Annotated in this window: 43 protein-coding genes and 2 pseudogenes; 30 read left to right on the top strand and 15 right to left on the bottom strand. The window is 71.0% G+C overall.

Annotated features, from left to right (window positions below):
• Positions 1 to 683, bottom strand: a 683-nt coding sequence (locus ABZT49_RS28070; protein WP_355290994.1) for an RluA family pseudouridine synthase, incomplete at its 3' end; no start/stop codon positions are given.
• A 98-nt stretch (positions 684 to 781) separates the two neighbouring features.
• On the opposite strand from ABZT49_RS28070, the gene ftsY reads away from it, so the two are divergent.
• Positions 782 to 2,179 carry a signal recognition particle-docking protein FtsY gene (gene ftsY / locus ABZT49_RS28065; protein ID WP_355290988.1) on the top strand — a complete coding sequence of 466 codons (1,398 nt, stop codon included), beginning with the start codon at positions 782 to 784 and terminating at the stop codon, positions 2,177 to 2,179.
• Positions 2,180 to 2,197: 18 nt separating this feature from the next.
• On the opposite strand, the gene ABZT49_RS28060 is transcribed toward ftsY, so the two are convergent.
• Entirely contained in the window at positions 2,198 to 3,079 is an 882-nt protein-coding gene (locus ABZT49_RS28060; protein WP_355290987.1) for a LysR family transcriptional regulator, read from the bottom strand.
• A 91-nt stretch (positions 3,080 to 3,170) separates the two neighbouring features.
• Here ABZT49_RS28060 and ABZT49_RS28055 point away from each other — a divergent pair, with 91 nt between their 5' ends.
• Positions 3,171 to 4,175 (top strand): NAD(P)H-binding protein, encoded by a 1,005-nt coding sequence (locus tag ABZT49_RS28055; protein ID WP_355290985.1) that lies wholly within the window; start codon positions 3,171 to 3,173, stop codon positions 4,173 to 4,175.
• Here the strand turns inward: ABZT49_RS28055 and ABZT49_RS28050 are convergent.
• The 3 genes from ABZT49_RS28050 to ABZT49_RS28040 all read right to left on the bottom strand — a co-directional run bounded on the left by ABZT49_RS28050 (position 4,159) and on the right by ABZT49_RS28040 (position 7,700).
• Positions 4,159 to 4,458, bottom strand: coding sequence for a hypothetical protein (locus ABZT49_RS28050; protein WP_355290983.1), 300 nt, complete (start codon positions 4,456 to 4,458; stop codon positions 4,159 to 4,161). The two genes, ABZT49_RS28055 and ABZT49_RS28050, sit on opposite strands and share 17 nt — an antisense overlap.
• Positions 4,459 to 4,668: 210 nt before the next feature.
• The gene (locus tag ABZT49_RS28045) at positions 4,669 to 5,718 is read right to left on the bottom strand and encodes a M12 family metallopeptidase (protein WP_355290981.1); all 1,050 of its coding nucleotides are present in this window, start codon (positions 5,716 to 5,718) and stop codon (positions 4,669 to 4,671) included.
• A gap of 38 nt (positions 5,719 to 5,756) precedes the next feature.
• Positions 5,757 to 7,700, bottom strand: coding sequence for a hypothetical protein (locus tag ABZT49_RS28040; RefSeq protein WP_355290979.1), 1,944 nt, complete (start codon positions 7,698 to 7,700; stop codon positions 5,757 to 5,759).
• Between the two features lie 522 nt (positions 7,701 to 8,222).
• Here ABZT49_RS28040 and ABZT49_RS28035 point away from each other — a divergent pair.
• From ABZT49_RS28035 to ABZT49_RS27995, 9 genes and pseudogenes are all read left to right on the top strand, one after another.
• A complete protein-coding gene (locus ABZT49_RS28035) occupies positions 8,223 to 9,815 on the top strand; it encodes an ATP-binding protein (protein WP_355290977.1) in 1,593 nt (530 codons plus the stop codon).
• 22 nt (positions 9,816 to 9,837) lie between these two features.
• Positions 9,838 to 10,542: a response regulator transcription factor gene (locus ABZT49_RS28030; RefSeq protein WP_355290976.1), complete on the top strand. Its 705-nt coding sequence runs from the start codon at positions 9,838 to 9,840 to the stop codon at positions 10,540 to 10,542.
• A gap of 220 nt (positions 10,543 to 10,762) precedes the next feature.
• Positions 10,763 to 10,852 (top strand): pyrroloquinoline quinone precursor peptide PqqA, encoded by a 90-nt coding sequence (gene pqqA, locus ABZT49_RS28025; RefSeq protein ID WP_048426854.1) that lies wholly within the window; start codon positions 10,763 to 10,765, stop codon positions 10,850 to 10,852.
• 119 nt (positions 10,853 to 10,971) lie between these two features.
• Positions 10,972 to 11,061: a pyrroloquinoline quinone precursor peptide PqqA gene (gene pqqA / locus ABZT49_RS28020; RefSeq protein ID WP_048451225.1), complete on the top strand. Its 90-nt coding sequence runs from the start codon at positions 10,972 to 10,974 to the stop codon at positions 11,059 to 11,061.
• 19 nt (positions 11,062 to 11,080) lie between these two features.
• Positions 11,081 to 11,980 (top strand): pyrroloquinoline quinone biosynthesis protein PqqB, encoded by a 900-nt coding sequence (gene pqqB, locus ABZT49_RS28015; RefSeq protein WP_355290973.1) that lies wholly within the window; start codon positions 11,081 to 11,083, stop codon positions 11,978 to 11,980.
• 131 nt (positions 11,981 to 12,111) lie between these two features.
• A pseudogene (gene pqqC / locus ABZT49_RS28010) lies at positions 12,112 to 13,193 on the top strand (pyrroloquinoline-quinone synthase PqqC).
• Positions 13,194 to 13,212: 19 nt separating this feature from the next.
• Positions 13,213 to 14,364, top strand: coding sequence for a pyrroloquinoline quinone biosynthesis protein PqqE (pqqE, locus tag ABZT49_RS28005; RefSeq protein WP_355290971.1), 1,152 nt, complete (start codon positions 13,213 to 13,215; stop codon positions 14,362 to 14,364).
• Positions 14,361 to 15,047, top strand: a complete 687-nt coding sequence (locus ABZT49_RS28000; protein ID WP_355290970.1) for a hypothetical protein — start codon at positions 14,361 to 14,363, stop codon at positions 15,045 to 15,047. The genes pqqE and ABZT49_RS28000 overlap by 4 nt, the downstream gene beginning before the upstream one ends.
• On the top strand, positions 15,037 to 15,390 hold the full coding sequence (locus ABZT49_RS27995; protein WP_407943586.1) for a hypothetical protein: 354 nt from the start codon (positions 15,037 to 15,039) through the stop codon (positions 15,388 to 15,390). The genes ABZT49_RS28000 and ABZT49_RS27995 overlap by 11 nt, the downstream gene beginning before the upstream one ends.
• A gap of 179 nt (positions 15,391 to 15,569) precedes the next feature.
• On the opposite strand, the gene ABZT49_RS27990 is transcribed toward ABZT49_RS27995, so the two are convergent.
• Entirely contained in the window at positions 15,570 to 16,481 is a 912-nt protein-coding gene (locus ABZT49_RS27990) for a LysR family transcriptional regulator (protein WP_355290967.1), read from the bottom strand.
• Positions 16,482 to 16,580: 99 nt separating this feature from the next.
• Between ABZT49_RS27990 and ABZT49_RS27985 the strand changes: the two genes are divergently transcribed.
• The 3 genes from ABZT49_RS27985 (at position 16,581) to ABZT49_RS27975 (ending at position 18,913) form a co-directional block, all read left to right on the top strand.
• Positions 16,581 to 17,240, top strand: a complete 660-nt coding sequence (locus ABZT49_RS27985; protein WP_355290965.1) for a L,D-transpeptidase — start codon at positions 16,581 to 16,583, stop codon at positions 17,238 to 17,240.
• 103 nt (positions 17,241 to 17,343) lie between these two features.
• A complete protein-coding gene (locus ABZT49_RS27980; protein WP_355290963.1) occupies positions 17,344 to 18,270 on the top strand; it encodes a cyclase family protein in 927 nt (308 codons plus the stop codon).
• A 16-nt stretch (positions 18,271 to 18,286) separates the two neighbouring features.
• A complete protein-coding gene (locus tag ABZT49_RS27975; protein WP_355290962.1) occupies positions 18,287 to 18,913 on the top strand; it encodes a Uma2 family endonuclease in 627 nt (208 codons plus the stop codon).
• Between the two features lie 253 nt (positions 18,914 to 19,166).
• Here ABZT49_RS27975 and arfB read toward each other — a convergent pair whose 3' ends face one another.
• Positions 19,167 to 19,592, bottom strand: a complete 426-nt coding sequence (arfB, locus tag ABZT49_RS27970) for an alternative ribosome rescue aminoacyl-tRNA hydrolase ArfB (protein ID WP_355290960.1) — start codon at positions 19,590 to 19,592, stop codon at positions 19,167 to 19,169.
• A 107-nt stretch (positions 19,593 to 19,699) separates the two neighbouring features.
• Between arfB and ABZT49_RS27965 the strand changes: the two genes are divergently transcribed.
• Positions 19,700 to 22,225 (top strand): ligase-associated DNA damage response DEXH box helicase, encoded by a 2,526-nt coding sequence (locus tag ABZT49_RS27965; protein WP_407943585.1) that lies wholly within the window; start codon positions 19,700 to 19,702, stop codon positions 22,223 to 22,225.
• 41 nt (positions 22,226 to 22,266) lie between these two features.
• A complete protein-coding gene (gene pdeM / locus ABZT49_RS27960) occupies positions 22,267 to 22,980 on the top strand; it encodes a ligase-associated DNA damage response endonuclease PdeM (RefSeq protein ID WP_355290959.1) in 714 nt (237 codons plus the stop codon).
• Between the two features lie 237 nt (positions 22,981 to 23,217).
• On the opposite strand, the gene ABZT49_RS27955 is transcribed toward pdeM, so the two are convergent.
• The 4 genes from ABZT49_RS27955 to ABZT49_RS27940 all read right to left on the bottom strand — a co-directional run bounded on the left by ABZT49_RS27955 (position 23,218) and on the right by ABZT49_RS27940 (position 28,961).
• Positions 23,218 to 23,655, bottom strand: coding sequence for a DUF3429 domain-containing protein (locus ABZT49_RS27955; protein ID WP_355290957.1), 438 nt, complete (start codon positions 23,653 to 23,655; stop codon positions 23,218 to 23,220).
• Positions 23,656 to 24,417, bottom strand: a complete 762-nt coding sequence (locus ABZT49_RS27950; RefSeq protein ID WP_355290955.1) for a TIGR02186 family protein — start codon at positions 24,415 to 24,417, stop codon at positions 23,656 to 23,658. It abuts the gene before it with no gap.
• Positions 24,417 to 25,340, bottom strand: coding sequence for a sulfite exporter TauE/SafE family protein (locus tag ABZT49_RS27945; RefSeq protein WP_355290953.1), 924 nt, complete (start codon positions 25,338 to 25,340; stop codon positions 24,417 to 24,419). Before ABZT49_RS27945 ends, ABZT49_RS27950 begins: the two co-directional genes overlap by 1 nt.
• A 147-nt stretch (positions 25,341 to 25,487) precedes the next feature.
• Positions 25,488 to 28,961, bottom strand: a complete 3,474-nt coding sequence (locus tag ABZT49_RS27940) for a hypothetical protein (RefSeq protein ID WP_355290951.1) — start codon at positions 28,959 to 28,961, stop codon at positions 25,488 to 25,490.
• Positions 28,962 to 29,454: 493 nt separating this feature from the next.
• On the opposite strand from ABZT49_RS27940, the gene ABZT49_RS27935 reads away from it, so the two are divergent.
• From ABZT49_RS27935 to ABZT49_RS27900, 8 genes are all read left to right on the top strand, one after another.
• On the top strand, positions 29,455 to 29,916 hold the full coding sequence (locus ABZT49_RS27935; protein WP_355290949.1) for a MerR family transcriptional regulator: 462 nt from the start codon (positions 29,455 to 29,457) through the stop codon (positions 29,914 to 29,916).
• Between the two features lie 291 nt (positions 29,917 to 30,207).
• Positions 30,208 to 32,001 carry an acyl-CoA dehydrogenase C-terminal domain-containing protein gene (locus ABZT49_RS27930; protein ID WP_355290947.1) on the top strand — a complete coding sequence of 598 codons (1,794 nt, stop codon included), beginning with the start codon at positions 30,208 to 30,210 and terminating at the stop codon, positions 31,999 to 32,001.
• Positions 32,002 to 32,031: 30 nt separating this feature from the next.
• Positions 32,032 to 32,286, top strand: coding sequence for a hypothetical protein (locus ABZT49_RS27925; protein WP_355290945.1), 255 nt, complete (start codon positions 32,032 to 32,034; stop codon positions 32,284 to 32,286).
• A 67-nt stretch (positions 32,287 to 32,353) separates the two neighbouring features.
• On the top strand, positions 32,354 to 33,562 hold the full coding sequence (locus ABZT49_RS27920; RefSeq protein WP_355290943.1) for an acetyl-CoA C-acetyltransferase: 1,209 nt from the start codon (positions 32,354 to 32,356) through the stop codon (positions 33,560 to 33,562).
• 2 nt (positions 33,563 to 33,564) lie between these two features.
• Positions 33,565 to 34,101, top strand: a complete 537-nt coding sequence (locus ABZT49_RS27915) for a hypothetical protein (protein WP_355290941.1) — start codon at positions 33,565 to 33,567, stop codon at positions 34,099 to 34,101.
• 22 nt (positions 34,102 to 34,123) lie between these two features.
• Entirely contained in the window at positions 34,124 to 36,325 is a 2,202-nt protein-coding gene (locus ABZT49_RS27910; protein WP_355290939.1) for a 3-hydroxyacyl-CoA dehydrogenase NAD-binding domain-containing protein, read from the top strand.
• Positions 36,326 to 36,701: 376 nt separating this feature from the next.
• A complete protein-coding gene (locus ABZT49_RS27905; protein ID WP_355290937.1) occupies positions 36,702 to 37,631 on the top strand; it encodes a diacylglycerol kinase family protein in 930 nt (309 codons plus the stop codon).
• Positions 37,628 to 38,473, top strand: a complete 846-nt coding sequence (locus tag ABZT49_RS27900) for a metallophosphoesterase (RefSeq protein WP_355290935.1) — start codon at positions 37,628 to 37,630, stop codon at positions 38,471 to 38,473. Before ABZT49_RS27905 ends, ABZT49_RS27900 begins: the two co-directional genes overlap by 4 nt.
• Before the next feature lie 510 nt (positions 38,474 to 38,983).
• Here the strand turns inward: ABZT49_RS27900 and ABZT49_RS27895 are convergent.
• Positions 38,984 to 39,925 (bottom strand): alginate O-acetyltransferase AlgX-related protein, encoded by a 942-nt coding sequence (locus ABZT49_RS27895; protein ID WP_355290933.1) that lies wholly within the window; start codon positions 39,923 to 39,925, stop codon positions 38,984 to 38,986.
• A gap of 86 nt (positions 39,926 to 40,011) precedes the next feature.
• Here ABZT49_RS27895 and ABZT49_RS27890 point away from each other — a divergent pair, with 86 nt between their 5' ends.
• From ABZT49_RS27890 to ABZT49_RS27870, 5 genes are all read left to right on the top strand, one after another.
• On the top strand, positions 40,012 to 40,524 hold the full coding sequence (locus ABZT49_RS27890) for a 2'-5' RNA ligase family protein (RefSeq protein ID WP_355290931.1): 513 nt from the start codon (positions 40,012 to 40,014) through the stop codon (positions 40,522 to 40,524).
• The gene (locus tag ABZT49_RS27885) at positions 40,524 to 41,261 is read left to right on the top strand and encodes a phosphatase PAP2 family protein (protein ID WP_355290929.1); all 738 of its coding nucleotides are present in this window, start codon (positions 40,524 to 40,526) and stop codon (positions 41,259 to 41,261) included. Before ABZT49_RS27890 ends, ABZT49_RS27885 begins: the two co-directional genes overlap by 1 nt.
• A gap of 73 nt (positions 41,262 to 41,334) precedes the next feature.
• Positions 41,335 to 42,108: an enoyl-CoA hydratase gene (locus ABZT49_RS27880; protein WP_355290927.1), complete on the top strand. Its 774-nt coding sequence runs from the start codon at positions 41,335 to 41,337 to the stop codon at positions 42,106 to 42,108.
• A gap of 1 nt (position 42,109) precedes the next feature.
• A complete protein-coding gene (locus ABZT49_RS27875) occupies positions 42,110 to 43,066 on the top strand; it encodes a threo-3-hydroxy-L-aspartate ammonia-lyase (RefSeq protein ID WP_355290925.1) in 957 nt (318 codons plus the stop codon).
• Positions 43,063 to 43,596: a prolyl-tRNA synthetase associated domain-containing protein gene (locus tag ABZT49_RS27870; RefSeq protein ID WP_355290923.1), complete on the top strand. Its 534-nt coding sequence runs from the start codon at positions 43,063 to 43,065 to the stop codon at positions 43,594 to 43,596. The genes ABZT49_RS27875 and ABZT49_RS27870 overlap by 4 nt, the downstream gene beginning before the upstream one ends.
• Before the next feature lie 91 nt (positions 43,597 to 43,687).
• Here ABZT49_RS27870 and ABZT49_RS27865 read toward each other — a convergent pair whose 3' ends face one another.
• The 3 genes from ABZT49_RS27865 to dnaK form a co-directional block, all read right to left on the bottom strand.
• Positions 43,688 to 44,335 carry a class I SAM-dependent methyltransferase gene (locus tag ABZT49_RS27865; protein WP_407943584.1) on the bottom strand — a complete coding sequence of 216 codons (648 nt, stop codon included), beginning with the start codon at positions 44,333 to 44,335 and terminating at the stop codon, positions 43,688 to 43,690.
• Between the two features lie 210 nt (positions 44,336 to 44,545).
• Positions 44,546 to 45,721: a molecular chaperone DnaJ gene (gene dnaJ, locus ABZT49_RS27860; RefSeq protein WP_093564308.1), complete on the bottom strand. Its 1,176-nt coding sequence runs from the start codon at positions 45,719 to 45,721 to the stop codon at positions 44,546 to 44,548.
• Positions 45,722 to 45,972: 251 nt separating this feature from the next.
• Positions 45,973 to 47,886, bottom strand: a complete 1,914-nt coding sequence (dnaK, locus tag ABZT49_RS27855; protein WP_355290921.1) for a molecular chaperone DnaK — start codon at positions 47,884 to 47,886, stop codon at positions 45,973 to 45,975.
• A gap of 388 nt (positions 47,887 to 48,274) precedes the next feature.
• Here dnaK and ABZT49_RS27850 point away from each other — a divergent pair.
• A pseudogene (locus ABZT49_RS27850) lies at positions 48,275 to 48,463 on the top strand (hypothetical protein); the annotation flags it as partial.

The following is a 48,463-nucleotide window of genomic DNA, read 5'->3' as shown; positions in this document are numbered from 1 at the left end:
CCCATCCCGCACCCCCGCAACCCCTCCCGCATATGCCCCGGCGCCGGCGCCTCGACCGTGATCGCCGGCTTCTTCGGGTAGAGCGGCAGGGCGAGCGCCCGCGCGTGGAGTTGCAGCCCCGGCCCGCCCTGGCGCGGAGCGCTGCCGTAGATCGGATCACCGAGGATCGGCCAGCCCATCGCGGCGCAATGCACCCGCAGCTGATGGGTGCGCCCGGTCACCGGGGTCAGCGCCAGCCAGGTCCGGCCGGCGGCCGGATCGCGCCCCATCACTCGCCAGCGGGTGAGCGACGGATCGCCGGCGGGATCGGTCTTCATCCACCAGCTGCGCGGATCGTCGGAGCGGCGCATCAGCGGCAGATCGATCTCGCCGGTCTCCTCCGACGGGCCGCCCTCGACCAACGCCCAGTAGGTCTTCTCCGCCCGACCCTGCGCGAACAAGGCGTTCAGCCGGGCCAGCGCCTTGGCGTGCCGGCCGAGGGCGAGGCAGCCGGAGGTGTCGCGATCGAGGCGATGGGCGGCCTCCGGGCGGCGCGGCAGGCCGAAACGCAGGGCGTCGAGGTGCTGGGTCAGGGTCTCGCCGCCCTTCGGCCCGGGATGGACCGGCAATCCCGCCGGCTTGTCGATGACGAGCACCAGGGCATCGCGGTAGAGGAGCCGCGAGAGTATGTCGTCGACGATCATGGGCCTTTCAATCATGGGCCTGTCGCAGTGGCGGCGGATGCGGGCGAAGTCCGGGGCAGGCCGCCCTAGATCGTCCGGTGGGTCGGGAGCAAGTGCGGATGAGTGACACCAAGAAGCCGGGCTGGTTGGGCCGATGGCTCGGCCGCAAGGCCGAGACGCCGGCGGAGACTCCCGCCGACACGCCCGCCGCGGCTCCCGAGACCAATGCCGCGCCCGATACCGCCGGGACGATGCCGACGGAGCCGACCGGGACCCTGTCGGAGGGCGTGCCCGACTTCGCCACCGGTGCCGACGAGGTGCTGCCGGCGCCGCCGACCGTGACCGAAGCCTCGCCCGACACCGAGCCGGCGCACGACCTGCCCGACGAGCTGGCCGGCGCCGACCTGGAGCCGGTCGAGGGCATGCAACCGGAAGGCCAGGTGCCCGCGGCCCCCGAGCCAGAAGTGGAGGAAACGACGGTCGCGGAGCCCGCGATCGACGAGACCGGGATCCAGGAGCCCGAGGTTCAAGACGCCGAGCCCGCCGCGCTCGTGATCTACCAGCCCCCGGCGGAGACAGAGGCGCCGGCGGAGAAGCGCAGCTGGTGGGGCCGGCTGACCGGAGGCCTCAAGCGCACCTCCTCGGCCCTGTCCGACCGGGTGACCGGGCTGTTCACCAAGCGCAAGCTCGATGCCGACACCCTGGAGGAGCTGGAGGACGCGCTGATCCAGGCCGATTTCGGCCTCGAGACCGCGACGCGGATCGCGGAAGCCGTCGGCAAGGGCCGCTACGAGAAGGGCATCGCCCCCGACGAGGTCCGGGCGATCCTGGCCACCGAGGTCGAGCGCGCCCTCGACCCGGTGGCGCAGCCGCTCGTCATCGACACGACGAAGAAGCCGTTCGTGATCCTGATGATCGGCGTCAACGGCGCCGGCAAGACCACGACGATCGGCAAGCTCACGCAAAAGTTCAGGGCGCAGGGGCACAGCGTGATGCTGGCTGCCGGCGACACCTTCCGGGCCGCGGCGATCGAGCAGCTGCGGGTCTGGGGCGAGCGCACCGGCGCGCCGGTGGTGGCCCGCCCGCAGGGCTCGGACGCCGCAGGCCTCGCCTACGACGCCCTCCAGGCCGCCCGCGACGCCGGCACCGACATCCTGCTGATCGACACCGCCGGCCGGCTCCAGAACAAGGCCGGGCTGATGGCCGAGCTGGAGAAAGTGATCCGGGTGATCCGCAAGCTCGACGCCGAGACGCCTCACGCCGTGCTCCTCGTCCTCGACGCCACGGTGGGCCAGAACGCGCTCAGCCAGGTCGAGACCTTCCAGAAGATGGCGGGGGTCACCGGCCTCGTCATGACCAAGCTCGACGGCACGGCACGGGGCGGTATCCTGGTGGCGCTCGCCGCCAAGTTCGGCCTGCCGGTGCATTACATCGGCGTCGGCGAGGGCGTCGACGACCTGGAGCCCTTCGCGGCGCGGGACTTCGCCCGGGCGATCGCGGGACTGGACAAGGGGTGAGCCGAAAGGCGCCCCCACTTACGCGCAATACGCCGCCATCCCCTCCGCCAGCGCGTCGAAGGCCACCCGGCAGCGGCGCAAGGCGCGCAGGTCCTCGTGCATCGCCACGAAGGTCGGCAGCGCCCAGACCAGCTCCGGCAGCACCCGGACCAGGTCCGGGTCGCCGGCGGCGAGCGCCGTGTGGCAGGCGCCGAGGCCGAAGCCGGCCCGGAGCGCCGCGAGCTGCGCCAGCGTGCTGTCGCTGCGCCAGGCGAAGGGCGTCTCGCCGAGGGCGGGCGCCGCACGCATCATCGCGCGCAGGAACGGCGTCTCGGCATCGAAGCCGATCACGCTGTGGCGGGCGAGATCCGCCGGATGCTCGGGCACGCCGCGCCGGTCGAGGTAGCGGCGATGCCCGTAGAGACCCAACTCCACCGTGCCGACCCGGCGCGCCACCAGAGCCGCTTGCGTCGGCGGTGCCATGCGGATCGCGATGTCGGCATCGCGCCGCAACAGGTCCTGCATCCGGTCGGAGAGCACCACGTCGAGGGCGAGGCCGGGATGGCGCGCGTGCAGGGCGGCGAGGATCGGCGGCAGCACCTCGGCGCCGACCACCTCCGAGGCGGTGATCCGCACCCGGCCCGACAGCCCTTCCGCCTCCGCCGTCACCGCCCGGCGCAAGGCCTCCGCCGTCGCCTTCAGGGACGCGGCGTAGGGCGCCAGGGTCAGGGCCGCCCCGGTCGGTGACAGGCCCGTAGGCGAGCGGGTGAACAGGGCGACGCCGAGGGACTGCTCCAGGGCCGCGATCTGCCGGCCGAGGGTCGGCTGGGTCAGGCCGAGCGCCCGCGCCGCGCCGGAGAGCGAGCCCTCCTCCAGCACGGCGAGTGCGGCGCGGTAATGGTCCCAGCTCGGCTCGGTCATGCGAAACCGTATAGCCGATCGCCGGACTTCGGCAATTTTCGTATCCTCGACGCCCTGGCACATCACCCTCGTGGCGAACGAGGAGCGCGCGATGACGACGAGGACGGCCCTGGTGCTGGGCGCGACGGGCGGGGTGGGCGGCGCGGTGGCGCGGCGCCTGGCAACGGATGGCTGGACCGTGCGGGCGCTGCACCGCGATCCCGCCCGGGTGCGGCGGGAGACGGATGGCTTCGCCTGGCGGCAGGGCGACGCGATGGTGCCCGGGGATGTGGCTGCTGCGGCAGCGGGGGTGTCGCTGATCGTCCACGCGGTCAACCCGCCGGGCTACCGCGACTGGGACCGGCTGGTCCTGCCGATGCTCGATGCTTCGATCGCGGCGGCCAAAGCCGTCGACGCCCGCCTGCTCCTGCCCGGCAACGTCTACGTCTACGGCCGCGACGCCGGCCAGAACCCGGGCGAGGACGCCCCCCAGACGCCCCGCACGCCCAAAGGCCGCATCCGCATCGCCATGGAGCAGCGCCTGCGCGACTCAGGGATACGCAGCCTGATCGTGCGGGCCGGCGACTTCTTCGGACCGCGCACCACCGCCAATTCCTGGTTCTCCTCAGCCCTGGTGCGGCCGGGCCGGCCGGTGCGCACGGTCCTCGATCCCGGCACGCCGGGGATCGGCCACCAATGGGCCTACCTGCCCGACGTCGCCGAGACCATGGTGCGGCTGGCCGCCCGAGAGACCGAGCTTCCCCGCTTCGCGGCCTTCAACCTGGACGGCCACTGGGACCCGGACGGCCGGCAGATGATCGCCGCGATCGCCCGCGTGGTCGGCCGCCGGGTGCGGGTGCGCCGCTTCCCCTGGGGCCTCCTGCCGCTGGCCGCTCCGGTCTGGCCACTGGCACGCGAGATCCGCGAGATGCGCTACCTGTGGCGGGAGCCGTTGCGGATGAGCAATGCCGGGCTGGTGGCGTTCCTGGGGGCCGAGCCGCACACGCCGCTGGACGAGGCGGTGCGCGAGACGCTGACCAGCCTGGGATGCCTCCCGCGTCGCCCGATCGACGATCGTTCGCCCGTCGTGCCTGCAATCGTCAGGGAGCGACGCTGACGGAGACGGTGGTGATCCGGGAAGGCCCTCCCGGCGACGAACCGCGAACCACCTCGATCGTCGCCCGCCCCGGTGCCCGAGCCCGGAAAACGACCGCGTCGGGACCGCCCATGGCGGCGAGCACGCTGCCATCCGGATGAAGCGCGGCGGCGCCGAGCGCGCCCAGGCATTCGACCGCGTCCCCGGCCGCCACCGCGCCGCCGGTCGCACGGACCAGCAGCACATCGCCCATGCGCAGGGAGATCGCAGCAGGGAGAGCCGTCTGCGACGGCACGTCGATCAATCGCGGCATCGGTGCGACCAGCCAGGCCGGCCCCCTGGCGGATCGACCGTCATCCGGTGGACCGTCAGCGGATGAGGGCGGACACCGACTCGTCGCAGAACGCGGATAAAAGTCAAAGCCGCAGCCGGATCGCGTGGCGCGATCCTGCTTGGGGTCCTGGTCTCACATCGTTCCGTCACGGAGCCGGTGGCCGCTTCGGCGAATGTTGTCCTAGAATTGCGATGGGTCCGGCTCGACGGCCTCGTCGCGACCCCAGTGGCCGAGATCGTACGCGGCGATCCCGGTGATCCCGGTGCGCATGCCCCTGGGCGCGTCCGGCGGCGAGTCGGAATCGTCCGGCATGGCGCCGGCCGACGAGCCGGTCTTCGGGTAGATGCGTGCGCAGAAGGCGCAGTCGGTCCTGTTGATGTCGCGGCCGCCGCGGATCGGTATGCCGTTCGTCGTGATCGAACCCGGCAGCTGGTAGCACATGATCGAATCTTCATCCGATGGTGTGCCCATGATGGTGCTGTCGCCGAGGGGGGTCAGGACCTGCGCGTCGACCATTGCGCGGTTCCACCGCTGCGTCTGCCAGAAATAGTCGTAGGCCTTCTGGCGGTCGATGCGGGCGATCAGCTGCTTGCGCATGTGCTCGTGGGGGAAGCCCAGGGTATGGCCCGCCTCGTGCCGGACGACCCGCCGGTATTCCGAATCCGGCGTGTTCACCGTGAATCCTTGGAGATTCATGGTCGGCCGGTCTGTCGGAATGTGCAGGATGTCGGTGCCGAGATAGGACCAGTAGCCGGCCCCCTCGCGCGAGATGCGCACCTGTCCGACGCCTTGCGTCTCGACGAAGGAGATGCCGCCGCAGCGGTTCCAGGCGTTCAGGTTCGAGACGATCTTCTGGCGCAGCTCGCCCGATGCGCCGTCCATGAAACCGACGGTGAGCTGGCGCGGCTTCGGCCCCCAGTATTTCGACGTGAGCACGGCGATGTTCTGCGGATCCAGCACGCCGGGATCGAGCCCCAGGCTGGACATGGCCGCCATGTTGAGCCCATTGGCGGGATTGATCTGGATCGCCGTGCGGGCCGCTCGCAGCAGCGCGTGCTCGGGCAATTGCCGGAGGCTGCAGCCGATACCCGGGCCGTCCTCGTCGTCGTGGAATGGACCGGCTTCGGTCTGGGGATCGCCGTTGTCCTCGACCATGCCCTCCGCGGCCTCCCGGGCGATCCTGGCGATCTTCGCGAGAGCCCGCTGCAGCTCCTTCTTGTGGCCGCTCATCTGCTCGTCTCCTCCTGTTGCCGCGTTCTCGCGGTGCGTCAGGGCCGCTCCGGGCGGACCGCTGTCCGGTTTTGATGAAGCGCGCGCAGCGAGGTCTGCCGCAGGCGGCAGCACGAGCCGTCTTCATCGTAGTCCTGGCGCGCGAGCGCCTGGTCCCGATGCGCCGCCATGCGGCGCGCATCGGTCACGCTCTTGCGGATGACGTAGCGGATCCGGCCATCGGCCCCGATGATCACCGTCGCGCCGCCCAGGGCCTCGACGGGGGTCTGTCCCGGCCGCGACAGCCAACGTCGCTGGACGATCTCGCCGACGAGGTCAAAGCTGACCGCCTTGTCCGGCCCGATGCGGCGCAGCGAACGGATCGAGCAGATCTCGGCCGGCTCGACGCGGTCGCCCCGCAGGTCGGGATCGCCCGGCAGGGCGCAGCCGAATTCGCGCGCGATCCGGGGCCGCATGACGTAGGCGCCGAGCGCTTCAGCCTGCCGGCGCAGCTCGCCGGCATCGGCCGTGCGCCCGGGATCGCCGGCGAAGCGGAGATTGCCGAAATGCAGGTCCTTGATCGGCTCCAGCTTGAGCTCCGGACCCTGCCACAGCAGGGCGTCCTCGGACAGGCTGCGCACGTCGGGCGGATAGATGCCGCGGCGGGCGAAGGCGTAGATCAAGGCTTCGCGGTAGGCGAGCGGGTCGTCGGGAACGAGATCGTAATCCGCCGTCACCAGGGCGCGGAGATACTCGCCGAGGCGGAGATCGACCGGGGGGCAGTAATCGAGCGCCCGGATGCAGATCGACAGGAATTGCTGGGCGAGCCGGCTCGCCTCCTCGCCGAGGATATCGCAGAGTTCCGGATCCGTGCTGCCGGCGGGGGCGTGGCGCGCCAGCCGGCGATAGGCCGCGACCCGGCGGCGAAAAAGCGTGCCGAAGGCCTCGAAGACCGCGGTGACCATCACGCTGCCGAGGCGGTGCGGTTCCGTGCCCGCCTCCTCGTACGAGGTCGGCCGGTCGTCCGCCCCGTTGCTCGCCAGGCCCTTGCGCTCGATCCCGCTGCGCAGGGAGGCGCCCTGCCCCGTGGTCTGGCCGAATTGCGACGCGACGGAGAGGAGGAGCGCATCGGTCAGCGGGTCGCCGTTCGAGCGCTCGATGGCGGCGCGCACCACGTCGCGGTAGGAGAAGCGCGTGAGGATCGCCACGAGGTCGGCGAAGCCTTCGTGGAAGGCGGCGACGTCCCGATGGGTCGGGAGCAGAAGGCGCCGGCGCTGGCCGTCCAGCAGGGCGTGCGCCATCTCGTGCACCACGATGTCATGCGACAGACAGGTGTAGATCTCGCCGCATGGCAGGTTGTGGCCGCTGACGGATGTCGCGGCGTCGTAGTACCCGAAGTGGATCTCGCCGGTCTGCGGCTGATAGAACGCGTTCTGGCCCCTGAAGGCGTGGGGCCGCAGGCGCAGGATCGGCCGCGTCTCCCCCGGTCGGGCGGGAAAGCCCCAGGAGGGGTCCCGACCCAGCGCGCTGCGGAACGCGTTATAGGTCGAGCTGCAGACGGCGTAGGTCATCTGCTGATGGAACTGGAGGTCCGTGATCGACGGTTCGCGCCCGTTTCGGATCAGCACCTTGTGGTCGTCGAGATCGAGGCGCGGATGCTCGGTCCCCGTCGTCTCGTCCCAGTCCGCGACTTCGAGCACGGCCCCGCGCGGCCCGGGCCGCAGCGTCTCGTAGGCGAGGTTGATGGTCGCGATCGCACCATCGAGACGGCTGGCGGACGGATCGAGCGCGAAAATGCGCAGGGGCCGGTAGACCGGATCGTCGGACGTGCGCTGGTACGGCTGAGTGCTGGCGGTACCGAGAAAAACCGGATCCACGGTGAAGTAGCCGCCGCGCGGCAGGCCGCTCGGGTGGGGCGCCGCAGCGGTGAGCGCACCTCGCGTCTTGGCGGCCGCGGCATTCGACTCTGTCGTATCGGCGGGTCCGAGCGGTCCGGGCGGCATCAGCGCGGCTCCCCAGCGGAATGGGACCTGACGCCGAGCGTCAAGGCCATCGGACGCGACGCGGTCCCCACAGGACAATCGAAGAGAAAAGCGACATGAAATACGGCAGATTTTAATGCCGAATATATCAAATAAATATTATGAATATATGACATTTGTTTTAATCCATCTCTCTATGATTTTATTCGTGAGCTTATATCTCGTCACTGCATCAATCTCTTGTATGAAGGATAGAGCATCAACGCCGGCGAGGCTTTTCGCATCTGCGAGATATTTGAATGATCTCACTGACATCATGCATCACTTGGTGCATGTGGTCAAATTGAACATCGGGACGAACATCGGTTTTGTGCAGTCCATGGCCGCCCCACTGTTGGAGGTCCATTCTCTCGAATGTGCGTCACGTCGGGCCGCCTTCCGGCGGCGCGGGACCTCGCGCAAGAGTCGGGTCGCCCCCCCTCCCGATCCCGTGGCAGGATGGCCGGCGAGCTGGGAGGGCCAAGTGGGAGGGCCAAGCCAGGAATGGGATCGCTCAGGATACGCTTCGGCCTGCTCGTCGGCAGCGCGGCTGCCCTCGTGGTGCTGGCGGCCCTCGGCCTCTACGGGGCGATGCACGCGGCCGAGCGCACCCTCGACGCGACGCTCGACGCGCAGGTGCGGCTGGAGCTGATCGCCGAATTGTCCGGGCGGCTGACCGAGTTCGGCCTCGCCTCAGTCGAGGCGGTGAGCGACAATCCGGGCCGGCCCGAGCGGCTGACCAATGCCCGCAACGAGGTCGACCGGGCGCTGAACGCCGTCGACGAAGGGTTGAGTCGGGCGGTCGCCGGGGCCGGCGGCGTCCTCGACCGCATGCAATACACCGCACGGGCCCGGCCGCTCGCCCGCCTGCGCGCCGCCCGCGCCATGCTCGACCGGCAGGTGGCGCAGATCCAGCGCGAGCCGGATTCCGGACGGCGCGCCGACGCGATCCGGGGGGCGCTGAACGCCTTTGGGGCGGTGACGGGCCAGCCCCTCACCTTCCTGGTCGAGGCCGAGCGCCGGGCGGTCGAGGCCTCCGCGGCGGAGGTCCGGACCCTGGCGGCCCGGATGCGCGGCGTCGCGGTGGCGGCGGCCCTGGTGATCGTGCTGCTCCTCGTCCTGCTGCACCAGAGCCTGACGCGGCCGATCCTGCGCCGGATCGATGCGATCCGGGCCGGCGCCGCGGCGATCGGCCGGGGCGAGCTCGACACCCGCCTGACCGTCGCGAGCCGCGACGAGCTCGGCCTGCTCGTCGCCAGCTTCAACCGGATGGCGGCGCGGCTGAAGCGCCGCGAGACCCGGGTCGCCGCCGACCGGGCCGCCCTGGAGGAGATCGTGGCGCGTGCCACCGCCGACCTGCGCGGCGCCAATGCGCGGCTGGAAGAAATCGACCGCTCGCGCCGGCGCTTCTTCGCCGATGTCAGCCACGAGTTGCGCACGCCGCTCACCGTGATCCTCGGCGAGTGCGACCTTGCCGCCCGCTCCCCCGACACGCCGGATCATTTCCGGCCGGTCATCGCCACGATCCGCAAGCGGGCCCTGCGGCTGCACCGCCGGGTCGGCGACATGCTGCGGGTCGCCCGCTCCGAATCCGGCCAGATCGCGCTGGAACTCAGGCCCGTCAGCCTCGCCGCCATCCTGGCGGAGGCGGTGGAAAGCTGCGCGCCGGAAGCCGGGCGCCGCCGCATCGCGCTGATCCTCGAGCCGAGCGCCGCCGACCTGGAGGTGCCGGCCGATGCCGAGTGGCTGCGCCAGATCGTCGAGGGGCTGATCGACAACGCGCTCCGCCACGCCGCTGGCGCGACCCGGGTGAGCGTCGGCTTCACCGCGAGCGGCAGCGGCGCCTCGGTCACGGTGACCGATGACGGCCCGGGCTTTCCGGCGGAGGCCGACGCCCTGTTCGAGCGCTTCCGCCGCGGCGACGGACCTGGGCCGGCGCCGGCGGGCTTCGGCATCGGACTCGCTCTGGCGCGCTGGGTCGTTGAGCGCCATGATGGGGTGATCCGCCTGGAATCGGGGGATCCAAGAGGCCGGGACTTTGGCGCCAGGGTCACCCTGGAGCTGCCCGGCGAGGAAACGAGGGAGGATGCGGCATGACCGGGCGACCGGAACGGCACGCATGACGAGCGTGCTCATCGTCGAGGATGACGGCGACATCCGCGCCATGCTGGCGCGGGGCCTCTCCGCCGAGGGATTCGCCGTCGACGTCGCCGGCGGCGTGGACGAGGCGCTGACGGCGGCCCGCGAGCGGGTGCCGGAGGCGGTGCTCCTCGACAACATGCTGCCCGACGGCTCGGGCCACGACGTCTGCCGGTCGCTCCGCGAGGGCGGCTATCCGGGGGCGATCCTGTTCTTGAGCGCCAAGGACGAGGTCGGCGACCGGGTCGACGGCCTGGCGGTTGGGGCCGACGACTACATCGTCAAGCCGTTCGTGTTCGACGAATTGCTCGCGCGCCTGCGCACCCACCTGCAGCGGCGCCGCGTGACCGGCGAGTCGCGCACCCTCCTCAGCGCCGGGCGCCTCTCCCTCGACCTCGCCACCCGGCAGGTCCGCTTCGGCGAGGTCACCGCCCGCCTGACCCAGCGCGAGGCCGAGCTGCTGGCGGTCCTGATGGAGCAGGCGAGCCGCCCGGTCACCCGGGGCGACATCTTCGACCGGCTCTGGGCGAGCCAGGGCGGCCTCTCCCTCAACGTGGTCGACGTCTATGTCGGCTACCTGCGCACCAAGCTCGCCGACATCGTCCGGGCCGGCGGCCCGAGCCTCGTCACCGTGCGCGGCCGCGGCTTCATGCTCGACCTGCACGAGGCGGGATTCCGCCAGTGACGAAATTGTTTCGGGCGCAATCGATACTGGCTAAATCCCTGGCCGTCATGCACAATAAGACCGGTCTGAGAAGGCCGCGCCCCGTCCGTGCCGGGGATTCGGCAAAATAGCGCTTGCGCTCCGGGCGCCGATTGCCGATATATCCCGGGGTGACGGAAAACACTGTCATCTCAAAGTCTTAGGAACCTCTTAGAGGTTTCCGCCGCCCAGGAGAAACGCCATGAAGTGGTCGATGCCCGTCGTCGCCGAGGTCTGTGTCGGCATGGAAGTCACCTCGTACGAGTCCGCCGAGATCGATCCCTTCAACTAAGGGCTCGCCTGATCCGCGCCTCCGGCGGTCTCTCGCCGGACGGCGCCCGGCACGGACATTTTTGCAAGAAGCCCGGCGCCACAAGCCGGACCGTCCGCCGAAGTCGAAGGAGGAACGCCATGAAGTGGTCGCTGCCCGTCGTCGCCGAGATCTGCGTCGGCATGGAAGTCACGTCGTACGAGTCCGCCGAGATCGATCCCTTCAACTGAGCGGGATCGACGGTCGACCATGCACGCCATCGTTCTGGGATCCGGAGCGGGCGGGGGCGTGCCGCAGTGGAACTGCCGCTGCCCGATCTGTGCCATGGCCCGGGCGGGCGACCGCCGGGTCCTGCCCCGCACCCAGTCGAGCCTCTCCGTCTCCGCCGACGGTGACCATTGGCTCCTGGTGAATGCCTCGCCGGACATCCGCCAGCAGCTGTTCGATACGCCGGCCCTGCACCCGCGCGAAGGCTTGCGGCATTCGCCGATCCGGGCGGTGCTGCTCACCAACGGCGACGTCGATCACGTCGCGGGCCTCCTCACCCTGCGCGAGGGCCAGCCCTTCCGCCTGCACGCCACGCGCGGCATCCTCGACTCCATCGGGGCGAACCGCGTCTTCGACGTGATGGCGTCCGGCGTGGTGGAGCGCGTGGAGATCGCGCTGAACCGGCCCTTCGCGCCGGTGCCGGGCCTCACGGTCACCCTGTTCCCGGTCCCCGGCAAGGTGCCGCTCTGGCTCGAGGACGGCCTGCCCGAGATCGGCGCCGAGACCGAGAGCACGGTGGGGGCGATGATCGAGGCTTCGGGGAAGCGCCTCGCCTACGTGCCGGGCTGCGCCCGCGTCACGGACGGGCTGAAGGCGCGGATTTCCGGGGCCGACGCGCTCCTGTTCGACGGCACGGTGCTCGCCGACGACGACATGATCCGGGCCGGGGTCGGCACCAAGACCGGCTGGCGCATGGGCCACGTCCCGATGACCGGCGAGGGTGGCTCGGTGACGGCGCTCGCCGACGTGCCGATCGGGCAACGGGTCTTCGTCCACATCAACAACACCAATCCGGTGCTGGTCGAGGGGTCGGAGGAGCGCCGCGCTATCGAGGCGGCGGGGTGGGTCGTGGCGCAGGACGGGCTGGCGTTGCGGCTGTGAGCGGCGCCCGGTCGGCCCTCCGTCTCCGGCTTTCCAATCACTTTGGTCCCCCTTGACCCCTCCTCGCGGCGGATCAATCTCCGGTTCGACGGGACCGCCGACAACGAAGAAACCGGAAACGCCAGGACGCCATGACCGCCTCCCTCGCCCTGTCCGTGAGCCCGAGCGAGCCCACCGACCGCCTGCTCTCCCCGGACGAACTCGAAGCGGCCTTGCGCGACATCGGGGCGCGGCGCTACCACAACCTGCATCCGTTCCACCGCCTGCTGCACGACGGCCAGCTCGACAAGGATCAGGTCCGGGCCTGGGCGCTCAACCGCTACTATTACCAGGCGATGATCCCGGTGAAGGACGCCACCCTGCTGGCGCGCCTGCCGGACGCGAGCTTGCGCCGCATCTGGCGCCAGCGCATCGTCGACCATGACGGCGACCACGAGGGCGACGGCGGCATCGAGCGCTGGCTGAAGCTCGCCGAGGGCGTCGGCTTCGACCGCGACTACGTGCTCTCGACCAGGGGGATCCTGTCGGCAACCCGCTTCTCGGTCGAGGCCTACGTGCATTTCGTCGGCGAACGCTCGCTGCTCGAGGCCATCGCCTCCTCGCTCACCGAGATGTTCTCGCCGACCATCATCTCGGAGCGGGTGTCCGGGATGCTGAAGAACTACGACTTCATCACCCGCGAGACCCTGTCCTACTTCGACAAGCGCCTGACCCAGGCGCCGCGGGACGCCGATTTCGCCCTCGATTACGTCAAGCGCCACGCCATCACGCCGGAGCAGCAGGCCCAGGCCCTCGATGCGCTGCGCTTCAAGTGCAGCGTGCTGTGGACCCAGCTCGACGCGCTCTACTTCGCCTACGTGTCCCCTGGGATGATCCCGCCCGATGCCTGGCGCCCGGGCGAGGGTCTGCGGACGGGAGCGGGCGCATGAGCCTGACCCCCGACAGCGTGCCGCGCCTGCCCCGCGGCGTACGGCTGCGCCACGACACGGTGCGCGACGCCCACGTGCTGCTGGCGCCCGAGCGCACCTTCGACCTCGACCAGAACGCCGTGGCGGTCTTGAGCCTCGTCGACGGGGCGCGCAGCATCCGGGCCATCGCCGAGGCGCTGGCGCAGCAATACGAGACCGACCGCGGCGTCATCGAGCCCGACGTCATCACCATGCTAGACGGCCTGCTGCTCAAGCGCGTGCTCGAGACCGTGCCGGCGGCGTGAGCCCCCGGGAGGGACAGTCATGAACGCCGTCACACATGCCAGCCCCCCTGCCCTGCCGGCCCCGATCGGGCTTCTCGCCGAGCTGACCCATCGCTGCCCGCTGCGCTGCCCCTACTGCTCGAACCCCCTCGAGCTCGACCGGCGCTCGGCCGAGCTCGACACGGCGACCTGGCAGCGGGTGCTGGCCGAGGCGGCGCGCTTGGGCGTCCTCCACGTCCACCTCTCGGGCGGCGAGCCGACGGCGCGGCAGGACATCGTCGCCATCACCCGGACCTGCGCCGAACTCGGCCTGTACTCGAACCTGATCACCTCCGGGGTGGCGGGCGCGCTCGACAAGCTCGACGCCCTCTCCGAGGCCGGACTCGACCACGTGCAGCTCTCGGTCCAGGCGGTCGAGGCGGGGAATGCCGAGCGAATCGGCGGCCTCAAGAACGCGCAGCCGCAAAAATTCGTTTTCGCCGAGCGGGTGACGGCGCTCGGCCTGCCGCTGACGCTGAACGCCGTGATCCACCGCGGCAACATCGCCGAGGTGCCGGCCCTGATCGATCTCGCGGTCCGCCTCGGCGCCAAGCGCCTGGAGGTGGCCCATACCCAGTATTACGGCTGGGCCTACGTCAACCGCGCCGCCCTGATGCCGGCGAAGGCCGATGTCGACCGCTCGATCCGCACCGTCGAGGAGGCGCGCGAGCGGCTCAAAGGTCAGCTCGTCATCGACCTCGTGGTGCCGGATTACTACGCCAAGTACCCCAAGGCCTGTGCCGGCGGCTGGGGCCGGCGGCTGATGAACGTCACGCCGACCGGCAAGGTGCTGCCCTGCCACGCCGCCGAGACGATTCCGGGCCTCGAATTCTGGCACGTCCAGGATCATTCGCTGGCTGAGATCTGGGCCGACTCGCCGGCCTTCCGGGCCTATCGCGGCACCGCGTGGATGCAGGAGCCCTGCCGCTCCTGCGACCGGCGCGAGAAAGATTGGGGCGGCTGCCGCTGCCAGGCCCTGGCGCTCGCCGGCGACGCCGCCGCCACCGACCCGGCCTGCTCGCTCTCGCCCCTCCACGGCAAGGTGCAGGCCCTGGCGATCGCCGAATCGGCGCTGGAGACCGCGCCGGACTACCAGTACCGCACCATCGGCGGCGCGCCCCGCGCCGCCATCCCCGAGGGAGCGCCCGTGTGAGACGCCTCGTCCTGGCAGCCATCCTCTCCGTCCTCCTCGGGGGGCCAGTCCTCGCGCAAGACGCAGCCCCCCAAGGATCGCCACCGAACGCCACCGCGCTGCTGTTCGAGACCAACCAGCTCGCCAACGCCCCGCCGGGCCGGCCCCTGACCTACCGCTACACCCGCTTCAGCGGCATCGACGGCGCGCCCTTCGGCCCCCCGGTCGAGGACCGCATCCGCGAGGAGGTGGCACCGGGCGCGAACCCGGAGAATCGCAACCTCAAGGTCGAGATGTTCTCCGGCGAGCGCCGGATGCCGACCGCGACCTACGAGGACGTACCGGGCAACCCCGTGCTGGTGCGCTTCCTCGAACACCACCTCGACGATCTCGCCAAGGTGCTGAAGGGTAACCCGCGCTACATCAAGAACGCCATCCGGCGGGCGCTCCGCGAGAGCGCGAGCGTGACCCCGGCCGAGGTCGAGGTGGAGGGCGCGAAGACGCCGGGCTGGCGCGTGGTGGCGCGGCCCCTCGCCGACGATCCGGTGCGCGACCGCCTGCGCGGCTTCGACAGCCTGACCTACACCTTCGTGGTCTCAAGCGCGGTGCCCGGCCAGATCGTCTCGATCGACGCCCGGGCGACGAGCCCGGAGGGCGGGATTCTGCTGCAGGAAACGCTGACCTATGAACCAAATGCTGGTTAAGGCCCTGATCGCGGGCGGCGCGCTGGTCGCGGCCGGCGCCGCGCGGGCCGACGACAACGACTATCCGACCGAGGCGCGGGCCGATTACGTGTTCGGCTGCATGGCGGCCAACGGCCAGACCCGCGAGGCGCTGACGAAATGCGCCTGCTCGATCGACGCCATCGCGGCGCTCCTGCCCTACGACAAGTACGTCCAGGCCTCGACCATCCTCGGGATGCGCCAGGGCATCGGCCAGCGCGCCAACGAGTTCCGCTCGACCAAGATGTTCGACGACAAGGTGGCGGAGCTGCGCCGGGCCCAGGCCGAGGCGGAGATCCGCTGCTACCGGCCGACGGCGAACTGACCCGGCCCGGCAGCCGATGACCGATGGCGCGGGCGACGGGCTCCATGCCCATCCCGCGGCGACACAAAGCGGATCTTGCGCATCACCGCCGGGGCGATCGCCCCGGGATGCGCCGATGCGGCCGGCGGCCGGGGATCCGCGCGGCCGCCGAACGGACATTCCCGCGCGACGGCGCGCGCCTACGGGCTCGGGCCGATGCCCGCCAGGGCGCGGATGCGGGGCACGGCGAAATCAGTGAAGGCGCGGACCGCCGGCCGCATGTGACGCGTCGAGGGATAGACCAGGAAGGCCTCCGTCGAACGGAGCGTGTAGCCCGGAAGCACGCGCACCAGGCGACCCGCCGCCAGATCCTCGGCGACCAGCAGGAATTGCACCGGCCCGACGCCGCGTCCCTCCCGCAGGGCGCGGACCAGCACCTCGGCGTTGTTCGTCCGCAGGACGGGACGAACCGGAACGTCGACCGTCCCGCCCTCGCCCTGGAGCGCCAGCAGGGCGCGCGGAACGGCCGTCGAAGCGATCATGACGACCTCGCACGCGGCCAGGTGCTCGAGCCCGTCGACCCCGCCCGCCCGCGCCAGATAGGCGGGCGCCGCAACCAGGATGCGGCGCGACCACCCGAGCCGGCGGATGACGAGATCCTGCCCCTCCGGCCGGCCGTAGCGCAGCGCCAGGTCGTAATCCTCGTGGACGAGGTCCACCACCCGCTCTTCCAGCACGAGGTCGACCGAGACCCGCGGATGCTGGGCCTGGAAGTCGGCGACGATCGGATGCAGGTGCCTGACGCCGATGCAGGATGGCGCGTGCAGGCGCAGCCGTCCCTCGATCTGCACCCCCTCGGTGCGCACGTCCTCCAGCGCGGCGTCGATCGCCGCGAGCGCCGGCTGGCTCGCCGCGTAGAGCCGCTGGCCCTGGGGCGTCGGGCGCACGAGGCGCGCGGATCGCTCCAGCAGGCGTGCGCCGACATGGGCCTCGAGGTTGCGCAGGTGCTTGCTGATCGCGGGCTGGGACACGGCGAGATCACGGGCGGCCGCGGTCATGGAGCCGCGATCGACGGTGCGCTGGAAGGCGCGCAGGGCGAGGGCGAGATCCATCGATGCCATCCGGTTATGGGTTCGATCACCCCATGACCGATCGACAGGGCGGAAGCATGGCCGTTTCATGGAGGCCCCTGATCGATCGAATCCCCGACCATGACCCTGACCCGCCGCTTCCTGCTCTCGGGCACACCCCTGTTCCTCGCCGGCTGCATCACGCATCCGGCGCCGCCCCCGGTGGCCGATCGCCGCCCGCCCGCCGATCCCGGCACCCTCGCGACCTATGCGGCGCTCGACACCGAGCCGTTTCCCGTACCGGCCGTCGACCCGAGCGAGATCGACCCGCGCTTCCTGCGCCGGGAGGTCGCCTACGCGACGCCGGAGCCCCCCGGCACCATCGTGGTCGACCCCGCGTCCTGCTTCGCCTACCTCGTGCGCGAGGGTGGGCGCGCCATCCGCTACGGGGTGGGCGTCGGGAAAGACGAGGCGTTCAACTTCCATGGCGAGGCGATCATCGCCCGCAAGGCCGAATGGCCGCGCTGGAGGCCGACCCCCGCGATGATCCGCCGTGAACCGGAGCGCTACGGCCCCGTCGCCGGCGGCCTGCCGGGCGGGCCGGGCAACCCGCTCGGACCGCGGGCCCTCTACCTCTACCGGGACGGACAGGACACGCTGTACCGGCTTCACGGCACGACGGAGCCGGGAACGATCGGCACGATGGTGTCGTCGGGCTGCGTACGGTTGCTGAACCAGGACATCATCGATCTCTACCGCCGCGTCCCGACGGGCTCGCGCGCCGTCGTCCTGCCCGCTTGACCGTCCGTCCTGAAGCCGGGCGGGCTCGGGTTCCGGCCCGAGCGGTTGCGGCCCCGCCCGTAGGCCGGCACTCTCAGCACCTCTCGACCCGCGGGGATGCGCGATGAATCGGCTGATCGGACTGGTGCTGGCGGCGGGGATCCTCGCCCGCCCGGCAATCGCGGACGACCTCTCCCTCTGGTCGGTCTACGACAAGACGTTGCGCTCGGCGAAGTACATCGACCTCACCCACGCCTTCGCGCCGGTGCAGCCGGTCTGGCCGGGCTTTGCCGGGGCCAGGTTCAAGCCGGCCCGGGCCGGGCGCACGCTGGAGGGCTTCGCGAAGGAAGGCGACGTCTTCACCTACGAGACCCACGGCTTCGTCGCCACCGCCTACGACCTGCCGACCGACCAGTACGGCACCCAGCTCGACCCGCCGGCGCACTGGAATCCCCGGGGGGCGACGATCAGCGACCTGCCGGCGACCTACACCCTGCGCCCGCTCGCGGTGATCGACATCTCGCAGAAAGTCATCCGCGACGAGGGCTACCACCTCCAGGTCGCCGACGTGACGGCTTGGGAGGAGCGGCACGGCCGCATCCCGGCCGGCGCCGTGGTGATGGTGCGCTCCGACTGGTCGAAGCGCTGGGCCGAGGCCGAGCGCTTCCGGCAGAAGCCGTTTCCGGGGGTGAGCCTCGCGGCGCTGCAGTTCCTGCACCTCGAGCGCAAGATCCTGTTCCACGGTCACGAGCCCCTCGACACCGACACGACGCCGACTCTCGAGGGCGAGGCCTGGCTGATGCACAACAATTTTGCGCAGGCCGAGGGCGTGACCAACCTCGACCTCGTGCCGGAGGCCGGCGCCCTGGTGGCGATCGGCTTCGCCAAGCCGCTCGGCGGCACTGGGGGCTACGCCCGCTACGTCGCCATCGCGCCGGCGGGCTGGCCGCACGGCGTCAGCGTCGACGCGGTGCCGGGCGCGCCGCTGCCCCTGCAACCCGCGCCGCTCAAGCGCGACGCCGACGGGGTGATGCGGCCGACCGGGCCGTGAGGAGGAGCCGATGACGATGCAGGGCCGCCTGTCGCCTGCGGCGTTCCGGACCTTCCAGGACGGCCGACCCGACGAGGAGCGCTGGGAACTGATCGATGGAACGCCGGTCATGATGACGCCGCCGCTGATCGATCACAACCGGATCGCCAGCAATCTCGAGCGCCTGCTCAACGACGCCCTGGAGCGGCACGATCCCGACCGCGAGGCGGTGCAGCGTCCGGGCCTCGAACTCGGGCTCGACCCTGCCGCGCTATCGGTCCTCGGCTTCGCAGGGGCGTACCGGCCGGAGCCGGACGTCGCGGTGATCGACTACGATCCCGTCGCCGGCCGTCGCTTCGTCGACCGGGCCTATCTCCTGGCCGAGGTGGTATCGGGCACCGACGACGAGCCGGTGCTGCCGGGCGGAATACCGTGGATCGAAGCCAAGACGAGGCTCTACCGGGCGCACGAGGCCTGCCGGGCGGTGCTGGTCATCGAACAGCGCCGGATCGAGATCACGGTCTGGCGGCGCGAACCGGACGGGTGGGACGAGAATCGGCTCACCGACCCGGATGCCGCGCTGGATTTATCGGAGTTCGGCCTGCTCTGCCCGGTCGGGGCGCTTTATGCCGGGACGCATCTGAGGCCGCGTCGACGATCGTGAGCCCTCTTGGTCTGCTCCGAGAAAGTAAAGCGCGGGTTCCCCTCTCCCGTGTGGGAGAGGGGTAGGGGTGATCGAAGATCGCGCGAGGGTGCTGCGGTCCTGAGTCTAGCGCCTAAATTCGAGCTGCCAGCACGACAGTCAGAGCTTCACACTGAAAGGTGTCACCCTCACCCCCTACCCCTCTCCCACACGGGAGAGGGGAGAGCGATTCGTCCTTATTCGAACAGGTCAAACCGAAATATTCAGCACTCCCTCACTCCATCCCCGACTTGCCGCCCCGCAGCTTCTTCACGTCGCCCCGCCGGCCCTTGTCCTCCAGCCGGCGCTTCTTCGAGGCCAGGGTCGGGCGGGTCGGGCGGCGCGGGGTCGGGGGCACCGCCGCCTCGCGGACGAGGTCGGCCAGGCGCTCGCGCGCCTCGGCGCGGTTGCGCTCCTGGGTGCGGTGATTCTGGGCGGTGATGATCAGCACGCCATCCGCGGTGAGCCGGCGCCCGGCGAGTTTCATCAGGCGGATCGCCACGGCGTTCGGCAGCGCGGGCGAGCGCCGCACGTCGAAGCGCAGCTGCACCGCCGACGAGACCTTGTTGACGTTCTGGCCCCCCGGGCCGGAGGCGCGCACGAAGCTCTCCTCCAGCTCGGACTCGTCGATCGTGATCCAGGGCGTGCATTCGAGACCCACGACGGCGCTCCCGACAACCGATTGAGGCCGCCGCCATCCCACGAAACCGCCGCGCGCGCTACATCGGGGGCGTGCCCAAGATCTCCTCTCCGAAACCGTCCAAGACCGTGATCCGCACGGCGTCGCCGTCCGAGCCGCCGGCATCGCAGAATGCCGCCCTCCCTGCTGCCTTCGCCGACTGGTTCGCGGCGCGCGGCTGGGCGCCGCGGCCGCACCAGCTCGCCCTGCTGGCGGCGGCGCAAGCCGGGCGCTCGGCCCTGCTGGTGGCGCCGACCGGAGCCGGCAAGACGCTGGCGGGCTTCCTCCCCACCCTGGTCGAGCTGGCGGAGGGAACGGGAAAGGGCGGCCTGCACACCCTCTACATCTCGCCGCTCAAGGCGCTCGCGGTCGACATCGCCCGCAACCTCGACGCGCCGGTCGCAGGACTCGGGCTGGAGCAGAGAATCCGGATCGAGACCCGCACCGGCGACACCCCGTCGCACAAGCGCAGCCGCCAAGTCGCCCGGCCGCCCCACATCCTGCTCACCACGCCCGAGCAGCTGGCCCTGCTGATCGCCCACCGCGAGGCGGCGGAGCTCTTCCGCGGCCTCAAGCGCGTGGTCCTCGACGAATTGCACGCCCTCGTCACCTCGAAGCGCGGCGACCTCCTGAGCCTCGGCCTCGCCCGCCTGCACCGGCTGGCGCCCGGCCTCGCCATGACCGGCCTGTCGGCGACGGTGCGCGAGCCCGATGCCCTGCGTCGCTACCTGGTGCCGCAGACCCCTGAGCCCGAGATGGCCGACCTCATCACCGTCGAGGGCGGGGCGCAGGCCGACTTGCGCATGCTGGAGACCGACCGCACCCTGCCGCTCGCCGGGCACACGGCGTGGCAATCGATGCCGGCGGTCTACGACCTGATCCGGCAGCACAAGCTGGTGCTCGTCTTCGTCAACACCCGGCTCCAGGCCGAGTACACCTTCCAGGAACTCTGGAACCTCAACGAAGACGGGTTGCCGATCGCCCTCCACCACGGCTCCCTCGACGCCACCCAGCGCCGCAAGGTCGAGGCGGCCATGGCGGCGGGCGTGCTTCGCGCCGTGGTCTGCACCGCGACCCTCGATCTCGGCATCGACTGGGGCGACGTCGACCTCGTGATCAATATCGGGGCGCCGAAGGGCGCGAGCCGGATCATGCAGCGGATCGGCCGGGCCAACCACCGCATGGACGAGCCCTCCAAGGCCTATCTGGTGCCGGCCAACCGCTTCGAGATGCTGGAATGCCGCGCCGCCCTCGACGCCGTCGAGGAAGCGGCGCAGGACACGCCGGATCCGCGCCTCGGCGCCCTCGACGTGCTGGCCCAGCACGTGCTCGGCATGGCCTGCGCCGGTCCCTTCGGTGAGGACGAGCTCTACGACGAGGTCCGCGCCGCCTCCCCGTACGCCGACCTGAGCCGGGAGGATTTCGGGCTCGTGCTCGACTACGTCGCCACCGGCGGCTACGCGCTCCGGGCCTACGAGCGCTTCGCCAAGATCCTGCGCGGGCCGGACGGACTGTGGCGGGTGCGCGACGCCCGCACGGCACAACAATACCGGATGAATATCGGCACGATCATCGAATCGACCAAGGTCAAGGTGCGGCTCGCCCGGCGCAACCGCACCAAGCCCGGCAGCGTGCTGCCGGCGGGCGGAAAGGTGCTCGGCGAGATCGAGGAGGATTTCGCCGAGACCCTGACGGTCGGCGACACCTTCCTGTTCGCCGGCGAGATCCTGCGCTTCGAGGGCCTGCACGAGGACGAGGCGCTGGTCACCCGTGGCCCCCCGGGCACCGACCCGGCGATCCCGAGCTATGCCGGCTCCAAATTCCCGCTCTCGACCTTCCTTGCCGCCCGGGTGCGGGCGCTGATCGCCGATCCGTTCGAGTGGGACCGGCTGCCGGCGCAGGTCGCCGATTACCTGGTGCAGCAGCGCCGGCGCTCGGTGCTGCCGGGCCCCCGCGACCTCCTGGTCGAGACGTTTCCGCGGGCGAACCGCTACTACCTCGCCTGCTTCCCCTTCGAGGGGCGGCTCGCCCACCAGACGCTCGGCATGCTGCTGACCCGGCGGCTGGAGCGGGCCGGGATGCGGCCGCTCGGCTTTGCCGCCAACGATTACGGCCTCGCGGTCTTTTGCACCCGCGACCTGTCGGAGCGCATCGGCCGCGAGCCCGGCTTCCTCGACGGGCTGTTCGCAGAGGACATGCTCGGCGACGACCTGGAGGAGTGGCTCGACGAATCGGCGATGATGAAGCGCACCTTCCGCCAATGCGCGGTGATCGCCGGGCTGATCGAGCGCCGCCATCCGGGCCTGCGCAAGACCGGCCGGCAGGTCACGATCTCGACCGACCTGATCTACGACGTGCTGCGCAAGCACCAGCCCGGCCACCTCCTGCTGCGGGCGGCGCGGCAGGATGCGGCAACCGGACTCCTCGACGTGGCCCGCCTCGGTATGATGCTTGCGCGGATCCAGGGGCGAATCATCCACAAGGCCCTCGACCGGGTGTCGCCGCTCGCCGTGAACGTGATGCTCGAGATCGGGCGCGAGCGGGTCTACGGCGAGGGCGCGGACGAGATCCTGGCCGAGGCTGAGGCGGCTCTGCTCGACGAGGCGCTGGCGTGACACCGGAGGGCGCCCCGCTCCGCTTGAAGGATTGTGACATCGTGGCGCTGCCGCTGAAGCTCGAGAAGACCCACAAGACCCCCGGCGCGACGCTCGCCGGCGAGACCCTCGCCCTCGACCTCAGCGGCGGGCTGTGGCTGCCGGAGCACCGCACCCTCGTGGTCTCCGACCTGCACTTGGAGAAGGGCTCCGCCTTCGCGGCGCGCTCGGGCCAGTTCCTGCCGCCCTACGACACCCGCGAGACCCTGGCCTGCCTGCACGAGGCGGTGGCCCGCCTCGATCCGGCCTGCGTCGTTGCCTTAGGCGATTCCTTCCACGACGCGCAGGGGCCGGACCGCCTCGCGGTCGAGGACCGCGCGCTCATCGCCGTCCTGCAGGAGGGCCGCGACTGGGTCTGGATCACCGGCAACCACGACCGGGCGATCCAGGACGGCATCGGCGGCCGCTTCGCCGACCTCCTGACGATCGGCGGCCTGACGCTCCGGCACGAGCCGGCGGACAAGCCCGAGATCGGCGAGGTCGCCGGCCATTACCACCCGGTCGGCAAGGTCGCGATGCGCGGCCGCGCCGTGCGCCGGCGCTGCTTCGTCCTCGACGCGACCCGCCTGGTGATGCCGGCCTTCGGCTCGCTGACCGGCGGGCTCAACGTGCGCTCCGAGACGTTCGAAAAGCTGTTTCCCGGAGGGTTCACCGCGCACCTGATCGGGGACGGGCGGGTGTTCGCGATCGCCCGGACGATGCTGACGCGGGAGTGAATAGCAGACCGGGTTCTGATCTATTCCCCTCGTCCCATCCACGACCTCATCCTGAGGTGTCTGGCGATCAAAGATCGCGGACGCAGTGAGCCTCGAAGGAGGGCTCCAGAAGCCTCGCGATCTCGGGAGCCCTCCTTCGAGGTCAGTCGATTTTCAATCGACCAACACCTCAGGATGAGGTCGTGGGTGGGATTTAGTGAATTTCTTCACCCCGTCGCGGAGGGGCTGCCCGCGGCCTCACGCCACTCCAAAAAACCCCGCCGCCAGCAGCGCCAGCCCGGCCACCCCCGACAGCACCAGGCGCAACTGCCCGAGCCAGGCCGGCACCAGCCCGCGCCGCGGGAGGTCCTGGTCGACGAGCCCCCAGGCGAGCACCAGGGCGCCGAGCGCCCGCAGGTCCCACGGCGCCGGCGCGAAGAGGGCCGCCCAGGCGATGAGCGAGGGGACCACAGCGACCGCGTAGTCGACGCCCTTCCCCTCCGGCGAGGCGGCGGCGGCGCCCCAGCGCAGGCCACCGAGGAACGACGCGATCACGGCACCGTAAGCCGCGAGCAGCGGGCGCGGCGCCAGCCCGAACGGCGACTGGCCGAGGATCACCAGGGCGGCGAGCCCCAGGAACGGAATCAGCCCCGCCGCACCGAGGATCAGGGCGGCGGGGGGCGCGGCGCGGGGCATTCAGTCTCTCCGGAAGATCACGCTGGCGAGCCAGCCGGAGATGAGTGCCAGCGCGCCGGCGGCAAGCCCGTAGGCCAGCGACCAATCGCGGGCCACCGTGGCGATCCCCTGCTCGATGCCCGACTTGACGAGGTCGAACCGCGCCTCGTGCCGCGCGAGCGGCACGCCGCCGGCGAGCAGCACCACCTCGACGTCGTAGGAGCCGACCGGCGCGGTGGCCGGCAGCGGTGCGGTGGCCTGGAAGACCGTGGGCGCCAGGAACCGCACCCCCGCCTCGCTCTCGCTGAACAGGCGCTCGCGCCGGCGCAGGCGCAGCAGCGCCTCGCGAAAGGGGTCGTCCGGCGCCGGCGCCGCGAGGGTTAGGTCGGGGGCGGCCACGATGGCCGTGAGACCGAGCCGCAGGCGCCGGCGGGTCGCCTCGTCGGCGATCCCGGCCAGGGGGCGGGAGGACAAAACCGCCAGGAAGCTCGGCACCTCGGCGAATTTCTGCTGGCCGCGATTGACCCAGACCGGGCCGAGGGCCTCCTTCTCGCGCACGGTCAGGGCCTGGCGCGGGCCCCGGATCGTCGCCACCACGTCGTAGCCGCCGGAGCGCGCCGCCGCCTGCCCGTCGCGCTCGATGGCGCCGAACACCGCGACCGAGGTGCCCGCATAGGTCGAGGTGACGGCAAGACGGTTGAACGACAGGCTGACGACGAGGGATTCCGCCCCTGCCGGGCCCGCGGCGAGCAGGGTCATGAGGACGGCAAGAAGAGCGCGCATCAGCGCGCCTCCTGAACCACGATCGAGAACGGCTCCTCGGGTCGCAAGCCCAGCTCGACCGCGAAGCGCAGGCCCACCGCCAGGACCAGGATGGCGAGGAGGAACCGAAAGTACTCCGAGCGCAGGTTGCGCCCGGCCCGCGCGCCGAACTGCGCCCCGAACACTCCGCCGGCGATCAGGATCACCGCCAGCACGATGTCGACTGCCTGATTCTGCACCGCGTGCAGCACCAGCGCGACGAAGCTGGTGCAGACGATCTGGAACTGCGAGGTGCCGACCACCACGCCGGTCGGCACCCGCATCAGGTAGAGCAACGCCGGGACCAGAATGAAGCCGCCGCCGATGCCGAGCACCGCGCTGGCAAAGCCCACGAACAGCGCGAGGCCGAGGATCGGGATCACGCTGGCATAGAGGCGCGAGCGTGGAAACCGCATCCGCAGCGGCCAGGCAAGGTAGGCGGCGTGATCGCCGCCGAGCCGCGCCGGGCGGGGCCGACCGCGGTGGCGGGCCCAGGCGCTGCGCACGGATTCCACCAGCATCAGCCCGCCCACCACCGTGAACAGCGTCACGTAGGCGACCGTGATGACGAGGTCGAGCTGGCCGGCCCGCCGCATGGCGGCGAAGAACCAGACGCCGAGGCTGGTGCCGACGAAGCCCCCCAGCACCAGCACGAGGCCGAGCCGCAGGTCGAGTGCGTTGCGCCGGAGCGCCGCCAGCACGCTGGTGGCCGAGGAGGCGACGATCGGGGCGGTCTGGGTCGCGACGGCGATGGCCGGCGGGATTCCCATCACGATCAGGATCGGCGTCATCAGGAAGCCGCCGCCGATGCCGAACAGCCCCGACACGAAGCCGACCGCCGCGCCGAGCCCGAGGAGGACGAGGACGCTGACCGGCATCTCGGCGATCGGAAGGTAGATCTGCAACGGCAGGAGGATCCGGTGCGGCGGGGATCCCCGATCTAGACCATGTCGCGCCTTGGGGGAAACCGCCGGCGCCGAATGCGCGCGGGCGCGAACCTGTCGGCCCGCGCCCGTCGATCGTCGAGATGGCTTCGGGTTGGTTTGGCGCGCCTACACCTTGCCGGTCCCCATTCCCGCTCCCTTGCCGACGCTGAGGGGCGGCGGTGCGCCGATCAGAGACATCGGGCCGGGGGTCGCCGTGGTCTCGACGCGGGCGGCCGGGGGATCGTTCACCGCCGGGTCCGGGACCTTCGCCTTCCAGGCCTCGGCCGCGCTGCGGGCCGCCGCCAGATCCTTCGGCGCCAGCTTGCCGGCCACCTCGTCGCGCTTGCGGCCGGCATCGTCGTCGCCCTGCGCGGCGGCCGCCGCGAACCAGCCATAAGCCTGATTGAGGTCCTGGGCGACGCCGAGGCCGCGGGCCTGAAGCACCGCGAGGTTGTACTGGCTGTCGCGCACCCCGTACTCGGCGGCCTTGCGGAACCAGGTCGCCGCGGAGGTGTAGTCGGGCTTGCCGCCGGCGGAGCCGGATTCGGCCAGCATCACCGCGAGGTTGTGCATCGCCCGGACATGGCCCTGCATCGCCGCGCGGCCGTACCAGAGCCGGGCCTTCTCCTGGTCGCGGACCAGGCCGAGGCCCTTCTCGTACTGGCTGCCGAGACGGTACTGCGCGGGAGCGTAGCCGGCGCCGGCCAGACGGTCGAACAGCTTGGCGGCGAGGGCGGTGTCCCGCGGCAGGCCGCGGCCGTCGACGGCGCGGCTCGCGAGCTCGTAGATCGCCGCACCGTCGCCGTCGAGGGCCGCCTGACGCAAGGGTGCGGCGCCGGCCGGAAGCCCGGCGAGCTCGTTGTGCAGGGACGCCATGTCGGTCACCCGCGGCATCGTCGGCCTGGCGGCGAGGCTCGGCTTGCCCGCCTCCGGGGCCACCGTCTCCGCGCCCTTCTGGGGAGCGGTGTCGGGCTTGACGGCATCGGGCCTGGCGGGAGCCGGTTTGACATCCGCAGCCTTCGGCTCCGCAGGCTTGGCCTCCGCCGTGGCGGCGGGAGCCGCGACCGGGGGCGTGCCCTTGGGCAGGGCGGGCGCGCCGGTAGCCTGGGTCGTCGCCGGATCGGCCGGCGTCGCCGCCTCGTACGAGGAGATCGTCGGGCTGCCGGTTCGCGAGCCGGCGCTGTGCAGGGCCTGCAGCGTCCCGAGCGCCAGCACGATCGCCGCGATGCCGAGGAGCAGCGGCCGGCGGCGGCGCTCGATCGCGGCCCGCAGCCGCTCGACCAGGCTGCCCCGGGACTCGACGCTCCGCTCGGGCGCGGGCAGGGCCGGTCCGGTGCCGGCCGCCTCGGCCGCCGCGGCCTGGGCGGCGCGGCGGGCCGCCGCGATGAAGCTCGCCTTGATGTCGCCGGCCGGCAGCTCCGGCGCGGGGACGGTCTCGGCCCCGTGCGGCTGGCGCGGGCGCACCGCGCCGGGCTCGATCATCTCGTCAGCCGGGCTGGTCAGGCCAAGATTCGCCGGGCCAGCGCTCGCTAGGCCGGATTTGGGCGCCTCCGGCCGGCGGCCCGGGCGCGGCTCCGGCGCCGGGGTCGTGGTCTCGCGCAACGTGTCGCGCAGGTTGCGGGCGTGGCGGGCCGGCGCCGCGACGGCGGCCGGGACCGCCTCGCTCCGGCGCTCTCCGTCGAGATGGGTCAGCCGGGAGACCAGCTGCTCGAGGGCGGAATGCACGCCCTCCATCGTGGCCTGGAGGCGCTTGTCGGACGCCGCCTGCTGCACCCGCATGTCGGCGAGCATCGCCTGCAGCCCGCCGAGGCCCTCGGCTTCCGCCGTGCCCTTGCGCTCGGCCCCGATCGAGTCGGCGACGCTGCGGGCGGCGCGCTCCGCCGCGGCCTGGATCGGCGCCTCGTCGCGCAGGAGCGCGACCTGGGCGAGGAGGTCGCCCATGGTGCGCTCCAGGCCCGCCAGGGCCGGATCGCTGCCGCGGGTGTCGATGCGGCTCGCCAGCGCCAGGACCTGGCGCTCGAGGCCGTCGAGGGTCTCGCCGCCCGCTCCCTGCCCGACGCGGTCGAGCTTGTCGGCGAGGCTGCGCAGCATTCCGTGGATCGACGCGAGATCGCTGCTCGGCAGCGCCGGCTGGCGCAGGGCCTCGCCGATCTGCTCCAGCCGCCCCATCACGTCGCCGACGGTGTTGACCGAGGCGACCTGGTCGACCTTGGCCGAGAGGGCGTCGATGCGGCCGAGGATGTCGCCGGCCGCGTTCGGCTGCTCGCGCCGCTCGGCGCGCAGGTCGTCGAGCTTGCGGTCGAGATCGGCGATGCCCTGGGCCAGGGCCGGCGCGTCGGCGCCGGGCGCGCGCACGCCCTCGCGGATCTCCTCCAGGAGCGGCCGCAGCTCGTTCATCAGGGCCGGGCTGTCGAGCATGCCGTTGCCGAGCCGGGTCACGGTCTCGGTGAGCTCGTCGACCGACCGGGCGAGGTTCTGCACCCGGGCCGGCTCGGCGAGCACCGCTAGCCGGCCGCGGATCTCCTCGAGCTCGGCGAACAGCTTGGCGGCCGCGTCGCGATCGGCGAGACCGGTCCGGTCGGCGCCGAGCGTCCCGTCCACCTGCCGCGCCAGGCGCTCGACGTCCTGGGCCACCCGGGCATGCACGTTGGCGGCGACGTCGTCGGCGAGGCGGCCGACCTGGACCCGCATCAGGTCGATCGGCCCGGCGATGGCGACGAGGTCGGCCGGGTCACGGGCCCGATGGACCTCGTCGGCCAGGGTACGGACTGCCTGCTCCAGGGTCACAAGGTCGCCGCTGGTGGCGAGGGTGCCGATCGAGTCGCGCAGGCGCGAGGTCTCGGCCTGCAGCCCGGCGATCGCCGGCGAGAGCTTGTCGGCGGCGGCCTCGGTCGTCTCCATCACCCGGGCGAGGTCCCGCCGCAGGCCGTCGACCAGGATCTCCTGGTCGTCCTCGGGGGCGCCGTCGTCGAGCTGCTGCTGGCGCTGGCGGATCTCCGCCACCGCGGCGGCGAGGCTGTTGGGTGCCGGGCGGGCGCGGCGGCCGGCCGGCCGCGCCGTGGCGTCGCGCGGGATGGAGGCGTCGTCGGCGGGGTGTGCCTCGCCGGCCTGCGCCGCCTTCCTGTCCTGCACCGCCTTGGTCACCGCCTCGTCGACGGCCTCGCGGTTCTCGCTGATGCGGCGGTCGATCGCGTCGAGGCGGCGGCCGATCGCCGCGACGGCCTCGACCAGTTGGGCGTCGCTCGTGGCCGGCAAGGCGGCCGCGACGGAGATTGCCGGCGCGGCTGCGGGCTCGGCGACCGGCCCGCGCCCGTGGCGCGGACGCTGCGCCCGGGGCGCGTCGTGCGGCCAGGACCGGTCGGCCCTTCGGACCTCCGGCTCGTCCTCCGGGAAGCTCTGAGCCTGAAATGCGTCGTGCCGCGCGCGGCGGGATCCTGCGATGCGGCGCGATTGCTGACGCACGCCGGCGCGGGCGGAGCCCTCGCTGATCGCCTCGGCCAGCCACTCGTCCACCGACAACCCGGCGCGCCGGGCGGCCTCGCGGGCGGCGTCGCGCAGCTCCGGATCGAAAGCATCGAGTGTGGGAGCGGTCCGTCTCATAGCGGGCTCTGCGCAAGGGGCCTGGGGGATCTCGCAAATAGGCGCCGGCTCGTCGTCGGCAGGAACCCCGCGCCCTGCTCGATCCTTGAAGATCCGGTCAGTGGCAGCAGCCTGTGAAGGTTCCCTCCCGCACTTTCGAGCGACACGGTAAACAAGCGGTTAAGTCGCGACCTTACGTCCGCTCCGGCACGTATGCCGGCCCCAATCGTTGCATGCGCAACTCACTGATGACCATTTTATGTTCACAACCTGCGCGCGAACTGACGCAAGCCGGACGGGCATTCCGGTTCCCCTATCCCCAACCGGATCCCCGTAACGGTAATCTGATTTCCGCCGTAAGAGCTTGAAACCTCGCGCATTTTACCGTAAGTAACGCACGCTCAAGTTGACGTTACCTTTCCCTTAGGTAGGTCATTTGACCTTCTTTGTGTCACAGGGTGCCTGAACGGCGTCCCTGGTATGACAGCGTGCGTGTCTCAACGGGGGAATCGGCATGGCTTATGATCGGCAGACCGAGAGCAGCAGAGGGGCGTCCGTCCGCTCCGGCGGATCCGCTTCGCGCACCGGCCGGCCGGCCGGCCGCTCGACGGCACCGGCAACGCTCACCATCGGCGACCTCGCCGAGGAGTTCGGCGTCACGTTGCGGGCTCTGCGCTTCTACGAGGCGAAGGGTCTCCTGCATCCGCAGCGCCGCGGCACGACCCGGCTCTACACCGAGGACGACCGCTCGCGCCTCGCCACCATCCTGCGCGGCAAGGAGCTCGGCTTCACCCTGCGCGAGATCGCCGCGATGGTCGATGGCGACGAGCTCGCCGAGGCCGGTGCCGGTGCGACCCTCGCCCTCTCCCCGGCCCAGGTCGCCGAGCAGATCACCCACCTGGAGAACCAGAAGGCGGAGATCGAGCGGGCGCTCGAGGCGCTGCGGGGCTACGGCAAGGCCGTCGCGAGCGCCTGAGACCAAGACGCCCGATGCCAAGAGCGCCCGAGGCAAGATTGCCGACGGCGGCGAGAGCGATAAGCGTTCCGGCGGCGCCCTGCGGGGGCGGGCGCCGCCCGGTTCGGAACCTCGGCCGCGGGCCAGGGACGCAGTCAAGGGCTCATCCTGCGTCAACCTTGTCCGGCACGAGGCGCGGCGGCGCGCCGGCAGGCCCCTTGCCGTTCCGCACCCAGATAGTTTACATATGAACTATCTCGCCGCGGAGGCTCCGCGGACGGATCTGAATCAGATCGTGGGAGCGGGGGAACCATGCCGAGCTACAAGGCACCGGTGGAGGACGTGCTGTTCCTCCTCAACGACGTGTTCGGGATCGCGCGCTACAGCAACCTGCCCGGCTTCGCCGAGGCGACGCCCGACGTGGTCGAGGCGGTGATCGCCGAGGGCGCGAAGCTCTGCGAGGAGGTGCTGGCGCCGCTCAACCGGGTCGGCGACCTCGAGGGCTGCACCCGCCATCCGGACGGCAGCGTCACGACGCCGAAGGGCTTCAAGGCCGGCTACGACGCCTATGCGGGCGGCGGCTGGATGGGCCTGTCGATGCCCGAGGAGTATGGCGGCCAGGGCCTGCCCCACACCCTCAACAGCGTGATGCAGGAATTCGTGTCGGGCGCCAACGTCGCGCTCGGGATGTATCCGGGCCTGACGCAGGGCGCCATGGCGGCGCTCCTGGTCCATGGCTCCGAGAAGCAGAAGCGCACCTACCTGCCGAAGATGGTCGAGGGAACCTGGACCGGCACGATGAACCTGACCGAGCCGCATTGCGGCACGGATCTCGGCCTGCTCAAGACCAAGGCCGTGCCGAACGGCGACGGCTCCTACGCGCTCACCGGCACCAAGATCTTCATCTCGGCGGGCGAGCACGACCTGTCGGAGAACATCATCCACCTGGTGATCGCCCGGATCGAGGGCGCGCCGGCTGGCACCAAGGGCATCTCGCTCTTCGTGGTGCCGAAGTTCCTGGTCGGGCCCGACGGGGCGGTGGGCGCGCGCAACGGCGTGTCCTGCGGCGCCATCGAGCACAAGATGGGCATCCACGGCAACGCCACCTGCGTGATGAACTACGACGGCGCCACCGGCTGGCTCGTCGGCGAGGCCAATCGCGGCCTCAACGCGATGTTCGTCATGATGAACGAGGCCCGCCTCGCCGTCGGCATCCAGGGACTCGGCCAATCCGAGGTCGCCTACCAGAACGCCGTGGCCTACGCCCGCGACCGGCTCCAGGGCCGTTCGCTGACCGGCGCCAAGGCGCCCGAGAAGCCCGCCGACCCGATCATCGTCCACCCGGACGTGCGCCGGACGCTCCTGAACATCCGCGCCTTCAACGAGGCCGCCCGGGCCCTCGTCATCTGGACCGCGCTCCAGGCTGACATCGCCCACCGCTCCGAGGATCCGGCTGCCCGCCAGGCGGCGGAAGACCATATGGGCCTGCTCACCCCGGTGGTGAAGGGCGTGCTGACCGACCGGGGCTTCGCCAACGCGGTCGACGCCCAGCAGATGTTCGGCGGTCACGGCTACATCGAGGAATGGGGGATGTCGCAATTCGTGCGCGACGCCCGCATCGCCCAGATCTACGAGGGCGCCAACGGCATCCAGGCGATGGACCTCGTCGGCCGGAAATTGCCGCGCGACGGCGGCCGGGCGATGATGCGCTTCCTCGCCGAGGTCGAGGGCTTCTGCAAGGAGAACGCCGAGGACGAGAGCCTCAAGGTCTTCTGCGCGCCCCTGATGAAGAGCCTCGGCCACCTGCAGCAGGCGACGATGTGGCTGATGCAGAACGCCATGGCCAAGCCCGACAATGCGGGTGCGGCGGCGACCGACTACATGCACCTGATGGGCCTCGTCGCCATGGGCTACATGTGGGGCCGGATCGCCAAGGCGACGGCCGAGAAGAAGAAGTCCGGCGAGGGCATCGCCGAGCGCCTCGACGCGCGGCTCGCCACCGGCCGATTCTACGTCGAGCGCGTGCTGCCGGAGACCGGCACCCGGCTTGCCCGGATCTCGGCCGGATCGGACGCCGTCATGGCGGTGCCGGCGGAGCTGTTCTAGGTTCGTCTCCAACGCACGGAGCTACCTCCCATGGCCGAACCCGAGAACCTGGTCCTCGAACATCTTCGCGCCATCCGCGGGTCCATCGAGCAGCTCGAGCGCAAGGTCGAGCGGTTGGAAGCGAAGGTCGAGAGCCGGTTTGACCATGTCGAGGCGCGCATCGACGAACTCGACACCCGGGTGACTGGCCTGACCCATGCGGTCGTGGCCGGCTTCGGGGCCCTCGTCCACCGCCTCGACGATCACGAGCGCCGCATCGTCCGCATCGAAGCGGAGCGCGCCTGACCGGCGCGCTCCCCCTCCCCGGCGCCCGTCCCCGGGCCGCCGCACGAATTTTCCGGGAAGACGCCCCATGCCCGACGCCTACATCTACGACCACGTCCGCACCCCCCGCGGCCGCGGCAAGCCCGACGGCTCGCTGCACGAGGTGACGGCGCTCTGCCTCGCCGAGACCGCGCTCCGCGCCCTCAAGGACCGCAATGCCCTCGACACGACCCTCGTCGACGACGTGGTGCTCGGCTGCGTCGATCCGGTCGGCGAGGCCGGCGGCGACATCGCCCGCGCGGCGGCGCTCGTGGCCGATTACGGCAACCACGTGCCGGGCGTGCAGATCAACCGGTTCTGCGCCTCGGGCCTCGACGCGGTGAACTTCGCCGCCGCCCAGGTGATGAGCGGCCAGCACGACATGGCGGTCGGTGGCGGCGTCGAATCGATGAGCCGCATCGGCCTCGGGGCGTCGGGCGGCGCCTGGCCGGTCGATCCCGCCATCGCCATCAAGTCGTACTTCATGCCGCAGGGCGTCTCGGCCGACCTGATCGCCACCAAGTACGGCTTCTCCCGCGACGAGTGCGATGCCTACGCGGTCGAATCGCAGAAGCGCGCCGCCCGCTCCTGGGAGGATGGCCGGTTCAAGAACTCGGTCGTGCCGGTGCGCGACGTCAACGGCCTGACGCTCCTCGACCACGACGAACACCGCCGTCCGAGCACCGACATGCAGTCGCTGGCCTCGCTCAAGCCGTCCTTCGTCCAGATGGGCCAGATGGGCGGCTTCGATGCCGTCGCGGTCGACGCGCATCCGGATGTCGAGGCGGTCGAGCACGTCCACCATGCCGGCAACTCGTCGGGCATCGTCGACGGCGCCGCCGCGGTGCTGATCGGCTCGCAGGAGGCCGGAGCCAGGGCGGGCCTGAAGCCCCGCGCCCGCATCCGGGCCTTCGCCAATATCGGCTCCGACCCGGCCCTGATGCTGACCGGCCCGGTCGACGTGACCCGCAAGGTGCTCAAACGTGCCGGCATGAGCATCGGTGACATCGACCTGTTCGAGGTCAACGAGGCCTTCGCGGCGGTGGTCCTGCGCTTCCTCCAGGCCTTCGACGTCGATCCCGCCAAGGTCAACGTCAATGGCGGCGCCATCGCGCTCGGCCATCCCCTCGGCGCCACCGGGGCGATGATCCTCGGCACCGTGCTCGACGAGCTGGAGCGCACGGGCAAGCGGACCGCCCTCGTGACCCTGTGCATCGGCGCCGGCATGGGTACCGCCACGATCATCGAGCGGGTGTGAGCATGCGGCGTCCCCTCGCTTTCCCGGCCCTCCCCCTCCTGGTGCTCGGCCTGACGCTCGCCGGCCCGGCCCGGGCCGACGACGACAGAGTCGCGCTCGCCCGCGACATCGTCTCGAAGACGGTCGCCCGCAACCTGACCCAGGCGTTCAAGCAGGCCGAGGAGAAGACCCTCGCCTCGATGAGCGCGGAGCAATCGGCCAAGCTGCGTCCCGAGCTGGAGAAGACCTTCGCGCAGGAGCGCGACACCCTCGTCGACGGTCTGTCGAAGGAATACGCGCAAAAATTCGACGCCGCCGAGCTGAAGCGGCTCGTCTCGATCTACGACGACCCGGTCTACCAGAAGTTCCAGGCGCTCAACGCCGACCCGACCTCTATGGTCACCACGATCACCAAGGACGCGGTGACCAAGATGATGAACCTGCTCTCGCTCGCGGCCCTGTCGCAGCAGGGCAACGGCCAGACGCCAGCCCCGCAGGGCGTGCCGGCCCCGACGCCGGCGCCTGCACCGGCACCGGTGCCTGCACCGGCCAAGCCGTAATCGCTCTCACGAGGCCCTCGCCATGAACCTCACGAATTTCCGCTTCGAGACCGATGCCGACGGCGTGGCGCTCGCCACCTGGGACATGCCCGGCCGCTCGATGAACGTCGTCACCCCGGAGGTGATGGACGAGCTGAACCAGATTATCGACGCGGTGGTGGCCGATGCCGCCATCAAGGGCTGCGTCATCACGTCGGGCAAGGACACGTTCTCGGGCGGCGCCGACCTGACGATGCTGCAAGGCCTCGGCGCCGAATACGCGCGGCTCGCCCACGAGCGCGGCCAAGAGGAGGCGATGACCTTCTTCTTCGAGGAATCGCGCCGGCTGACGCTGCTCTACCGCAAGCTCGAGACGAGCGGGAAGCCGTTCGCGGCGGCCGTGCACGGCACCTGCCTCGGCGGCGCCCTCGAGCTGGCGCTCGCCTGCCATCACCGGGTGTTGTCGGATGACGACAAGACCCGGGTCGGTCTACCGGAAATCAAGGTCGGGCTGTTCCCCGGCGCCGGCGGCACGCAGCGGGTCGCCCGCCTGATGCAGACCGGCGACGCCCTGCAGATGCTGTTCAAGGGCGAGCAGATCCGTCCGCTGATGGCCCGCAACATGGGCCTCGTCCACGCGGTCGCGCCGCGGGCCGAAATCGTCCAGAAGGCGAAGGAGTGGATCAAGGCCGGCGGCTCGGCCGTGGCGCCCTGGGACCAGCCGAAGTTCAAGGCGCCGTCGGGCAAGGTCTACTCGCCCGTCGGCATGATGACCTGGCCGCCGGCCAACGCCATCTACCGCCGCGAGACCCACGACAACTATCCCGCAGCCAAGGCGATCCTGCACGCCGTCTACGAGGGCCTGCAGCTGCCGATGGACCTGGCGCTCAAGGTCGAGAGCCGGTACTTCGCCAAGATCCTGCGCTCGCCGGAAGCGGCGGCGATGATCCGCACCCTGTTCCTGTCGATGGGCGAGCTCAACAAGGGCGCCCGCCGGCCGAAGGGCGTGGGCGCGGTCCCGCTCAAGAAGGTCGGCGTCGTCGGCGCCGGCTTCATGGGGGCGGGCATCGCCTACGTCTCGGCCAATGCCGGGCTGGAGGTCGTGCTGGTCGACCAGTCGGCGGAAGCGGCCGAGAAGGGCAAGGCCTACGCTCACAAGCTCGTTTCCGACCAGATCATGAAGGGCCGCGCCAAGACCGCCGACCGCGACGCGCTGCTGTCGCGCATCACCGCGACCGGCGATTACGGTGCGCTGGCGGGGTGCGACCTCGTCGTCGAGGCGGTGTTCGAGGATCCGAAGGTCAAGGCCGAGGTGATCGCCAAGGTCGAGGCGGTGATCGGGCCGGACGCGGTCTTCGCCTCCAACACCTCGACCCTGCCGATCAGTGGCCTCGCCAAGGCGTCGGGCCGGCCGGAGCAGTTCATCGGCATCCACTTCTTCTCGCCGGTCGAGAAGATGATGCTGGTCGAGATCATCATGGGCAAGGCGACGGGCGAGCGCGCTCTGGCGGTGGCCCTCGACTACGTCCGGGCGATCAAGAAGACCCCGATCGTCGTCAACGACGCCCGCGGCTTCTTCGCCAATCGCTGCGTCGGCGCCTACATCCTCGAAGGCCACCTGATGCTCGGCGAGGGCGTGCCCGCCGCGATGATCGAGAATGCCGGGCGTCAGGCCGGCATGCCGGTCGGCCCCCTCTCGCTCAACGACGAGGTCGGCGTCGACCTCGCCCTCAAGATCGTCAAGGCGACGAAGGCCCAGGTCGGCGAGGCGGCCGTCAATCCGGTGCAGGAGCGCGTGCTCACGGCGCTGGTCGAGGGCGAGGGCCGGCTCGGACGCAAGAACCGCAAGGGCTTCTACGACTATCCCGAGCAGGGTTCGAAGAAGCTCTGGCCGGGCTTGCGCGACCTGCAAGAGACCCGGCTCGATCCCGACGCGGTGGATTTCCAGGAGTTGAAGCAGCGCCTCCTCGTCACCCAGGCGCTGGAGGCCGCCCGGACCTTCGGCGAGGGCGTGGTCACCGATCCGCGCGAGGCCGATGTCGGCTCGATCCTCGGCTTCGGCTTCGCGCCGTTCACCGGGGGCGCCTTGTCCTACATCGACTTCATGGGGGCGGCCCGGTTCGTCGAACTCTGCCGGAAGCTCGAAGCCAAGCACGGCGCCCGCTTCTCCCCGCCGGAGACGCTGGTGGCGATGGCCGAGCGCGGCGGCACGTTCTACGGCGAGGCGGCCAAGCAGGCGGCGTAAAAGGTTCGCTGGCCGCGGGCCTCCATGGCCCGCGGCCGACGTATCGGGCTTGGTGCACCTTGCCCCGGCGAAGTTGAAACCCTCCGCGTCATTCCGGGGCCGCGCAGCGGAGCCCGGAATCCAGACGCGCAGGTGGAAAAGAATAAAGCGGAACGATCTCCGCCCTATCCTGAACGATCCGCGGTTCTGGATTCCGGGCTCCGCTGCGCGGCCCCGGAATGACCCAGAGGGCTTCAAAGCCGTCCGGGCGAACGACACATGCTCCCGGACGGGATCGCGGGGGCGGGCCGTCGTGAGATGCCGGCCCCGCCATCTGCCTGAGACACGGGCCCGGCATCCTGCCCCGGCGGCGCCTCCGCCGCCCGGGACGATCCGTGTGACCAATCAGAGTGGTGAAGCGCCCGCCCGCCGGGTCGTGCTGGTGGCGAACCTGGCGGCGGGCTCGCTCGTCGACGGAGCCGTGACGCCGGGCGCCCTGCGCGAGCGCCTGGAGGCGGCGGGCCTCGCGGTCGTGCCGGAGCCGCGTCCCGATGCCCCCCTGCCGGAGCGGCTGGCGGCGGCCGCGACGATCCCGGGCATCGACGCCATGGCGGTCGCCGGCGGCGACGGGACGCTGGCCTGCGCGGCGCAAATCCTCACCGGCCGGGACGTCCCCCTCGGCATCCTGCCGCTCGGCACCATGAACCTGCTGGCGAAGGACCTCGGGCTGCCGCTTGACCTCGACGGGGCGGTCCACGTGCTGGCGACCGGCCTCGTGCGCCGGATCGACGCCGGCGAGGTCAACGGCCACGTCTTCCTGATCAACTCGGTGCTCGGCATGCCGGCCCGGATGGCGCGCCACCGCGAGGCGCGGCGCGGGCGCATGGGGATGCCCGACCTCCTGCGGATGGCCGCCGGCCTTCTGCGGCATCTCGGGCGCTACCCGCGGGAGCGCGCCGTGCTGACCCTCGGCGGCACCACGAGGTGGGTGCGCTTCCGGGCGCTCGCGGTGGTCTGCGGCGATTACCGGGAGGGCTTCGGGCAGGTTCTGTCGCGGGCGGGCGTCGACGGCGGGCACCTCACGCTCTACCTCGTCGAGACCCTGTCGGCGGCGCGGCTCGTGCGCCTCGGGCTCGGCTTCGCGGTCGGCGAGTGGCGCCGCCTGCCGGACCTGGAGCGGCACGAGACCGACGCCCTGACCCTCGACGCCCGCAAGGCCCTGCGGGTGATGAATGACGGAGAGGTCGTGCTGATCGCCCCACCCCTGCGCTACCGCCTTCTCCCGGGCGCCCTGCGGGTCCTCGTGCCGGCGGAGGATCCCCGATGAAGCGGATCGCCCATATCTCGGACCTGCATTTCGGCCGCACCGACCCGGCGGTGGTGGAGGGCCTGGTGGCGGAGCTGACCCGCGACCAGCCGGACCTGATCATCATCTCGGGCGACTTCACCATGCGCGCCCGCACCCGGGAATACCTGGAGGCGAAGGCCTTCCTCGACCGGCTGCCGCATCCGTGGATCGCCGTGCCGGGCAACCACGACATCTCGCCGTTCCGGCTCTGGCAACGCTTCTTCCATCCGTTCCGGCGCTACCGCCGCTACGTCGCGCCCGAGACCGAGCCGGTCTTCCAGGACGACGAGATCGCGGTGATCTGCCTCAACACCGTGCGGACCTGGGCGCCGGAGACCGACTGGTCGCAGGGCAAGATCACCCGCGGGCAGATCAAGCGGACGGAAGCGAAGCTCGACGCCCTGCCGCCGGGCCTGTTCCGGATCGTGGTCGGCCACCACCCCTTCATGCCGCCGCCCTGGGACGAGGAGGCGCGCCTGGTCGGCCGCGCCGACGAGGCCCTCGACGCCTTCCAGCGCCACGGCGTCGGCCTGACGCTGGCCGGCCACCTCCACCGCGGCTACGCCCGCTTCGCCGAGCCGACGCCGGACGGCCCGAAGGCCGAGATCGACCGGCCGGAGGCGAAGGCGACCGGCCGGCGGCTGCTCGCGGTCCAGGCCGGCTCCGCCACCTCGACGCGCCTGCGCGGCAACGAGCCCAACGCCTACAACCGCATCACCGTCGCGGACGGCGTCGCCACCGTGCAGGTGCGGCTGTGGACGGGGACGGATTGGTGCGACGCCGCGGAATCGGGCGCGGCGCGGTGTGCGGCGGAAGAATAGTCTGATTTTTGCTTGATCCAATGTAGTCTTGATAAAGTGCGGGATCCCCTCTCCAGGCGATCCCGGGCCTGCCCGGGATCGCTCCAAGGTGTGGGAGAGGGGTAGGGGTGAGGGTGACACGCTTCTGTGCAAAGCTGAAAACGTTGTGCTGGTAGCACGACGCTCCGAGCTTTCTGCGGAACCGTAGCACCCTCACCCCCGGCCCATCTCCCACACGGGAAAGGGGAGATGCGCATTACCTTTAGTCGATCGATCAAGCGGAAAACCGCCTCAGAGCCTGTTTGAGTTGGCCGACCGCATTGAAACCCTCGATGTCATCCCGGGGCCGCGTAGCGGAACCCGGGATCCATAACCGCTGACGGCGCAGAACCGGGCTTGCACCGTCCCGTTTCATCCTGGAGCGTCAGCGGTTATGGATCCCGGGTTCTCGCTTGCAGCGAGCCCCGGGATGACGTTGAGAGATGTCGGCGTGGGTGTCGGACCAACCAGCGCAAGCGGTCAAACAGGCTCTCAGATCCCGGCGCCGACCCCCTCCCCCGCATCGATCCGTCGCGCGCCCTTCGCCGCGACGTCGAACCGGTCCGTCGGCACCCGCGCCAGGAAGCGCTCCGCCACCTCGACCAGCAGCAGGTGCGGGCGCACCCGCTCGACGTAACCCCAGTCGAGGCTCGCCGACCAGACGAAGTGCAGCTCGCGAAAACTTTCGGCGAGGAGCCCGGTCAGGAAGATCGGGTGGAAATGCGAGCAGGAATCGCCGAACAGCATCAGCGTGCGCGGATCGGCGGCCGGGCTGTCGTTGCGGAAGACCACGTGGGCGCCGACATGGAGGTCGGCGGCCGTCCCCCGCGCCTCGTGGGCCTCGACCAGCGGGTTGGCGTAGGTCCGCACCGCGTCGCGCTGCACCTCGTAGACCCGCATCGTCTCGCGCCGCGGCGGATCGAGCTTGGCGCCGAGGTCGAGCACGCCGTCATGGTCGTGGAACGGCCGCGTCGCGAGGTCGGCCGGCGGCACGGCGCCGAGCACCCGCATGATCTCCCCGTAGGCGAGGCGGCAGCCTTCCTGGCTCCAATGGGTGTCGGTGCGCAGGTAGAGCGGCGGCTCCACATCCCGCGCCGCCCGCAACGGGCCGACGAGGTCGATCCAGGCGCGCGCCGCGGGCGAGCGGGCGAGGCGCGCGCCGAGGCGCCGGGCCGGCGACAGGGCGGGATCGAGGGGTAGCCCGTCGAGCCGGTCGTCGTAGATGCTCAGCTTCTCCGGCACCACGACGTGGAAGGCGCGCACCCCTGAGGCCGCCGCCCGCGCGGTGCGCAACTCGATCAGCCGGCGCCAGCGCCACAGCCGCCAGGCGACAGGCAGGCTCGCCCGGTATTGCTGCCGCACCCGGTTGGTGCCGCCGGTCAGGAAGAGCCAGCCATCCCGGCCGAGATGGACCATGTCGGTGCTGTCGCGCATCCGCGCCGTGTAGCGGGCTTAGACGAAGCTGAACAGCGCCGCTGCCCCTGGCCATTCCGCAAGGCCGCGCCATTTTCGGCGGGAGCATGCCGCAGTCCCCCCTGATCCTCACCCTGGAACTCGACGAGGCCGCCTTCGCGGAGTTCGACGGCCAGCGCCGCCGCTACTTCCCGCCGGCCCTCAACAAGATTCCGGCCCACGTCACGCTGTTCCACCACCTCCCGGGCGAGGAGGAGCGCGGCATCGTCGAGACCCTGGCCGCGGAAGTGCGGGCGCAAGCGCCGCTGCCCGTCGAGGTCGCGTCCCTGCGCTTCATCGGCCGCGGCGTCGCCTACGGGCTCGACTCGCCCCGCCTGTCGGCCCTGCGCGGGCGCCTCGCCGCGACGTTCGAACCCTGGCTGACGCTGCAGGACCGCCAGGGCTACCGGCCGCACGTGACGGTGCAGAACAAGGTCGCGCCGGAGGAGGCGCGGGCGCTCCACCGCGAACTCGAGGCCGGTTTCGTGAAGCGGGAGATCATCGGCACCGGACTCCTGCTCTGGCGCTATCTCGGCGGCCCGTGGGAGGCCCGCGGCCGGTTCCCGTTCGGAGGCGCATGATGGAGATCCCGTTCCGGCGCCACGCCACCGCATTCTGGCTGCGGCTCCGCCTCAACGAGATCGGGCCGCTCGCCTCGCTGCTCGCCGTCAGCCTGTTCGGCTTCGGCTTCTTCAAGCTCGCCGACGAGATCCGCGAGGGCGGCTCGTTCGGCTTCGACGACCGCCTGCTGCTGGCGCTGCGGGTGCCCGGCGACCTCGCCCAGCCGATCGGCCCGTCCTGGCTGCCGGAGACGATGCGCGACATCACCGCCTTCGGCAGCGTGTTCGGCATCGTCTACGTCACCGCCTGCGTGGTGCTCTATCTGGCGGTCACGGCACGGCGGCGCGCCGCCCTGTTCGTCCTCGTCGCGGTGGGCGGCGGCGAGCTCCTGTCGACGGGGCTCAAGCTGTTCTTCCGCCGCCCGCGGCCGGACCTCGTGCCGCACGGCATGGAGACCTTCACGGCGAGCTTCCCGAGCGGCCACGCCATGCTATCGGCCATCGCCTACCTGACCCTGGCGATCCTGCTCGCCCGGGTCGAGCGCTCGGGCAAGGTCAAGGCCTTCGTGATGGGGCTCGGCGTCGTCACCACGCTCCTCGTCGGGATGAGCCGGGTCTATCTCGGGGTGCACTGGCCGAGCGACGTGCTCGCCGGCTGGTGCATCGGCGCCGCCTGGGCGTCCCTGTGCTGGTTCGTCGCCCTCCAGCTCCAGCGCCAGGACGTGGTGGAGGCGCCCGACCCGCCGCCGCCGGGCTGACCCGACCCGCGGGCGCTTGCGCGCCGCCCCGCCCTCCCCTAGCCAAGCAGGGGAACCAAGCGGGAGGAACGCCGTGGCTTACGAGAACATCTGGGTCGAGACGCGCGGGCGGGTGGCGCTCGTCACCCTGCACCGGCCGGCGGCGCTGAACGCGCTCTGCAACGCGCTGATCGCCGAGCTGAACCACGCCCTCGACGGCTACGAGCGCGACGACGGCATCGGCTGCATCGTCATCACCGGCTCGGAGAAGGCCTTCGCCGCCGGCGCCGACATCCGCGAGATGCAGGACCGCACCCACCCCGAATTCTACATGGCCGATCCGTTCGGCGAGTGGGACAAGGTCGGCCGGCGCCGCAAGCCGATCATCGCCGCGGTGGCGGGCTACGCGCTGGGCGGCGGCTGCGAGCTGGCGCTGATGTGCGACTTCATCCTCGCCGCCGACACTGCCAAGTTCGGCCAGCCCGAGATCAAGCTCGGGGTGATCCCCGGCGCCGGCGGCACTCAGCGCCTGACCCGCGCGGTCGGCAAGGCCAAGGCGATGGACCTGTGCCTCACCGGCCGGATGATGGACGCCGCGGAAGCCGAGCGCTCCGGCCTCGTCGCCCGGGTGATCCCGGCCGCCGACCTCCTCGACGAGGCGATGAAGGCGGCCGAGACCATCGCGTCGATGTCGCTGCCCTCCGTGATGGTCGCCAAGGAGAGCGTCGACCGGGCCTTCGAGACCACCCTGACCGAGGGGATCCGCTACGAGCGCCGGGTCTTCTACGGGCTCTTCGCCACCCACGACCAGAAGGAAGGCATGAAGGCCTTCGTCGAGAAGCGTAAGCCCAACTTCGAGAACCGCTGAGATGAGCATCGCTTTCGCCGACGTCGAGGCCGCTTCCGGACGGATCGCCGGCATCGCCCACCGCACCCCGGTGCTCACCTCGCGCACCGCCGATGCGCGGACCGGCGCCACCCTGTTCTTCAAGGCCGAGCCGCTGCAGCGGGCCGGCGCCTTCAAGTTCCGGGGCGCCTGCAACGCCATCGCGGCGCTCTCGCCTGAGCAGCGCCGGCGCGGGGTGCTCGCCTTCTCCTCGGGCAACCACGCCCAGGCGATCGCCTATGCGGGGGCGCTCCAGGGCGTGCCGACGGTGATCGTGATGCCGCACGACGCCCCCGCCATCAAGGTCGCGGCGACCCGCGGCTACGGCGCCGAGATCGTGACCTACGACCGCTACAAGGAGGACCGCGAGGCGGTGAGCCGGAGCCTCGCCGAGGCGCGCGGTCTCTCGGTGATCCCACCCTACGACCATCCGGACGTGATCGCCGGCCAGGGCACCGCGGTGAAGGAATTGATCGAGGAGGTCGGCCCCCTCGACGTGCTGCTCGTCTGCCTCGGCGGCGGCGGACTGCTCGCCGGCTCGTGCCTGTCGGCCAAGGCCCTGTCGCCGGGGATCGAGATCTGGGGCGTCGAGCCCGAGGCCGGCAATGACGGTCAGCAGTCGCTGGCGAAGGGCGAGGTGGTGCGCATCCCGGTCCCGGTCTCGATCGCCGACGGGGCGCTCACCACGCATCTCGGGCAGCACACCTTCCCGATCATCCAGCGCGACGCCGCCGGCATCGTCACCGCCACGGACGCGCAGCTCGTCGCGGCGATGCGGTTCTTCGTCGAGCGGATGAAGCTCGTGGTCGAGCCGACCGGCTGCCTCGCGGCGGCCGCCGCCTTCGAGGGCGCGGTGCCGGTCCGGGGCAAGCGCGTCGGCGTGATCCTGTCGGGCGGCAACGTCGATCCGGCGGCGCTCGCCCGGCATCTCGCCGCATGAACGGGGTGGCGACGCCGGACAACCTGTTCGCCTTCCTCGACAGCCTCGGCGTGGCCCACGCCACCGTGGAGCACGTTCCCGTGCACACGGTGGCGGAATCCCGCGACCTCAAGGCGGCGATGCCAGGCGGCCACTCGAAGAACCTGTTCCTCAAGGACAAGCGCGGGCGGCTTTTTCTGGTCGTGGCGGAGGCCGAGGCGCGGATCGATCTCAAGCGCCTGCACGGGCCGCTCGGCGCCACCGGGCGGCTCTCCTTCGGCTCGGCCGAGCTGCTCTACGAGCGTCTCGGCGTGCGCCCCGGCTCGGTGACACCGTTCGGACTGATCAACGACCGCGACGGCACGGTGGCGGTGATCCTCGATGCCGGGCTGATGGCGCACGACCCGGTCAATTTCCACCCGCTCCACAACGGCGCCACCACGGCGGTGGCGCCGGGCGACCTGATCCGCTTCCTGGAGGCGACGGGGCATCCGCCGCGGGTGATGGCGCTGCCGGAGCCGGTGGAGGAGGCTGAGCAGCCTGCCAGATGACGGCTCGATCCCGGTCGGGTGCGGGCTGGAATCGGCGCGATGGCGTGGAGGGACCGCGGCTCGACGCGATCCACCCGTCGTCGAGGGCCCGTCAGGGCCGGCGATACACCCAGACCCGCGCCGGCGGCAGGTTGAGCCACACCTTGTTCGAGCGGCTGGCGGTGTAGGTCGTCGACTTCGCTGGGATCGGCGGCACCACCGCGTAGGTGAATTGCACGAACGGCGCGTCGGCGTGCATCAGGTCGTGCACCGCCGTCAGCAGGTCGAGGCGCTGCTCCAGCGGCTTGGTGAAGAGCGGCAGGCTCGAGATCGTGGCGCAGGCCGGCTCGGCGACCACGCCCTCGAGGGTGGCGCGGATGTCGTAGGCGTCGCCCTGGAGCACCGTGGCCTTCGGGAAGCGCCGGCGCAGCAGCTTGCAGAAATCCGGGTTGTACTCGACGAGCACCAGGCGCTCCGGCGCGATGCCGCGGCGCACCAGCGCGTCGGTCACCGGGCCGGTGCCGGGCCCGAGCTCGATCACCGGCCCGGAGAGGCGCGGATCGACGTAGGAGGCCATGGTGCGGGCGAGCATCCGGCCCGACGGCGTCACGGCGCCGGTGACCAGCGGCCGCTCGAACCAGGAGCGCAGGAACCGCGCCTCGTCCTCCAGGATGTCGCGCTTCTTCTTCTGGGGCTTCGGATGAGCCAGCGGGCTCGAGACCGCGACGGCTTTGGCCCTGGATCGGTGAGGCAAAGGCAAGACCGAAGACCCTTGAACACGCGAAGAAAGATTGCTCGGGGAACGGCTGTCGTTCAAAGGCGCGCCGCCGTCAAGCCTGACGCGCCCGGAACGAGGCCTACGGCCCATGCAATCCCGTCGCGCGTGAGCGCGCGCGACGGGATTGCATGGGTCGCGGACCCTTTTGCGGGCCCCATGGAAGCGGCGCGGCCGGAGCCGCGAGCCCGGCCGTCAGGCGCGGCCGGAGCCGCTGAGGCCGTCGAAGAACTCCTTCACCCGGGAGAAGAAGCCGGCGCTCTCCGGGTGGTTGTCGGCCTGGGTGCCGTGGGTGTCGAATTCCTGCAGGAGCTCGCGCTGGCGCTTGGTGAGGTTCTGCGGCGTCTCGACGAAGACCTGGATGTAGAGGTCGCCGACGTCGCGCGAGCGCAGGACCGGCATGCCCTTGCCCTTGAGGCGGAACTGCTTGTTGGTCTGGGTGCCAGCCGGGACCCGGACCGAGGTGTGCGAGCCGTCGATCACCGGCACGGTGATCTCGCCCGAGAGTGCCGCCGTCACCATCGAGATCGGGACGCGGCAGAACAGGTCGGCCCCGTCGCGCTGGAAGAACGGGTGCGGCTTGATCGACAGGAAGATGTAGAGGTCGCCCGCCGGCCCGCCGCGCAGACCCGATTCGCCCTCGCCGGCGAGCCGGATGCGCAGGCCGTCGTCGACGCCTGCCGGCACGTTGATCGAGAGGGTGCGCTCGCGGGTGACGCGGCCGGCGCCCGAACAGGCCGGGCACGGATCCTCGATGATCTCGCCGCGGCCCTGGCAGTTGGGGCAGGTGCGCTCGATGGCGAAGAAACCTTGCGCCGCGCGCACGCGGCCGTAGCCGGCGCAGGTCGGGCAGGTCTTGGGCTTCGAGCCGGCCTTGGCGCCGGAGCCCGCGCAGACCTCGCAGGTGACCGAGGTCGGCAGCGTGATCGTCTCGGTCTTGCCGGTGAAGGCCTCCTCGAGGCTGATCTCGAGGTTGTAGCGCAGGTCGGCACCGCGCTCGCGGCCCCCGCCCGGACGCCCGCCCGCTCCCGCACCGGGGCGCCCGCCGCCCGGACCGCCGCGGGCGTCGCCGAAGAAGGTGTCGAAGATGTCCGACATGAAGTCGCCGAACTCGTTGCCGAATCCGGGGCCGCCCTGCCCGCCCTGCGAGAAGGCGGCATGGCCGAAGCGGTCGTAGGCGGCGCGCTTCTGCCCGTCGGAGAGGCACTGGTAGGCCTCGTTGAGCTCCTTGAACTTGAGCTCGGCCTCCTTGTCGCCGGGGTTGCGATCGGGGTGGTAGACCATCGCCAGCTTGCGGAAGGCCGACTTCATCTCACCATCGGTCGCGGTGCGGGCGACGCCCAGCACCTCGTAGTAGTCGCGCTTCGACATTCCTGTCCCCGGCCCCGCCGTATCCCCGTCGGGCATCGTCCATACACGTCCGGTCCCCGGCGCCGTTATCGGGCGCCGGGGACCGGGTCGCATCGTAAATCACCAGAGCATTTTCCGACGAAATGGATACCGGTTCGTCGCAGAAAATGCGGCAAAATCAAAAACCCGGAGCGTCGCTCGATCGGCCTGCGATCGTGCGACGCTCCGGGCCGCACGGATCTCAGATCCGTGCGGCAACCTCAAGGCGTGATTTACGCCCGCTTCTTCTGGTCCTTGTCGTCGACCTCCTGGAAGTCGGCGTCGATGACGTCGTCCTTCTTGGCCTCGGCGCCCGGGGCGCCAGCGGCGTCCGGGGCGGCCTGGCTCGCCGCGTACATCGCCTCGCCGAGCTTCATCGAGGCCTGCATCAGGTCGGTGGTGCGGGCCTTGATCTGCTCGACGTCCTCGCCGGCCAGCGACTGGCGCAGGGCGTCGATGGCGGTGGTGATCGCGGCCTTGTCGCCGGCCGGGACCTTGTCGCCGTGCTCGGCCACCGACTTCTCGGTGGCGTGGATCAGGCCCTCGCCCTGGTTCTTCACCTCGACCAGCTCGCGGCGCTTCTTGTCGTCGGCCGCGTTGGCCTCCGCCTCCTGCACCATGCGCTGGATGTCGGCGTCGGACAGGCCGCCCGAGGCCTGGATGCGGATCTGGTGCTCCTTGCCCGTCGCCTTGTCCTTGGCCGTCACGTTGACGATGCCGTTGGCGTCGATGTCGAAGGTCACCTCGATCTGCGGCAGGCCACGCGGGGCCGGCGGGATGCCGACGAGGTCGAACTGGCCGAGCAGCTTGTTGTCGGCCGCCATCTCGCGCTCACCCTGGAAGACCCGGATGGTGACCGCGTTCTGGTTGTCTTCCGCCGTCGAGAACACCTGCGACTTCTTGGTCGGAATGGTGGTGTTGCGGTCGATGAGCCGGGTGAACACGCCGCCGAGCGTCTCGATGCCGAGCGACAGCGGGGTCACGTCGAGGAGCAGCACGTCCTTGACGTCGCCCTGGAGCACGCCGGCCTGCACCGCGGCGCCGATCGCCACGACCTCGTCCGGGTTGACGCCCTTGTGGGGCTCCTTGCCGAAGAAGGTCTTCACCTGCTCCTGGACCTTCGGCATGCGGGTCATGCCGCCGACGAGCACCACCTCGTCGATCTCGGCGGCCGAGACGCCCGCATCCTTGAGCGCCTTGCGGCAGGGCTCGATCGTGCGCTGCACCAGGTCGTCGACCAGCGACTCGTACTTGGCGCGGCTGAGCTTCAGCGCCAGGTGCTTCGGGCCGCTCGCGTCGGCGGTGATGTAGGGCAGGTTGATCTCGGTCTGGGTCGCCGAGGACAGCTCGATCTTCGCCTTCTCGGCGGCCTCCTTGAGGCGCTGGAGGGCGAGCTTATCCTTGGTGAGGTCGATGCCCTGCTCGCGCTTGAACTCGGCCGCCAGGTACTCGACGATGCGGTTGTCGAAGTCCTCGCCGCCCAGGAACGTATCGCCGTTCGTGGACTTCACCTCGAACACGCCGTCGCCGATCTCCAGGATCGAGACGTCGAAGGTGCCGCCGCCGAGGTCGTAGACCGCGATCAGGCCGGTCTTCTTCTTGTCGAGGCCGTAGGCGAGCGCCGCCGCGGTCGGCTCGTTGATGATGCGCAGCACCTCGAGGCCGGCGATCTTGCCGGCATCCTTGGTCGCCTGACGCTGGGCGTCGTTGAAGTAGGCCGGGACGGTGATGACCGCCTGGGTGACCGGCTGGCCGAGATGGGCCTCGGCCGTCTCCTTCATCTTCTGCAGCGTGAAGGCGGAGATCTGCGACGGCGAGTAGGGCTTGCCGTCCGCCTCGACCCAGGCGTCGCCGCCGCTCGAGCGGGTGATCTTGTAGGGGACGAGCCCCTTGTCCTTCTGCGTCATCGGGTCGTCGTAGGTACGGCCGATGAGGCGCTTGATCGCGAAGAAGGTGCGCTCGGGGTTCGTCACCGCCTGGCGCTTCGCCGGCTGGCCGACGAGCCGCTCGCCGTCGTCGGTGAAGGCGACGATCGACGGGGTGGTGCGCGCGCCTTCCGCGTTCTCGATGACCTTGGGCTGCGTGCCTTCCATCACGGCCACGCAGCTGTTCGTGGTGCCAAGGTCGATGCCGATCACTTTACCCATGGTGGGATCCCTCGTTGGTGTTTTTTAAGCAGACCGCCGAGCCCCGAAGCAGCTCGGCCCATGGCGGTACTTGTCGAATGGTTTGAGCCGGGGCGGGCCGGACCGGACCACGCATCGCCGGAAGACCGGCGAGCGGGGGCGTTGCCCGCGCCGAGCCGGATATAAGAAGGCCGTTTCGGGGCCGCAAGGCGAGCCGGGCCGGCTCGCGCATCGCGTTTCGCACGGGCCCGCGGAGGCCGTTTCACCCAGGCCGCTCCTCCGCGAACCCATGGTCAAGCTGCCACGACAATGTTGCGGACTTGCCACGCCCCTGCCACGGACCCCATGCTAGGACTCGGCGCGATCTCTATCCCCTGCCGTTCGCCCCTTGTCTGTCGCCTGGAGCCTGATGCAGCCCGTTCGCCCCTCCCCCCGCCCGGTGGCCCTGCCCGCGCTGGCGGCCCTGCCCCTCGCGGCGATTCTGGCGGCGGTCCTGATTGCGGCGCCGGCCCCGGCCTCGGCCCAGTCCTTCCTCGAGGAATTGTTCGGCATCGGCCGCGCCGCGCGCCCGCCGGTGCCCCCGGCCCCGGTACCGGGC

The organism is Methylobacterium sp. EM32, assembly GCF_040593685.1.
Taxonomy (GTDB): Bacteria; Pseudomonadota; Alphaproteobacteria; order Rhizobiales; family Beijerinckiaceae; genus Methylobacterium.
This window is presented reverse-complemented; position numbering and strand designations above follow the sequence as displayed.

What these genes read in the sequence shown, in the direction of transcription:
- ftsY (WP_355290988.1), top strand. Translation starts at nt 782, where the DNA reads ATGAGTGACACCAAGAAGCCGGGCTGGTTGGGCCGATGGCTCGGCCGC.
- ABZT49_RS28060 (WP_355290987.1), bottom strand. Translation starts at nt 3,079, where the DNA reads ATGACCGAGCCGAGCTGGGACCATTACCGCGCCGCACTCGCCGTGCTG.
- ABZT49_RS28055 (WP_355290985.1), top strand. Translation starts at nt 3,171, where the DNA reads ATGACGACGAGGACGGCCCTGGTGCTGGGCGCGACGGGCGGGGTGGGC.
- ABZT49_RS28045 (WP_355290981.1), bottom strand. Translation starts at nt 5,718, where the DNA reads ATGAGCGGCCACAAGAAGGAGCTGCAGCGGGCTCTCGCGAAGATCGCC.
- ABZT49_RS28040 (WP_355290979.1), bottom strand. Translation starts at nt 7,700, where the DNA reads ATGCCGCCCGGACCGCTCGGACCCGCCGATACGACAGAGTCGAATGCC.
- ABZT49_RS28035 (WP_355290977.1), top strand. Translation starts at nt 8,223, where the DNA reads ATGGGATCGCTCAGGATACGCTTCGGCCTGCTCGTCGGCAGCGCGGCT.
- ABZT49_RS28030 (WP_355290976.1), top strand. Translation starts at nt 9,838, where the DNA reads ATGACGAGCGTGCTCATCGTCGAGGATGACGGCGACATCCGCGCCATG.
- pqqA (WP_048426854.1), top strand. Translation starts at nt 10,763, where the DNA reads ATGAAGTGGTCGATGCCCGTCGTCGCCGAGGTCTGTGTCGGCATGGAA.
- pqqA (WP_048451225.1), top strand. Translation starts at nt 10,972, where the DNA reads ATGAAGTGGTCGCTGCCCGTCGTCGCCGAGATCTGCGTCGGCATGGAA.
- pqqB (WP_355290973.1), top strand. Translation starts at nt 11,081, where the DNA reads ATGCACGCCATCGTTCTGGGATCCGGAGCGGGCGGGGGCGTGCCGCAG.
- pqqE (WP_355290971.1), top strand. Translation starts at nt 13,213, where the DNA reads ATGAACGCCGTCACACATGCCAGCCCCCCTGCCCTGCCGGCCCCGATC.
- ABZT49_RS27995 (WP_407943586.1), top strand. Translation starts at nt 15,037, where the DNA reads ATGCTGGTTAAGGCCCTGATCGCGGGCGGCGCGCTGGTCGCGGCCGGC.
- ABZT49_RS27990 (WP_355290967.1), bottom strand. Translation starts at nt 16,481, where the DNA reads ATGGATCTCGCCCTCGCCCTGCGCGCCTTCCAGCGCACCGTCGATCGC.
- ABZT49_RS27985 (WP_355290965.1), top strand. Translation starts at nt 16,581, where the DNA reads ATGACCCTGACCCGCCGCTTCCTGCTCTCGGGCACACCCCTGTTCCTC.
- ABZT49_RS27980 (WP_355290963.1), top strand. Translation starts at nt 17,344, where the DNA reads ATGAATCGGCTGATCGGACTGGTGCTGGCGGCGGGGATCCTCGCCCGC.
- ABZT49_RS27975 (WP_355290962.1), top strand. Translation starts at nt 18,287, where the DNA reads ATGCAGGGCCGCCTGTCGCCTGCGGCGTTCCGGACCTTCCAGGACGGC.
- ABZT49_RS27955 (WP_355290957.1), bottom strand. Translation starts at nt 23,655, where the DNA reads ATGCCCCGCGCCGCGCCCCCCGCCGCCCTGATCCTCGGTGCGGCGGGG.
- ABZT49_RS27950 (WP_355290955.1), bottom strand. Translation starts at nt 24,417, where the DNA reads ATGCGCGCTCTTCTTGCCGTCCTCATGACCCTGCTCGCCGCGGGCCCG.
- ABZT49_RS27940 (WP_355290951.1), bottom strand. Translation starts at nt 28,961, where the DNA reads ATGAGACGGACCGCTCCCACACTCGATGCTTTCGATCCGGAGCTGCGC.
- ABZT49_RS27935 (WP_355290949.1), top strand. Translation starts at nt 29,455, where the DNA reads ATGGCTTATGATCGGCAGACCGAGAGCAGCAGAGGGGCGTCCGTCCGC.
- ABZT49_RS27930 (WP_355290947.1), top strand. Translation starts at nt 30,208, where the DNA reads ATGCCGAGCTACAAGGCACCGGTGGAGGACGTGCTGTTCCTCCTCAAC.
- ABZT49_RS27925 (WP_355290945.1), top strand. Translation starts at nt 32,032, where the DNA reads ATGGCCGAACCCGAGAACCTGGTCCTCGAACATCTTCGCGCCATCCGC.
- ABZT49_RS27920 (WP_355290943.1), top strand. Translation starts at nt 32,354, where the DNA reads ATGCCCGACGCCTACATCTACGACCACGTCCGCACCCCCCGCGGCCGC.
- ABZT49_RS27915 (WP_355290941.1), top strand. Translation starts at nt 33,565, where the DNA reads ATGCGGCGTCCCCTCGCTTTCCCGGCCCTCCCCCTCCTGGTGCTCGGC.
- ABZT49_RS27910 (WP_355290939.1), top strand. Translation starts at nt 34,124, where the DNA reads ATGAACCTCACGAATTTCCGCTTCGAGACCGATGCCGACGGCGTGGCG.
- ABZT49_RS27900 (WP_355290935.1), top strand. Translation starts at nt 37,628, where the DNA reads ATGAAGCGGATCGCCCATATCTCGGACCTGCATTTCGGCCGCACCGAC.
- ABZT49_RS27895 (WP_355290933.1), bottom strand. Translation starts at nt 39,925, where the DNA reads ATGCGCGACAGCACCGACATGGTCCATCTCGGCCGGGATGGCTGGCTC.
- ABZT49_RS27890 (WP_355290931.1), top strand. Translation starts at nt 40,012, where the DNA reads ATGCCGCAGTCCCCCCTGATCCTCACCCTGGAACTCGACGAGGCCGCC.
- ABZT49_RS27885 (WP_355290929.1), top strand. Translation starts at nt 40,524, where the DNA reads ATGGAGATCCCGTTCCGGCGCCACGCCACCGCATTCTGGCTGCGGCTC.
- ABZT49_RS27875 (WP_355290925.1), top strand. Translation starts at nt 42,110, where the DNA reads ATGAGCATCGCTTTCGCCGACGTCGAGGCCGCTTCCGGACGGATCGCC.
- ABZT49_RS27870 (WP_355290923.1), top strand. Translation starts at nt 43,063, where the DNA reads ATGAACGGGGTGGCGACGCCGGACAACCTGTTCGCCTTCCTCGACAGC.
- dnaJ (WP_093564308.1), bottom strand. Translation starts at nt 45,721, where the DNA reads ATGTCGAAGCGCGACTACTACGAGGTGCTGGGCGTCGCCCGCACCGCG.
- dnaK (WP_355290921.1), bottom strand. Translation starts at nt 47,886, where the DNA reads ATGGGTAAAGTGATCGGCATCGACCTTGGCACCACGAACAGCTGCGTG.